We start from the raw sequence: 57,671 nt of genomic DNA on the forward strand, positions 1-57,671 counted from the left end.
TTGCTGCTTTTCCGCTAAGGTCAAAAAGTTTGATTCCAGGTAATTTACTAGACATTATTAATGGGTTATAAGTTTACAATTGTTTACAAATCTTCGCACTTCTAAAAAATACTATCACAATCCTAGAGAACTTCTACTGTATTTAAGACAAGACACCACGTTCTCTTCCTCATAAGCAAGTTTCTCTTCTGGACTGAGGCCTGTGGTATGTGGAAGCTCTCCAGAATAAGGATTCTCTTTGATTTTTCGTAGTACTTTGGCTGTGGACTGAGCTGAGGTATCACTGAAAGTAGCCCAATAGCTATCCGTCAAATAAGGAATCTCCAAAGGATCTCGCGTAATCATCTCAAGACTAAATGTAATTTCCGGATTGAATTTTTTACACCATTCCACTCCAGTTTTCAAATCAATAATTCCTTCGCCAAGGGGTACTTCAGAAAGCAAAAATCCTTCTTCGTAATCTTTAACTCCCATATCTTTCACATGCGTAGAAAAAGCATAAGGAGCCAAGGTCTTGATGACTTCCATCGGATCTTCCAGAAATGACACATTATTTCCAAAGTCCAAGGTCACTCCTACCCATTCGCTTCCTAGACCAATAATTATTTCTTCCAATTCTTTTGCATGCCAGTCCTTGTGGTTTTCTATAGCCAGCTTCATTTTATGCTTTCGCACGATGGGTTCAGCCAATTCAATGCACCTCAATGCATTTTCTTTGAAGGTTTTAAACTCCTCTTCCGTTTTAAAATTCACATACCTCCTGCCGCTCAGACATGCCGTACGCAGAACATTTGCTCCTGCTTCCTTGGCAGCTAAAACCTCCGCTTCAAACTTCGACACTTCATCTCCAGACTTGGGTAGACCAATACTTCCTTCAATATATAAGTCTAGATTCTCTCTTCGATCCCTTACTTGTTTAGCAAAATCCTCTGCCCAGCCATTCACTAACACTTGTACTCCTCCTGCTCCGATCTGCTTACAGTGTTCCATCATATCTATCGCATTGGCAAACCCCGGATATTTTTGACTATTCACCTGAGATTGCCATCTAGCGCCGTAAGAATGAACAACCACTCCCATTGGAATGCTTTTTAGATTTTCTGGTATAGATGGAAAAGGAAAGGTCATTGCAAAAGCGCCAAGACTTGCCGTTTTAATGAATTTTCTCCTTTCGGCATCAAAGTCAGGGACATTATGATGTGAGCGTACCATGGGTTAGGGGGTTTGGGTTTCTTTGGGTAAAGTAGCAATGTGTTCATTCAGCTCCTCAGGACTCCAAGGATACACTCTTCCCTGCGATGTCATCCGAGTAATCGCCACAGTGCGACCGGTTATTGGTGTGGCTTGGTTGCCCCATTCATTTCGGACATAAGTCAAAATCGCTGCAATACTTGCATCATCCATGGTGGAATGCGCAGGCATCACAGGCAAAATGTCCGGCGCATCATAGGTCTTTCCGGCAACTTCAATCGCGCCTTCTATGCCATGAAGTAAGATCATGGAAAGTCTTCTCTCATCTCCTAGCACCCACTCTGAGCCTGCCAATGGAGGACCCATTCTTGTGGCACCGGCACCATCTGAACCATGACAACCGGCACAGGTCACCATGAATTTCTGTCTTCCTTCGGCAAATTGGATCATGGCTTTCTCATCGAGCTGGTTTTCCGAAGCCATTAGAGCACTAGGTATATATCCCGGCCAGGAAAAAATGCGCTTGAGCATTCCCAGTCTATTTTCAGGAATTGGAAGGTCTGTTCTTTTAAAAATTGATGGCTCCGATTTCAATCCAATCGGTTCAGCATTCTGCATAATTCCTGCCTGAATAGACATGCCTGATATCAATACGTTTTCTTTCCACCCGAACTCCCGACCATTTACATCTGCCATAGTCAAAAGCCCATTCACTTCTGAGCCATTTCCATTTTTCAAAATAGCGGCGGAAAGTGTCTCTATAAAAATTTCCTTGGTCTGACTTTGACTTTCCCATTCAGGAGAACCCCATAGATTTTGTAAGAATGCATACTCTTTCCCTCCCAAACTACTCATCATCGCATCCCGCATCAAAGGATTGTCTCCATAATTTTTAAAAAGTGATGAAAATACTTTTTGTTCTTCATCCAAAGCAAGCACATAACTGCTTAAAGCGAGTTGTAAAGCCTCCTGCTCAGTGGCAGAAACAGCAGCTTCTTCCATTAATTGGGCTAGCTTGGCATGGGTAACCGGTGAGTCCTGCGCAAAAGGTTCGAGTAGCCTAAGTGCTGTATTTTGAATCAAGCCTGAAGATTGCTCAAAGACGGTAAACAGAAAATTCTCCGACAACAATCCTAGTCCTTCCAAAGTCCACAAAGCGTGAAATTTCCCCAATTCACCAACCTCTCTGTTCGAAATAAGTTTTTTCAAAGCTTCCCCAACAGTTGGATCATTTCGCTCGACCAAAAGTCTTTGTGCCATATCTCTATACCAGCCATCTTCATCTGATAAAAACTGAACCAACTCATCATTACTGGCTTCAGAAAGCTTAATAACCGGACGAGTTTGCTCTCCTTTTGGCACTATCCTCCAAATTCTACCCAAATGAATCGGCATCAAAAGCCCACGACCAACAGTTTGTTCGCTTAAATACGGAGTCAGATATTCTCCATGCTGTATCAAGCCTCTGTACATATCAGCTATATACAGCGCTCCATCTGGTCCAGTGGTGAAGTCAGAAGGCCTAAATCTCTCATCGGTGGATGCCAAAAATTCCTTTCCGGGGTGCGGGTCTTTACCGGTGATAATCGCACCTGTTTGAGATAGCACATTCCTTTTTACTAAATTTCCAGCTGGTTCTGCTACAAAGGCATTTCCGTAATAGTCCTCCGGAAAAAGAGTACTTCTATAAATAAATGGTGAACAAGCCGCTGTGAATTCTACTAAGCTTTGGTTTTCATCCAAAACACCTGGGATATACCCTCTATTCACTGCAGGAGTTGGGCGAATAGGATAAACTCTCCTTTCAGCTGCCACACCATAATCAATTCCCGTGGAAGGTTCATGATTTGGGTTCCGGGAAAGATAATTTGGAGGAACAAGATCTGCGTGAAGCTGCGACCAGTTGTAATTATAGAATAGTCTGCCCTGATCGTCCTGACTTATTCCCCATTGTCCCCTAAACTCTGTTGAATCTCTGATCCATTCGCCATCCTCATATTTGTATCTCAAACTGGACTTTGCATTGTAATACCAATTGTCCACATTTCTAAGCAAGCCATTATCCGAGTGCTCGGGATTACCGGAAGCTGCATAGGTAGAATCCATTAAAACTTTTGTATCCGCCTTTAGGTCGCCATCAAGATCTTTAGTGATATAAAGCGCGGTATTTTCGGATACAAGCACTCCATCAGCATAGAATCCGAGAGCACGTGGCATAATCAAACTATCCAGGTAAATAGTACTTTTATCCATCATGCCATCACCATCTTCGTCTTCCAGCACTGATATTCTGCCTATAGGCTTATCTTCCTCCGAACCCAATGTGTCAGTCATAAAACCACGCATCTCTATCACCCAAAGTCGTGAATCTTCATCGAAGGTGATAAAAACCGGCTCCTCCACCATGGGCTCCGAAGCTACTAACTGGATTTCAAAACCTTCCTCCAATTGAAAAGTCTCCAGTTCTTCAGATGCTGATCGTGCAGGAGATGGATTGGACGGATCATCATTTACTGTTTTGGCACAAGATGCCAGAATCGTTGTAATAAAAAAGTAAGAAACAATACGGGTAATCAACATACTACAACTAGTGATTTTGGGTTTGTTAGAAATTCCAAATCGAAGGAAATCAAAGTGAATCAGATGAGATTCGAAATGGATCTGTACAATTTGAGATATATTCAGTTGATACACAAGCTAGATTTGATCAAAAGAAGGATTAGGATTCTATTTTGCCCAATTAAGAGTATTCATTTTTCTTATTTGAATAGATAACATACAACTGCCAATCATGTTAAAAAATTGTTTGTTTTTAGCTCTTGTAACCCTGTCTTGAATTTATGTTTTAAAAAAGAGGTGTTGGAATTCTTGGATCCATGTTCAGTCACTCTACTGAAATCTAAGTTTGTTGGAATGGAGAAGCCTTAATAAAATATTCTAAATCAAAAAACGGGAATCTCTAGCGACCTTTTAAAAAGTTAACTTTTAATAATTCACGAAGTCAAAAAGGAACTCAGTATGAAGACTTATAATCTTATTATAGAAATGAATTACAATAAGCATTTAGGGAAAATCCAGCCGATCAAGATGCAGAATTTTAGTCTTTTACGCTAGATCTTCAGATAGGAAGATTAACGAAGAAGTACAATAGTTAATTCCAAGCCTTAACTTTGCTCAAAATATAAGCAGATGAACTTTTCAGATTTAGGACTCTCCAAGCAAATACTGGATGCTATCAAAAAAGCGAATTACGATAGTCCCTATCCCATACAGATAGAAGCCATACCAGCTATTTTGCAAAAGAAAGATGTGCTGGGAATAGCTCCCACAGGTTCTGGAAAGACTGCTTCTTATATTCTTCCTATACTTCAAAGGCTGCAGGAAAAAGCTGAGAATAAAGGTAGAATGATACCAGTTCTGGTATTGGTTCCAACTAGGGAGTTAGCTAGCCAAGTAGCGGAAGTAACAGAGAATTTTGCACGGTTCCTTAATAGACCTGTGAAGGCCTTGGCAGTTTTTGGTGGAGTTTCCATCAATCCTCAGATGATGAAAATCTACGGAACGGATATTTTGATAGCAACTCCGGGAAGGTTGTTGGATTTGCTATCGAAAAACTCCCTGAATTTAAACCAAGTGGAAATTCTGGTTTTGGATGAAGCGGATAAAGTTTTGAACATGGGATTTAAAGAGGAAGTCGATCAAATCCTCGAAAAACTTCCAAAGAAACGACAGAACATACTTTTCTCTGCCACAAGTGAGGAATCCGTAGAAGGTTTGATCAATGAGATGCTCCATGAGCCAGTTCGGATTACTGCGGAACCGGATACCGTTTCGCCTGACCTTATCGAGCAATATGCATATCGTGTTCCTATGGAAAGAAAGGGACCCTTCCTTCGCTATTTAATTAATTCAGGAGATTGGTCACAGATTTTGGTATTCGCTTCTTCTATCCGGGCAGCAAACAATATAGTGACCAAACTTAATAAAAATGGTGTGGATGCGCTGGCCTTTCACGGAGACAAAAGCCAAGGAGCTAGAACTGAAGCTTTGCATCGATTCAAATCCGGTAAAACAAGAATTCTGGTGGCGACAGATTTGGCGGCACGAGGGATTGACATCAAGTTTCTGCCGTTGGTGATCAATTATGAATTACCCAGATCTCCAAAAGACTATGTACATAGAATTGGTAGGACCGGTCGTGCAGGAGCAATTGGAGAAGCAATATCTCTTATCGCAGAGGAGGATTTGCATCACTTTAAAATTATCCAGAAGAAGATGAAGAAGCATGTGCAGCTAAGAAGCATCGATGATATTGAGTTTTAATCAAAAATTTCCCGAAGACTTTCTCTGAAAGATAAATAGCTCATGAACAAAAACAGGTTGGAAGCATTTAGTGATGGCGTGTTGGCAATTGTCATCACCATCATGGTTCTTTAAATCAAGGTGCCTCATGGAGATCAATTGGGAGATTTAAGGCCGCTTATTCCAGTATTTTTAAGCTATGTTTTGAGTTTTATATACATAGGGATTTACTGGAATAACCATCACCACATGCTTCATACCGTTACCAAAGTAAATGGTAAATTGCTGTGGGCAAACCTTCACTTACTTTTTTGGCTTTCCCTGATCCCCTTTTCTACGGGTTGGATGGGAGAAAATCACTTTGCAGCTCTTCCAACGGCAGTATATGGATTTGTATTATTGATGTCTGCAGCCGCGTATTTCATCTTAGAAAGAATTATACTCAATAGTCAAGGAAGAAACTCCATTCTTGCCCAGGCTGTTGGCAAGGATGTTAAAGGAAAACTATCTCCAATTCTTTATCTCTTGGCGATTGGCGCTACATGGATAAATCCGGCCATTTCAGAAGCAATTTATGCATTTGTTGCTTTGATGTGGCTTATTCCAGATCTGAGAATTGAAAAGATTATTGATGTTGAAAAAGAATAATTTTAACAAAATCTATTATTCTGCAATCCTATTGTGAGACAAAATCTTCAGATTCGCTTTCTGCACTTTTTAAATTAAACAAATTCAGATCAAAGATTCTTCAACATATTCTAATTCAGGCTAATCATTTCATAAAAAAATAACAAGATATTTACGAACTCATTAACATTCACCCCTGTTAGCCTCAGATAGTCAAAATTTATAGATCAAAATATTTTTAGGGTGGAAAAGAAATACAGCAAAACGGAATACTTTAAAATTGTCCTGGTACTAGGTGCCTTGTGTACAATTAGCCCCTTTTCTATAGACATGTACCTCCCAGGTTTTCCAGAGATGGCAGAAACCTTAAATACTCCTATATCTAACATTCAGCTTTCACTTACTGCATATCTAGTCGGGATTGCAATTGGCCAGCTATTTTATGGACCTCTTTTGGATAAATACGGACGCAAAAAACCGTTGTATGCAGGATTAGCAATATATATACTTGCATCCATTGGATGTGCTTTATCCCAATCTGTAGAAAATCTGATTTTCATGCGATTTCTTCAGGCTATCGGAGGATGTGCAGGTATGGTATCTGCTCAAGCTATAGTAAGGGATATTTTCCCTGTAGAGAAAACTGCCCAGGCGATGTCTCTTCTCGTATTAGTGATCGCTGTTTCTCCCATGATTGCTCCAACTTTGGGTGGATTTGTGACTGCTGCTTACGATTGGCATTGGGTATTCATCATCCTTGCTGCACTGACAGCTTTGATATGGTTAGCTACCGTAGTAGTTCTTCCAGCCGGAGCTCTTCCAGACAGGGAGGTTTCTTTGAAACCGAAAAAGGTTTGGGATAGCTATATCAAGGTTCTCAGCAATCGCCAATTTCTGGTTTATATGCTGGCAGGAGGTATTGCCGGTGCAGCGCCGTTTGCTTACATCGCAAGTTCAGCAGATGTATTTATGAACGTGTATGGTTTAAGTGAGCATCAGTTTGGTTGGCTATTCGCTCTTCTGGCATTTGCTATGATCGGTTCCACTCAGCTGAACCACATCCTTTTGAAGAAATTTTCATCTCAACAAATCATCAACTTCTCCCTGCACTATCAAAGTTTCACAGGCTTATTGCTGGTCACTGGGGTGTTTTTCAATTTGTTAAATGTATACAGTTTGATTACGCTGATGTTTGTATTTCTCACAGCCCATGGCCTCAATGGTCCAAATACTACTGCACTTGCGATGGCTCCATTTTCCAAAAATGCCGGATCAGCATCTGCCATGCTGGGAAGTATGCGCATGGCCATAGGAGGAATAGTAACAGCGATTGTCAGTTTGTTCCATGCTACTTCAGCATTCCCTATGGTGGTTGGAATGGCAATATGTGCCTTTGGAGGATTTATCGTTCTGAAAATGGATCAGCGACTTCCGGGGACAATAAGTAGACAGAGGCGCAACGAAGCATTTGCATCATAAAAATATGACCTATTAGACTTGATCAGGAACCATTAATGAGTTCCTGATTTTTTTTTTCAAATCCAAAATCATCTATTCATCTCCTTTCATAAGGAGGGTAACTGTTAGGCAAAAGGCACTCATTTGATATCTAATCTATTCCAATCCTAAAAAAGATAATCCCTACTTTTGCCATTCCCAGTCCTTTTTCCTCCATGAGTAACTCAAATCTTGCAGTAAGAACAGTCATTTTCAGCATGCTCGGCAATGTCGCACTCGCAACGATAAAATTTATTAGCGGGATACTGGGCAATTCTTACGCGCTAATAGCAGATGGTATCGAATCAGTAGTAGATATATTCGCATCTGTGCTCGTACTTTTTGGATTGAAATATTCGGCCCGACCAGCAGATGAAAACCATCCCTATGGGCATGGAAAGGCTGAGCCTTTGATTACGTTTCTGGTAGTAGTTTTTCTGGTCATCTCAGCAGTAACCATCGCTTGGCAAGCTTACCAGCATATAATTACTCCACATGAAATCCCAAAACCATTTACTCTGATCGTCCTCGCTGGTATTATTATCTGGAAGGAAATCTCTTTTCAAGTGGTCATGTCACGGAGTAAAAAGCTAAAAAGTAGTTCGCTCAAAGCAGAGGCTTGGCATCATAGAAGCGATGCCATCACCTCTGTCGCTGCATTTATCGGAATCACTATAGCGATTTTTGGTGGTGAAGGATTTGAAGAAGCGGATGATTATGCAGCTCTTCTTGCGGTTGTTTTCATTCTTTATAACTGCTATAAAATCTTCCGCCCGGCGCTCAGCGAAGTGATGGATGAAAACAATTACGATGAATTAACTGAGCAAATACGACAGATTTCGCTCACTGTTCCGGGAGTCAAAGGCACTGAAAAGTGCTTTATCCGAAAAGCCGGTATGGAATATCATGTTGATTTACATGCTTTGGTGGAGGGTGAGTTAACCGTTACTCAGGGACATGATATTTCACATGAGCTGAAAGACAAACTTTGCAAAGTGATCCCCGAACTTGGAAATGTCTTGATCCATATCGAACCTTACTAGCATGTTATTGCAATGCAACTTTGCCTATAACTACATTTAATAGGTCAACTTCAATGAAATGTGATTTTTGAAATAAAGAGAAACGGTAGAAATGCATTTCAGAGTCTCTAAAAAATTGGTTTTTTTTTAAATGGTAGAAAATTCTGTGAGGTCACTCCCAACTCGTTTTTGTCTCATTATCAAATTCGAAAATAAGGCTGAACATGAGAAATATCTTAGCACTGGATATTGAAGCGATATCCGCCCATTCACTCCTCATCTATTCATCAATTTTAGTATCTTGATAGTCAGTATCACATCGATACAGGAAGTACATAAATTCTTTAAATTTTAATATCAACAAACCCATGAAAACCATTTTCAGTATTGCCCTTTTTCTATATACCACTCTTGCTTTTGCGCAAACAGATAAGGAAGTGGCTTCCCAAGTAGAAAAACTCCGTCTGGCATTAATAGACCCCACTGTTGACAATTTGAGTGAAATCAGCTCAATTAACCTAAGCTATGGACATTCCAGTGGAAAGCTTGAAAACCAAGCGCAATTTATAGAAGCTCTAATCAGCGGTGCATCGGATTTTGCAAAAGTTGAATTCGAAGATCAAAAAATACAAGTTGAAAAAGATGTGGCCATCGTGCGGCATAATTTGGTCGCAGATGTTTTGGATGGAGGTACTACGAATTCTATAAAAATTGGGGTAATACTGGTTTGGAAAAAAGAAAAGAGCCAGTGGAAATTACTGGCTCGACAGGCTTACAAGCTGCCATAAATCATTTAGAGATTTCTTCCTCTTCTATCGGTTTCTTATGCCAATAGGAAGCTAGTATGGAACCACTTACGTTCATAAATGGACCAAACACGGCAGGTGCTAAACCAACTGTCGCAATCTTTCCCATCTCCTTTGCAATTCCGGAGGCTAGTCCTCCATTTTGCATTCCCACCTCAATAGCGATGGTTCGGCAATCTTTTTCGTTTAGTTTAAATAATTTGCTCGCCCAATAACCAAGCACATATCCCAAGAGATTATGGGCAACTACCAGTACGATCAAAAGTGGACCAATATCCAGAAGACTATCTCTACCCGCAGCGACTATCACTACCAGAATCAATGCAATGGCTGCCATGGAAATTATAGGCATAAGATCATCCAGCCATTTAGCTTTTCCACGAAGGAAGTAATTAAACAGCAATCCTGCACCGATCGGTATGATCACCATTTTCACAATACTAAACATCATCTCTACTACGTCGATGGCTACAAACTCACCAGCTAGCCAACCCATCAAAAATGGAGTAACAAAAGGTGCCAATAACGTGGTGACTGAAGTGACGGTAATAGAGAGCGCTAAGTTTGCTCTAGCCAGAAATGCCATTACGTTGGATGCCATTCCACTTGGGGAACAACCGATCAAAATCATCCCAGCAGCTATCTCAGGAGGAAATCCGCTCATTTTTGCAAGTGTATATCCTATGAAGGGCATAATAGTAAATTGGCAAAGAACGCCTATGATGACTCCTTTTGGCATTTTGACCACACCCAAAAAATCCCTTACGCTCATCGAAGTCCCCATTCCAAACATGATTATTTGAATGAGGGGAACGATCAAAGCGCTGAATTTAAATCCATCATATTCAATAAAATATCCAGGGAAATATAGTGCCAATGCCACTGACCCGAAAATCATCATGGAATAGGCATATCCTTTTAGTTTAGGGCTGCCTAGGAATGCAATCGCGCAGATAAAGAAAAAACTAATCCAGAGAATACCTGCATCTGAGATATCAGAGAAGATACTCATCCCGAGGGCAGCTAGGAATATTATCCCTGTGACAATAGATAGTATTTTGGTGATTTTAGGATTCAAAACGGCGGTATTTTGGGTAACAATAATTTGAAAACAACCCGAAAACCAGCACGGCACTAGCTTCCGGGTCTATCAATAGGTAAAATAGGTATTATTAACTATAGGTCCTGTCATGAGAGCGCTTTTCGTTCCACATATCCGTAGGAGCAAAATATGAGTTATCCGATGGATGTAAGTGCGCTTTGACTACCTCTTCATTCAGTTCAATTCCCAATCCTGGAGAGTCCAAGGGAACTGGCGCATAGCCCTTATCAATCATTTTCCCCCCGCCCGTCATGGTGACCATATCTTCCCACCAAGGCACATCCACTGAGTGATGCTCCAGTGCAAGAAAATTTTGAGTTGCTGCGGCACAATGCACATTTGCCATAAAAGACACAGGGGTTCCAGCTTGGTGCATTGCCATTGAGATTCCTTTTTCTTCAGCGTAATCCGCGATTCGTTTAGTTTCCAAAAGTCCTCCTGAAGAAGCCAAATCAGGATGTATAATATCCACTGCGTGGTTATCGATCAGATCTTTAAAGTACTGAAGAAGATAAATATCCTCACCCGTTGTAGTTGGTGTATTCAGTGTATCCGTAATGGTCTTATGTTGTTGCCACATTTGCCAAGGAACCATATCCTCCAACCACGCCAAGCGATATTTATCTAGTGCTTGTCCAAGTCGGATACAGTTATTTAAGTCAAAATGTCCGTAGTGATCTGTTGAAAGTGGAATTTCATATCCGACCATTCCACGTACATGATCCACAATTTTGGCAAGTTCATCCAGGCCTTTTTCAGTAATCTGAACTCCGGTAAATGGGTGAGCCGTATTTCCATAAGACATATATCCCCCAGACCATTGGCTTCTTCCATTTTTAAAAATCTCTGGATTCACGAGGCACCCAGGAATATCCATAATCTCTCCTATAGAAACGTCCATCTTTAACCAAGTGTATCCTTGCTCTTCGGTTCTATATTTGATTAGCTTCATCTGCTCTTCTGGTGAGCTTGATTCCGGGGTGTCAGCATAAAGCCTAATCGAATCCCTGTACCTTCCTCCAAGTAATTGCCAAGCTGGAACATTGTAAGCTTTTCCACAAAGATCCCAAAGCGCCATTTCCACACCGCAGACACCTCCTGCTTGACGGGATTGACCCCCGAACTGTTTAATGATTTTGAATATTTTCTCTACGTTACATGGATTCTCACCTAAAATCCGGCTTTTTAGCATCAATGCATATTTGGGATCTGCTCCATCCCGTACTTCACCCAATCCATAAATTCCTTGATTTGTATCGATTCGGAGAATAGCCGTTCCTCCCATCACCGCAGTATGCGCATAGCGAAGATCAGTGATTTTAAGATCCGAAGGTGCGGAGGCACGTCGTACATTCTTAGTCGTTTCTGCCATGGTATCTTCGATACTAAGTCCCATCAGTGCAGTTAGACTCAGCCCGCCAAGTGCTGTTTTCTTTAAAAAGTCTCTCCTATTGTCTTTTGTAAATGGGTTATCGATTTCTGATTGCCGTTGGGCAGCATAGGTTCGCTCCTGCTCCTTGTTCTTCTGAATGAGGTTTTGTAATGTATTCTTCATAATCAAATGGGTTATTGGGTTATTGAGTATTTTAATCCTATCGAAAAATGGTATTAGTAATTCCGCTCTTTGAGGTAATTATCTAACTCAGCTTTTGTCATAGGCAGTTTTCCGGGATAATTGTTCAGCCAATCCAAAAAGTCTTTCTTGATCTCTTCAGTCCATTGGCTATCAATCTGACCTGCGAGATATTTACCTTCCCGAAGTCTTTGATGTCCAAATTCATCCCGAAGGCCTGTCACTTCAGAAGTCAAAACAAGATCCTCCACCAAATAGGCAGGTATGAAAATCACCCCGTATTTTTTTGCCAAAACCACATCTCCGGGAAGAACTGTGGCACGACCAACTCTAATCGGAGCATTGATGGATGTGAGCATCATTTGCTGAATGTAGGATGGGTCTTGTCCTTTCATCCAAGCATTAAATCCTTCTATCTCGGAAAGTCCCTCCTGATCTCTAACAGATCCGTTAAAAATCACTCCTCGCTGAGATTTAGCATAGATTGCATTTCCAAGATTATCTCCGATGAGCGTACCATCAACAATTTTACCATAGCCGTCCGCCACGTATACATCACCATTTGTCAAGATATCGATAGGCCACGAGTTTGTTCCACCTTTAGGAGATCTACCTTCCTTTTCCACTCCCTGGTCTTTGACTTGCTTTTCCATATCCGGTCTTAGCGGCATGTATTGAGCGGTAACTACTCTCCCAGTCATAGCTTCATCCGGTAGCATAATTTGCCATTCGCCTTCGTATTGATTTTGATATCCTTTGTTACGCAGCACTCCCCACGCTTCTTCGATGGAGATATTTTTTAGTCTTTCCAAAATAGAATCGGAGACCTTTGGTCTTCCATCCGGAAATCTCTCCCCAGTCCATTCCGCTGTTAGTGCTTTGATATATTCAGGAGAAGACCCTACATTTTGAGCAGTTGCTTCTTTGTTTGATAGGAGGAGTGAACATGAAAAAGCAAGTACACACAGCGACGTTTTTATAGTCTTAGGTGATAAAATTGAATTCATTAGTATTAAGGGTTTAAGGTTTTTCAATCAAATATCTTAACTCTGATCACTCAAAGAATGGGATTCCTGGAACTGCATATTTTTTCATTCCTTCTTCATTGATTTCCACTCCTATTCCAGGCTTTTCAGAAATTGTAATGAAACTGTTTTCCGTTCTTGGTCCATCGTAGGTCACGATGTCTTTCCAGAGATCATCTTTGTCCATATAGATCTGCCATTCCATTATCTGGAAATTCGGTACGGAAGCACATACATGACAACTGGCCATAGCTCCGAGAAAAGAAGCTACCATGTGTGGTGAAAAAGGCACATAATATAAATTTGCCAAATTAGCTATGCGCTGCGCTTCACCTAGCCCACCTGCTTTTTGCAAATCAGGCATGATGATATTCAGGGCTCCATCAGACAATAGTTTCGTAAATCCATATGCGAGGTAGATATTTTCCCCTGCACAGATCGGTGTACTAGTCTCTTGGGTAATATGCTTATACACTTCAGGATTATCTGCTGGTATGGGTTCTTCAAGAAACATCAAGTCCAACGGCTCATACATTTTTGCCATTTTCATCCCAGTGACTGCATCATACCTTCCATGCATGTCTACACATATATCTATATTAGGGCCCACTGCTTCTCTCACCGCAGCGATAGCATTGTACATTCTATCTATTTCTGCAGGACTCGCTGTCCAGTTAAAACGGTCGTATTTATTAGGATCCCTTCCGTCGTCCACATCAAATTTTACCGCATTATATCCGCGGGAAACAGCATCCTTTGCAGCTGTAGCATAATCTTCCGGACTAGGATTAGTAGAAGTGTAAAGCGCAGTATCGCAATAAACACGGATTTTATCCCGGAACTTACCCCCCAAAAGCTGATAAACAGGTATGCCAAATACTTTACCTGTAATATCCCAAAGTGCTGTTTCTATTGCGGTAAGCACAGCTACGAAGACACCTGACTGGGCTCCACCAAAAAACGCTCCCTTACGGACTTGCTCAGCTAGACGATTTGGATTGAGTGGATTTTGTCCTCTAAGCTGCTCTCCTAATCGCTTTACTAAATAATATGATCCATGAATTGCATCCACGGCCTCTCCACATCCCCACACGTCTTGATTTGTATAGACTTTCACGTAAACTGCTCCTCTTACAAAACCACATTTTACATCAGTAATTTTGAGGTCAGCAGGATTTGAATATGGATTTTGCTTCGTTACTGCTGCACTTAGCCCTTGCCCAAAAGTGGATAACATTCCGGCTCCGGTCAATCCCACTGCCGCTCCTTTTTGAAGAAAGGACCTTCTTGAATTTTTGTTTTTCATCTGATTATTTTGAGTTGTAAGAGTTTACCAAGTTCTGTTTTTCAATATTTCCTGAATCTGTTCTCTGGCTATGGGAAGTTCATCGATATGATCATTGAGCCATTGGGAGAAATCCTTTTCGATCTCATCTGACCACCGGGTATCAATTTGTCCTGCGGTGTAAATACCCTCTCTTAGTCGCTCGTGACCAAACATATCCCTCAAGCGGACAACCTCGGAAGTCACCACTACCTTCTCAGCCAAATGTGCCGGAATGAAAGACACTCCTCCGTCTCTGCCTAGCACTACATCTCCGGCCATTACCGTTACTTGGTGAATTCGGGTTGGCTTATTGATTCCTATTAACATTGTGTTTAGATCCCCGGGTTGATTGTGATGTGAGGGATGGTAGCTAGAAACATAAGAAGTAAATCCGCCTATTTCATTAAGGCCAACTACGTCTCTAATAGCACCTTCATACACTATCCCGTTTCCGGATTTGGCATAAATTGCATTGCCTACATTGTCGCCGATGGTCGGCCCACCATTATGAATTGCAAACTGATCTACTACATAGACATCACCTTGCTGCAACAAGTCTACAGGCCAGGAGTTTTGGCCTCGTTTTCCTTCTTTTTTACCACGCTCGTCGATGGCATCGTGGATATCTGGTCTACCGGGCATGAACGTCGCCGTCAGAGCCCTGCCAATTAGTATACTGTCCGGATTGATCTGCAATCCCCAACCATCTGCGTATTGATATTTGTAACCGGCATTTTTCATAACAGCCCAAGCTTCGTCGTGGGTGACAAGCTTCATCCGTCTTAGAATATCGTCAGAGACCTTTGGTCGGCCGTCTTCGAAACGTTCTCCTTCCCACTGCTGGGTGAGAAATAGCATTTCCTCTTTTGATATCTGCTGCGCGAAAAGACCCGCAATCCCAAACAGCAAAAGAGTAAGAGTAATTGTAATTCTTTTGATCATAGTTTTATTTATTGACAAAAAATGGGGCCTGAATTTATCCAAGCCCCGTTTTAAATTATTTATCCCACCAAACTTTGGTTGCAAGATTGTCAGGCCCCTGAGCTGAAATAGCCGCCTGTACATTTTCAGAATTTACTGAAATTTCAGAATTCGGATAAGTCAATCTATTGATGAAATCCACTTCCTTACCAGGATATGGGTTCGGAGTCAAATCTGGATAGCCTGATCTTCTGAAATTGGCAAAAGCTTCCGGCCCATTCAGAAAACTAGACACCCAATATTGGGTATTGATTTGCTCCAATGCCATGGCTGGATTGAAAGGATTTTCTTGGAGATAATCATTGATTTCAGAAATAGAAATGGCAGATGCCTCATCCACTGTCCCAAGTTGATTCATGTGAGCTCGGACTCCGGAATTATAATATTCTTCCACCGTGCCAGTGCTGATCCAACCTCTTTCTCTTGCCTCTGCCATGAGCAAATAATTTTGCGAAGCAGTAACAAGAAAATTAGGTGCGGTATTTTTGGTAATTCTTCTTCTGTCAGCTTGCGCGAATTCATAAAAACTAGCAAGTCCTAATGCGGATGCAGCACTTACAGCACCTGCATTATCATTACCCATAGGCAATCCTTCATGGACACTCGCCTCATAGGTTGCATTGGCAGGCGTTTGCTCAGGACCTGATTTGGCACCAACATAGGTAACTGCAATTGCAGAAAGACGAGGATCATTCCTGCTCTTCAAATAATCTACGAATGGTTTTGTAAGGTAGAAATTGGAAGCTTCAGTGGCATTTAGAAAATTACCGATTGGGTTGGTGTAGTTCGGGTCATGGTTGATTCTTGCATTATCAGCATTTGTCAAAATAACTCCTCCCTGCACGGCTGACTGCACTACTTGAGCAGCAGTGGTAGGATCCACTTCACTCAGTCGCATCCCAGCTCTCAGTAGCAATGAGTATCCAAAATTCTTCCATTTATCCAGATCACCACTGTATAGAATGTCAGCAGACTCTAAAGGCCCAGAAGGATCCAAAGCTGCAGTAGCTTCAGTCAATTCTTTTATTAAATCCGCATAAATAGCTTCCTGAGAATCATAGACAGGAAGGTAAATCTGTTCTGCGTAGCCTTTGCCTCCTTGGAAATAAGGGATATTTCCATAATCATCCGTAAGCACCATAAAAGCAAACGCCTGGATAATCCTGGTCATATTCTTGAGATTGGCACGTGCTGGATCATCCTCCACTTGGCTGATTACGTCCCGGGTATTTTTAATCACATTTCTATAATATCCCTGCCAAAGTTCCTGAGTTAAGGTTCTATTGTCTTGGTTATAATTTGCTCCTGAGACTAATCCCGAATTTGGAGTAACTATCTGCTGAACTACTCCCATGTCATAAACCAAACTTCCGTTCGGATATGCACATCCCACAATCGCAGCATTTAGCTGGAATGCCGGATTAATAGCCGTAGCACTTACTTTATTGGTATTAAGTTCGTCGAAGTTGCTATCGCAAGCCGAGGAATATAGTACCACGAGTATGATTAGTAGGTATTTAGATATCTTTTTCATGGCTAGTTGGGTTAAAATTTGACATTAAGGTTAAAACCTAAACCTCGCGTAGAGGGAAGCCCAGTTGACTCCATGCCGACCAAGTTATCAGATGAATATCCGAAAGATTCCGGGTCGATATTATCCACCCATTTCTTGATCATAAATACATTGTTTGCTACGAAATTCAGCTTAACCGACTTGAAAGGCTGCTTTTCAGGCAGATGCTTGGTAAAATCATAGCCCAATGTGATTTGTCGTAGTTTCCAATATCCTCCATCATAAACTACTGGCTCAACTAATGCCTGTGATCTCACTACTTCCCAATACGATTGTACTGGAGCCACTACGGTGTTTATTTCACCGGCTTCATTAACACCATCTCCTACCACACCACCTTCTCTACCTTCCAGAGTCATTTTGTGAAGGCCATGTCTTGTAGCATTGAAATTAGTGCCCGATAGCATGATATTTCCCAGTTTGAAATCTATAAGGAAGGAAAGCATGACACCTTTGTAGTTGAAGGAGTTATTAATTCCTCCCACCCAATTTGGCAGAGCGCTACCGAAATTGACTAGATCAGTTGTTCGAAGAGGAAGTCCATTTGCACCGAATATCTTTCTACCCTGCTCATCTCTTCTATATCCGAATCCGGCAACCTGCCCCATTTCCATTCCTACAATCTGCCGCAATTCACCGTTGAATACGTGCGTACCCACTGTAATTCGCTCTCCAGGAGTATCGGTCAGAAGACTAAGGACTTTAGTCTTATTGTAAGCTGCATTGGTGCTAATCTCCCAAGTGAACTTGTCGTTCTCGACAGGTACTACAGTGAGGAGCATCTCGATACCCTTGTTTTCACTTTGACCACTGTTTATTGAGGTATTCACAAATCCTGATGCATCAGAAATCTGAGCACTTACAATCTGATCCGTGGTCAACTTTCTGTAAGCTGCCATATCAAGGCTTACTCTTCCCTGAAACATACTCAATTCAAATCCTGCTTCTACTTCACCTATTCTCATAGGACGAAGGTTAGGATTGGGAAGATTGGTTCCAATAGGCCCTCCTATAGGTTGCCCACCAAAAAGGTTATTATTGATACCGTAGAATAGCACATTGGAATAGGCTCCTACGTCAGCATCAGATCCCACTTCAGCATATGCCGCCCTGATTTTCCCAAAATTTAACCAGCCGGATGGCTTAAAATTCTCTGTGAAGACCCAGCTTGCAGAAACGGATGGATATATAATACTTCTGTTAGCTTCTGACAAGGTCGAGAACCAATCATTTCTGACCGTACCTGTAAGAAACAACCTGTCTTTATATGAGAATTCGGCGGAACCATACAATGAATTTACGGCACGCTCATTCAGGTCATAAAGAGGATCTTTTGCTCTACCATTTTGCACAGTATAAAGACCTCTAACCACAAAATCCGTCACCTGTACACTATTCAGATCTGATCTACGCTGCATGTGGTTTCCACCAAAATTGGCATTGATGTTTACATCACCAAACTGCTTGTTTGCGTTGATGAGAAAATCTGTATTGATCTCTCTGAATCTCCTCTGCTCCTGGGTGTACATACCATTCACAAATCCAGCAGGGGCAGCCGCCCTTGAGGCTTGGCCCGTTGGGAAGTTATTGTAATCCTGATCTCTTGACCAGAAATCTTCTCCTACTCTTCCTTGTACAAATAACCAGTCGTTGATTTCATATTTCAATGCTATATTTCCGAAAATCCTATCCCTTTTGATATTCTGAAATTGATCAGAAAGGGTGAAATAGGGATTTGTCCGGTTTCTGAACCTGGAGTAAACCGCTTCGTTACCGTTGGCATCGTAGCGATTATCCCGCAATACGTCCAGCGGCATTGAATTAGCCATATTGTACAAAGCAACGGGAATGGTGTTATCCTGCTCACCGATATTTGGAGGATTTTTATTCTCTTCAAAGGAATAATTAAAATTACCTCTAAAGCTCAACTTAGATGTGAGGTCATACCCGAATCCTAAGTTGATTGTTTTCCTATTATAAGAATTGTTTGGTACAATACCCTTGCTATTTAGATCTGAGAATGATAAGCTTAGACCTCCCTTTTCTGTAGAAGTAGCCAATGTGATGGAATTGGTCACGTTCTGTCCGTTGCGAAAGAAATCGTTTATTATTCCTTTAACTGGTTCATAGGGCACAGTCACTCCATCAAAAAGCATTTGGGTCATTCCTGGTTGGAATTTCTCACCAAATGACCATTGTCCTGAAGTAGGGTTTGGAGTAGTAGGTCTTACGCCTTGTTCACCCTGTCCATATTCATATTGGTAATCTGTAAAATCGAGTGGTGCTTCATTAGTATAGTTGAGATTATAGGTAACTCCTATTCCTCTTGTATCATTCTTACTTTTTGTAGTGATCATGATTACTCCATCCTTAGCCCGGGAGCCATAGAGTGCGGCAGCAGCAGCACCTTTTAGGATAGTCATGGACTCTACATCATCAGGATTAATACTTGATAAACCATCACCCCCATCAGAAGTATTTCCTCCTCCTCCACGAACTCCAATACCACTATCAGAAGCACTGCTACCTGGTTTAGAACCAAAGTTTGTGTTATCGATCGGGACACCATTAACTACAATCAATGGATTATTTTGTCCGGAAATGGAAGACTGACCACGAATCCTGATTTTCGATGTACCTCCAGGTCCTGATCCTAGAGCTGAAATGCTAACTCCTGCAACTTTACCTTGGAGCGCGTTCATTACATTAGGTGTTCTGTTGATAGTGAGTTCATCTGATTTAACTATGGACGTGGCATAACCAAGACTTTTAGCAGATTTCTCAATTCCCAAGGCAGTTACAACTACTTCTTCAAGGTTACTTTCATCTACTTGCATGGTAAGGTCAATTTCAGACCTGTTACCCACTGTAATCTCCTGATTAAGATATCCTACAAATGAGAAAACTAATACAGATGACTCACCATCTACATTGATAGAATAATTTCCGTTACTGTCGGATACTGTACCTACTGAGCTTCCTTTCAAAAGTATGTTCACTCCAGGAAAACCCACTCCGTTTTCATCTGTGACTTTACCGGTTATTTCTACTCTTCGGCGATCGATATTGGATTTAACACCACTAATACCTCCCGCAGCTGCAAAAGAATTAGATCCATCAGTTGATGATGCTAAAGATGAAGTTTGGAGATAATTTAAATCAGAGGCCTTTTTAGACTGACTGGATCTGTTTTGAAATATCACATAAAAATTCTCACCAGCTTTTTCATAGCCGAGTCCTGTTTGCTTAAGGACTGTTTTCAAGCCTTCTTCCACAGAAGTATAGGATGATTTTGGTGATCTGATCTTTTTTGATTGAACCAAATCATCCTTGTATGCTATCGAGACATTGAACTTATGCTCGAATTGAGTCAGAACCTCTTTTAGGTATCTGCTTTCATCACTGGACGAATACGTATCCAGGTGTTTTTCTGAAGCTATCAAACCCTCGACTTGCGCAAAGGCAAACCAAGAAATCGAATAGCTCATACATAATAATAGTACAAACTTTCTCATTGTAAACAGGGATTAGGTTATTTGGGGAATACTTCATTTCGGGTTATTTAATCAGGTATTTATTTTGCTCGTTTACTATTTCTACATTAAATATTTTGGAAATCTGGTCCATAAAATTCTCAGAATCACCAAGAGGCATAGACCCTGAAGCTGTTTGCAGCAGCAGCTCTTCATCCTGAACTTCAATCTCAATTCCATAATTGTCTCTGGCCATCTTCAGAATTTCGCCAAGACTGGTTTCATCCAAGTGGATCACTTTGTCTTTCCATGAGGTGTAGAGAGAGGGGTTCACTTTCTTACGTTGGAATTTACTTTCTTTAAATTCTACCAGATCACCTGGATTCATGAGAATTTTCCCTTCCTTATCTTTTACCGGAAAGCTTAGCGTCACCATTCCTGAAGTAAGGACTACTTCAGTTTCCTGTGATCTATTAAAAACGTTGAACTCTGTCCCTAGCACTTCTATTGCTACATTTTGAGAACTCATCACTTTGAAAGGCTGATGATCTGATTTGTGCACTACACTAAAAAAGGCTTCACCTTCTATCCAGATTTCACGTGCCATTTGACCTTCCCAATTATCTACAAAAGTCAGCTTGGAGTTGGAATTCAGGTTTACTGTAGAGCTGTCCGGCAGGATTATTTCCATTGTCTCTCCATATCCGGTTTTGTATTCGATTGTAGATGGCAATTCATACCAGTACCAAAAAAACATACCCAGTATCAAGCTGGCGGCTACAGACCCAAAGAGGAAGAAAGATCTCTTGCTGGAAGAAGATTTAATTTCCTTAGATGGATTGATATCTCTTTGAATTGCGCTCCATACAGAAAGTAATTCAGCCTGTTTCATTTCAAATTTTGACTTCTCAAGATTCAAAATCAAAGCCCTGGCTTCTTCTAACGTTTGGATTTTGGTAGGATTTGCATTTTTCCAATGCCTCCAAAACTCCTCGTGAGCAGGATCAGGATACAGTACCCATTCCTTAAAAAATGGATCTACGACAAAGTCGTGTGAAGAAAAACGGTCGTAATCAGTAGGTTGATGATTCACTGTGTTGCTTGTGCTTATACCTATAAGAGTATAAAGTCAGCAAGACCTCATCATTTTTTTTAATTTATTTTTAAAAAATTCTAATTATTAGCAACACAGGTGGTCATACACCTGATTTACAGATTATTAAAAAACTAACCTATAAATAAAAATGATGCTAGCAGGGAGGAATTCATAACAACTTTAAGACATTGAAGAGCTTTTGAAAGTAGATTATAGGCAGAAGCAGGAGTGATTGACATTACACTTGCTATTTCAGAATAGTCCATATCATTAAAATACTTAAGCACTAAAATTTCCCGCTGTCTTTTTGAGATTTTCGTCAGACCATTTGTGATTTTTCTTTCATTTTCTTCAATGTAGTCCCTGGCTATCAACTCATCTTCAATAGAAATTTCAAATAAATAAGGCTGTTGATCCTCATTTACCTCTATTGATAATTTACGCTCTTTATTGATATGGTGAATTAGCAGATTGCGGAATGACTTGAAAAGATAATGCTTAACAGAGTCAATATCTGAAAGCGTTTCCCTTCTATTCCAAATGGTTGAAAATAATTCCTGAATACAGTCTTTGACCATCTCGCGGTTGTAACAAAAGTGCATGCCGTAGTTGTAAAGCAAATTTGAAAAGCGCTGATATAAATTGGAAAACGCAAGATCATTGCCCTTTCTCATACTCTGCCATAAAGTTTTATCGTCAGATTGAGCGCTAAAGCTGGTTATCGGGCTTCTTGAAATAAATTGATTAACGGAGCTACCCATATACAAAATTTTATTACGTTAAATTTCGATTTTAAGGTAGTAAATTTTCATTCACTTATCAAAGCTTATTTAAAAAGAACAATTTGTTTAAAGAGCAAACTATTATTTAATCGAAATTTTAACATAGCAAACCAACTACAAAAAAACCAGCATATGTTCCTAAGGCATTACCTAAACTTCCCACCAATACACCTGGAATAAGCAGGTCGGGACGATTCAAACTTTCAGCCGATGCTAGTGCAGTAGTATTCCCACCCACATTCGCCTGAGAAGCTACGGCTATGACGTCCCAATCAATTTTGAACAGTGCTCCCACTCCAAATATTATAATGCCGTGAATAAGCACAAGTATGGAAACAAAAAGAATCAGTGTAGCTGCAAGTTCTCCAAGTCCAGCCAATGTGCTCAAATCACATAGAGTCCCAATCGTTGCTAAAAAAAGTAGAATCAGAAAAAACCCGATCGTATGACTACCTGATAATTTTTTAATGAAGGAAAATTGAGCCAGGAGCAATGCAATGGTTGTGAGGGAAATTATTTCAGGAATCTGTGGAAAGGAATTGGCGATGAACTTTGAAGCAGCCATTGCTAAAAAAGCTAAACCCAGAATACTTGCCAGACCAGAAATGCTAATTGATTCTTAAGTTTTTATTTTTTGAACTTCACTAGCCACCGGAAGTAGCTTTTTCCTAGGGAAGAGTTTTTGTAAATACTTTGGCAAAATCAAGGTTGCAATAATCCAAGGAGTGCCAATCAAATTATCTACAACAGTGGTTGCAGCAAATAGATCTGCCTGTTCGTTGACATGATAACTCAGGGCAACTGCATTGAAATTGATACTTCCGCCAATATATGTCCCTGTATACATTCCGGCGATCACATTTGCTAAAGGACCAATTGTAATGACAGGTCGGACTATAAACCACGCGATTAACACTCCGACTATTGTTCCTAAAGCGCCAATCCCGAACATAAGTAAAATAGGACCTCCAGCTTTTTTTAGGCTTTTAAGGTCTACTTCGAGTAATGCAATAAATATTCCCATGGGAGCCAGATATACAAATACCCCTGTATATATTGGATGGCCGCTAGTTGCTGTAGGAATCAGACCAATATTGGCTGCAATGGCAGTAGCCAAGATTACTAGAATAGGCGTTCCTACAGTCCGGAATCCTTTAAACTTTGCCAGCCAAACGCATAATAAGACAAACATACACAGCATTCCACTGACGTAAATCGGGTCTTGAGTCCAAGTCATGGCGGAAATTAGTTAAAAAAGCTTTCTAAGAGCGTAGACCATATTGTCTTATGTAAAATCAGTAACTTTTTTATTCTCATTCAATTTTGAGCTAACTTATGTTCTCCCACCTTTTTTAAATTAGACAATGAAGAAAATCTTTATAATAATTGCTTTAGCCTGCATGGGATATTCCTGTACTCCCGGAGCTACTCCACCTATTGCTTCGCAAATCGGAGAAAGCACGTACACACCTGGAAAAGTAGTGTGGCATGACTTAGCTTCTCCAAACCCTGAAGCTTCAGCAGCATTTTATGAATCTGTTTTTGGATGGACTACCGTTCCTTATGGAGACGGGGAAAAAAGGGTTTGGGTCTTTAAGCAAGGTGATTTACCTGTTGCCCTAATGGCATATTACCAAACTGAGAATGGATCGGGGGAATGGATTGGTGCTATTTCTGTTCCTGACGTTACGGAAGCCACAGATAAAGCAAAATCCCAAGGTGCAAAAGTCATCAGGAAGGCAATGAATGTTGATGAAAGAGGTTCGATATCTTTTATACAAGATCCTCAAGGAGCAAGTATTTCTCTGATAAAACTCGCCAACGGAGATCCCAAACCAGGTTTGTCCGAAATGAATACTTTTCTCGGGCAGGAGCTTTGGTCAAATGACCCCACTCAATCAGCTTCTTTTTACTCAAGCGTAGTTGGCTACACAGCTGAGGAAACTGACGATCAAAAGGTTCCATATACTATTTTCAAAATGGGTGATATGAATTGTGCCGGCATGCTGAAAAACCCAGCTCCCTCTGTCCGATCTCATTGGGTTCCTTACATTAGAGTATCCAACTTGACCGAAACTTTGGAAAAGGCAACAAGGGCTGGAGCTAAAGTTTTGGTAGAACCAAGTCCAGAAATCAGGAATGGCAATGTCGCATTGCTAATGGACCCTACAGGAGCTCCGATTGCTGTTCAAGTTTATAACCGCTAATGCATACAAGATGAAAAAGAAATTATTAGTATTCGGTTTAGTTATTTTTACTTCCATGCTAGTTACAGCTTGTGCTAACATGTATGTATCAGGCGGTGTAGGAATGAGCTACTACGGTGGACCCTATGGTGGGGTGCGAATGTCGCCTTCCATCAATGTAGGAATGTACGGCGGAGGAATGCGCTGGTGAATTGGATTTCAATCTCCTGTAATATAGGTTTCAGATTGGTTGGGATTAACCTGAAGGCTATTGTGAAACCTATGATTTTTTAAAAAACTCTTGAATCTTTTCAATCACAAAATCAATTTCTTCTGCCTGCATCCATGGATTTAGCGGCAAAGAAAGTCCTCGCTGACTCAGGTTATTGGCGTTTATAAAATTTCCATCACTACGGAAAGGCTTCATCTCAGGCAGTATTTTCGGGTAATGTATGGCAGTGCCTATACCTTGGCTTTGTAGGTAATTTCTCAACTCGTCTCTAGAGGAAGTCTGAATAACAAAAAAATGGGCATTGTGATCTTCTTCTAAAATACCTTTTGGAAGTTTCAGACCTTCAATTCCCGACAACCCTAGCAAGTACCTTTTGGAATACTCCTTTCTAATTGCTTGAAATGAGCCAAATTTCTCCAATATAACATTCAAAAAACCAGCTTGAATTGTATCTATACGACTGTTTCTACCTACAATTTCATGCTTGTCACGAACTTCCTGTCCGTGATTGAGAAGCAATTTTATCCGTTCGCTTAATTCTTGATTATTTGTTAAGCACATTCCTGCTTCACCTAATGCGCCAAAGTTTTTGGTGGGATAAAAACTCAAGCATCCTACATCACCGAATGTTCCCGCTGCTTTTCCCCCTTGAAATGAACCAAAGGACTGAGCTCCATCTTCAATGACGTGAAGGTTATATTGCTTTGCTATAGTCATCAACTTTCCCATATCCACCATCTTTCCATAGAGATGGACAGGAATAATAGCTTTAGTCTTGGCTGTAATCGCTTTTTCCCAATCAGCAGCCAGAAGTCCATCTTCATCTGTATCCCAAAAAACCGGCTTTGCCCGTGCCAGTATCACAACTTCCGCTGTAGAGACCCATGTCATGGCTGGAACAATCACCTCATCACCGTATCCAATTCCTATAGCCCGCAAAGCAAGTTCGAGCGCATCTGTTCCATTGGCGCAGGCAATCGAATAGGTTGATTTGAGATAGCTTGATATCTGAGATTCCAAAAATGTCACTTCCTCCCCACCAGAAAAAATGCCTTCTTCAAGCATGTCTGCAAACCTTAATTTTAAAGCATTTTTCAGCTCCTCATCTATTCTTTTGAGATCAAGAAACGGAACCCTCATCCAATAATTTGGCTAGTTGTAAACTCAAGTTTCTACGGGAATATTGATCAATCCCGGTGGCTGGATCTGCTTCGCCACTTCGCTCAAACAATTTCCTTAAACTGACTTGAATAGCAACATGATCCGAATGATTGAAAACCTCCCCTGCTTCAGATTTTTCCAGAATCTTTGCAGAATCACCTTCAGGATCACCTAAAGCCAAAATAGGCAAAGTAGTCGCTATATATTCAAAAAGCTTTCCTGGAATATTTCCCTTTGCATTTTTGGTATTTGTAAGGATCAAAGCCAAGGCATCGGCCTTCTCATAGAAACCAAAAACCTCCTGATGGGAAACATATCCTGCAAAAACCACATGAGCAGAAAGCCAGGAATCTGCACCTATTTCTTCCCGAACCTGATCACTTACCCTTCCAACAAAAGTGAATATGACTTCTCCTAGTTCTTTAGAAAACTCCTCCTTCATTGCTTTTAGCAAAGGCATAGGATTCCTGATTGAATCTATTATTCCCGTGTAGACTAGGTGTAAACTACCGGCTTTTTTTTCTCCAATAGAGAAATTTTGGGGAATATCACTATCATCAAAACCATTAGTGAGCAGATTGATTTTTCGATTTGCGAGTTTTTCCAAATCATGTTGGAAAGTGGGGGAAATCGTAGTCACTACATTAGCCTCACTCAGGACCTCTTGCTCTAGTTTCTTGTGTTTATTTCGAATTTGGTTTTGCATAGGAAGCTTATCTAAAAACTCCCATTGAGACCAAGGATCACGAAAATCAGCGAGCCAAAAAATTCCAGTTTTTCTTTTCAAATCCCTACCGATCAAATGCATGGAATGAGGTGGCCCAGTCGTGATGATCGCTTGGAATTGACCTTTCTGTATTAATTCTGTCAGAAATTTTACAGAAGGTTTTACCCAGAAAACCCGAGGATCGGGAACCATTAGGTTTGATCTTAGCCAGATGGCAGCTTTCTCCATAAAACTATGCTCTTTTTGCTCAAGCACTCTTCCTGGATGCGATTCCTTTTTCCCCCGAATTCTATCTAAAAGCTGATACGGTTCCCAAATCGGGAATTTGATTACCTCTAATTCTTTTGAAATTTCCTTTTCGAGCGTTTCATCTTTTAAATCAAAATCAGGGTTTTCAGGTGTAAAAATTACTGGCTCCCATCCTGCTTCTGGTAGATATTTTGCAAATTTCAGCCAGCGCTGTACGCCAGAACCTCCGCTTGGAGGCCAATAATAGGTGATGATTAGAACTCGTTTTTCCATAATTGTACCTTGTACTAAGTCTAAAGTACCAAGTAGCTGGCCATAAAATCAACTAAGATGAAAAGATTATGTTGAAGTATTCAGTCCCAGTCGCAGTGTTCAGTAAATCCTTGGTGAAAGTCTCCCGACTTGTGTCTAGTTAATCGTTTTCTTTAGAATGCCTCGGACTAAACCCATTATAGAAGAGTGAAGACTTCATTTTTTGAGTCCAGGTTTTAAGACTTGAACAAAACTCAGTCTTAATAGGCTTCGTCCCCTGTGTTACTCTCTGCAACCTCGGCGGTAAAAAAAGGGAGCAGGTCACCCCACTCCCTTCAAATTTCAAATATGAGATTTCAGATTTCCAATTCTCTTACTCTCCCTGAGCAAGAGAATATCCTCTTACCCCGTCAAAAGAATATAAATTCTCAGTTTTGATAAAGTCAAATCCAAGTTCTTCAACTTGCTTCAACAATTCACGAACTTGAGCATGTGTAATTGTTCCTTGCTCAGCATTCTGAAATCTACATCTCCAATGATCGGTGCAGAATGACTCACGCATTCCGTCAGGGAATACTTTGATGCCTCTATTCGTAATTAATGTCAATTGAAGGCCATCAGCATTTGCCTTGCGAAGTTTCTCTCCTAAAACCTGAGGATCTCTACCTGGCTCATCCCAATCCACAAACACATCCACACCAATCAGTTCTTTCTTGGCTTTTACCACCGGAGAAACAAATACATTCATCGGAGTAGTATCCTTATCAAATTCAGCTGGTACCATGGAAGATGGAAGCTGTCCTAATCTCTCGATCACTGCATTTGCAAACTCATCGGTACCTACTTTCTTGGAAGAAAGACCTTCCTGATAAATATCTCCAGTATGAATTCCATCTTCCAAAGTTTTCATCCAGGCATTGGATATTTTCTCTGCGATCTCTGGCTGACCGATGTGAACCAACATCATAATTGCTCCATTCAGCAAACCTGACGGATTTGCGATGCCCATTCCAGTGATGTCAGGCGCAGAACCATGAATAGCTTCAAACATGGCAACTTCTTCACCGACATTTGCAGAGCCACCAAGTCCTACAGAACCTGTCACCTGTGCAGCCACGTCAGAAATAATATCTCCATAAAGATTTAGCGTCACAATCACATCGAAAGTCTCTGGTCTATCAGCGATCAAAGCTGTTCCGATGTCGATGATTTTATGATCATTTTTTATATCAGGATATTCCTTGGCGATCTCATCAAAAGTTTTGTGGAAAAGACCATCAGCCAACTTCATGATATTATCCTTCGTCATACAAGTCACTTTCTTGCGACCGTACTTCTTCGCATACTCAAATGCATATCGGATTATTTTCTCAGAACCTGGCTTGGAAATCAACTTCAAAGACTGGAAAACCTCCTGAGTCTGTCTGTGCTCTATTCCTGCATACAAATCCTCTTCATTCTCACGAATGATTACCAAATCTGTCTTAGGAAAATGAGTCTTGATAAATGGTGAAAAAGCCTTACATGGTCTCACATTAGCATACAAGCCAAACGAAGTTCGTGTGGTCACATTCAATGACTTAAAACCACCTCCTTGAGGAGTGGTGATTGGTGCCTTCAAGAAAATTTTTGTTTCTCTTAGCGATTCGAAAGCATTCGGTTCCATCCCGGAACTGATTCCTTTAAGGTAAACCTGCTCTCCGATTTCGATGACATCGTATTCGAGTTGAGCACCTGCTGCTTCGAGTATCGCCAACGTAGCCTTCATGATTTCGGGACCGATCCCGTCACCATAGGCAACCGTAATTTTTCTTTTGGAAGACATATTATTATAGTGGATTTAGTTAAAATTTGATTTTGAACAAAAGTAAATAAAAATGTGGAAGCAGTTTTTTGACCTAGGACAAAATCCACATTATCTGCCATTATATTACAAAAGGGGCAATTATCATTTACCTTAGGCTAATCATTTTCTAAGTATGGGGTTTGGGTTTGAATACCCTGCTTGTATATTTGTTTTATACTCAACGATGAACTATGGCTGATTTCAAAAATATCCTCACAGTTGTAAAGAATGGCGTGCTCTATCTTACCATCAACCGAGAAGACAAAATGAACGCGCTGAATTTTGAAACTTTGGAGGAATTGAAGGCAATTTTTGATGAGGTGGCGGACACTAAAGAAATCAAAGCTGTGATTATCACGGGTTCTGGTGAAAAGTCTTTTATAGCTGGCGCCGATATCAGTGAAATTGCTACTCTTAATGAAGTAAACGCAAGGAAGTTTGCTGAGAATGGCCAGGAGATTTTTAGCATGATTGAAAATTGTCACAAACCAGTCATTGCAGTTACTAATGGCTATACGCTTGGAGGAGGATGCGAGCTGGCAATGGCTTGCCATCTTAGAGTGGCTACAGCAAATGCGAAATTTGGACAGCCTGAAGTTAATCTTGGAATTATCCCAGGATATGGAGGCACTCAGCGTCTGACAATTTTGATTGGAAGAGGCAAAGCAAACGAACTCATGATGACCGGTGATATGATCGGTGCCGAAGAGGCTAAGAGTTTAGGATTAGTTAATCATATCCTTCCTACCAAGGAGGAAGCTATGGCAAAAGCTGAAGAAATCATTACAAAAATACTCAGTAAAGCGCCGCTGGCTATTGGAATGATCATAGACTGCGTGAATTCTGCATTCGTGCCAGATGAAAATGGCTTCCAGACAGAAGCTAACAGCTTTGCCAGATGTGTGAAATCAGGCGATTACAAAGAAGGAACTTCTGCCTTTCTGGAAAAGAGACAGCCGCGCTTCAGAGGAGAATAAGCTCCTTTATAATTAATGAGTAATTTCAAAAAGCTAGCCGGACAAACCGCTGTTTACGGACTGAGTAGCATTCTCGGTCGATCCATTAATTTTTTAATGATTATCGTGTACACCGAATACCTCAGCAAAGAGGCAATGGGGTCGTTCACGAGTATTTATGCACTGATAGGCTTTATGAATATCGTCTTCACCTATGGGATGGAGACTACTTTTTTCAGATTCGCAACTGGTAAAAATCTCGACACCAAGAAAGTTTACAATTCTACTCAGTCATTACTGATTATCAGTACTTTGATATTAGGATCAGGATTATTTCTTCTTGCTCCTCAGCTTGCTGATTGGCTGGAATACCCAGGTCAAGCCTACTTATTCCGGTGGACCGCACTAATCCTTTCCTGTGATGCGATCTTAGCGATTCCCTTTGCAAAGCTGAGACTGGAAAACAAAGCGCTGATTTTTGCTGGAACGAAAATATTCAACATCCTACTTAACATATTCTTCAACCTTCTTCTGATCGTTGGATTTCCGTATTTGATTGCAGATGGAATCATTCCGGAAGGTTTTCTAGGTTACCGATCAGATTGGGGAGTGGAGTATATTTTACTTTCGAATTTGCTAGCCAATGGCTTGATTATACCTTTTGTTTGGTGGAAAGCAGGCTTTTTCCAATTCAAATTGGAAGGGTCTATTATCAAACCTATGTGGGGTTATTCCATCCCGCTCCTTTTTATGGGGTTAGCTGGAGTTACGAATGAGTTGTTTTCCAGATTCCTTTTTGAATATGTTCTCCCTCCAAATTTCTATGCGGGGCTGTCAGCTAGGGAAGCTGGTGGAGTTTTCGGAGCCAATTTCAAGCTTGCGATCCTGATGAACTTGGTGATTCAGGCTTTTAAATATGCTGCAGAACCATTTTTCTTTAAGCAATCACAGGACAAAGATTCTCCGTTGCTTTATGCGAAGGTCATGCATGCATTTATATTGTTCTGCACTGTTTTAATGATCACGATTTCAGTAAATCTCGACTGGATGGGACCTATGTTCTTGAGACAACCAGGTTATGAAGAAGGGCTCTTTATCGTACCTACACTTTTAATGGGCTATTTGCTTCTTGGAATTTACTTCAACCTTTCCATTTGGTTTAAGATTACTGATCAGACCAAATACAGTTTTTGGATTACTTTAGTAGGAGCAATTATTACTATAGCCGTCATTCTGATATTTGTGCCAATTTGGGGCTATATGGGTGGAGCACTTAGTACAATTTCATGCTATTTTGTGATGTGTCTGATATGTTTTCTTTATGGTCAGCGATACTATCGCATTCCTTATCAAACATCAAAAGGCATATTTTATCTAATCATCTCATTTGCTCTGAGCTACTTAGGGTTCTATCTGGATTTCGGGAATTCGGTAATTAATTTCTTTCTAAAGAACAGTCTTATAGTTCTATATTCTGGACTAATTATCCTTTTAGAAAAAGATCAGATAAAGGCATATCTACCAAAAAGCAATTAGTCGTATTCATAATTTTTACAAAAATGGGATCATTTTAAACCGACATGGCGTTATTCAGCAATACCACACTAAAAACCCTTTAAGTATTTCATTCCTAACAGCAAACAAAGTCTAATTACATAAAAGGCATTATGTTTGTGAATTCAAGCTGCAGTCCCGATTTCTCGTGAATTTCAAAAGAACACTACTTATATTATTTATTGTCGCTTTAGGCTCTACTGCTGGTATTGCCCAAGATAGACTTTCCAAAAAAGAGCGAAAAGCTCAGGTAAATGAATCCCAAAGCACCCGTTATTTCATCGAAGGAGAAAAGAATCTTGTACTTGAGGATTTTGAAAAAGCATTTTTCTATTTTCAAAAAGCCCTAGAATTTACTCCTGAAGAACCTGCTATTCACTATAAGCTTGCAGAAATTTTAGTTAAAGCAAATCAGGCGGAAAAAGCAATGCCCTACGCGACTAAAGCGGCGGAATTGGATGGGGACAACAAGTATTATTCTTTGATGCTAGCTGAGATATATACCAATCTCAAGCAACCGCTAAAAGCTGCTGAAATTTTGGAAAAACTTACTGCAGACGGAGAAAACAATCAACAATACAATCTGGATCTTGCCTCAATTTATTTGAATGCAAACGAACTTGACAAGGCCCTCGTAGCATTGGATCGTGCAGAGGAATATTACGGTGTCATGGAGCCTATCACCATCCAAAAGCAACGCATTTACTTAAACAATAATAACCTAAGCCAAGCTATAGAAGAGGGTGAGAAACTGGTAAAATCTCGACCTGGAAACCCTACCTATGTAATGAATGTGGTGGAGATTCTGTACAATAATAATCGTATAGATCAGGCCTTGGAGCTGGTTTTTGATGAAATCAGCAAATACCCTAGCCAACCTGAACTTCAGATGGCAGCCCATACATTATTGAAAGATAAAGGAGAAATAGAAGTTTCAAATCAGCACCTCTATGCTGCCTTTGCCAGCCCGGATCTAGATCCTGAAGTGAAATCCAAAGCTTTCTTAAGTCAATTAACAGAGATTAAAACTCAGGAACGCGAGCTTCTTCTTGATAGTCTGGAAACTTTAATGATCAAATTCAGTCCTGAAAATGCAGACATTTACGCTGCACTTGGCGAGCGGAGAATGCAGGAGAAAAAGCAGAATGAGGCAATTGATTACTATAAAAAATCACTTTTGATCCAGCCGAAGAATGCCAAATTGCTGGAGCAGGTTATTTTAGGATCATTTGGCGAAAATGCAGATTTCACTGAACTGGAGAAATTCACAATTCTTGGGGTGGATGAGTTTCCACAAAATCCTGAATTCTGGTTTTATGACGGCGTGGTAAAGTCAGCACAAAAGAAGGATGAAGAAGCCGTTACTTCTCTCAACAAAGCCATAGAACTAAACTCCAACAAAAATCCTCAACTTGACCAAGTTGCTTTCGGGTCACTCGGAAATTCTCTATATAATTTGGGAGAAAAAGAAGAAGCTTTCCGCAATTTTGATAAAGCGCTGGAGCTCAATCCAAATGATGAGCAAGTTTTAAATAACTATTCCTACTTCCTCTCACTTGAAAAGAAGAATTTGGATAAGGCAAAAACAATGTCTGACAAAGTTGTTAAGCGTTTTCCCGACAATGGCACTTTCCTTGATACACACGCTTGGGTTCTTTTTCAGCTGAAAGATTACGAAGGCGCCAAAAAATATATGGATTTAGCAATGAAGCACGAATCAGAGCCAAGCGGTGTGATGCTAGAGCATTATGGTGACATTTTGTTTCACCTGGGTCAAAAGAACGAAGCGCTAAGTTATTGGAAAAAAGCAGAGGGAAGTCCTGAGGCTTCAGATAAACTTTCACAGAAAATAAAAGAGGGAAAATACCATGAATAAATTTTTTGGAGGAATTGTGCTCATCATTGGTCTAGGCTTACTTTTCTCCTGCTCCAAAAAGACGATGGTCTATCAAGCAGATGGGAAAATGGACGACTTCGCTCCGGTTTATACAGATTACGAATACATGAGTGCCAAGGCGAAGGTGGTAATCGAAGAAGAGTCCGGAAAAATCACTCGCGGAAGTATGAACCTTCGCTCAAAAAAGGATTCAGTTCTGTGGTTCATGATCTCTCCAGGTATGGGAATGGAGGCAGTAAGAGGACTCATCACGGTAGATAAAATTCAAATTAAAGATAGAATTGGCAAGGAAAACATAAATCTTACTTTTAAGGAATTTGAGTCCATCTACGGTCTTAAATTATCCTTGGATATTTTTCAAAATATTCTCTTCGCAAATCCACCACATGAAGTAGACTATAAAGATAGACTGGTCCGTGTAGGTAAATCATTTGAATTGACTCAGGTACGTGACAAAGTCCGCTACTTCTCAAAGGTGGACGTGAACTACCGAAAAGTCTCTGAACTGGTGAGTAATTCACTTGACGACCGAGGATCTTTACTTGCCAGTTACGCTACGTTTCAGGAAGTCGACTCCAAGCCGTTTCCGTTTGAAGTTCTCTACAAACTCGCCTATCAGCTTCCTGAAGGTGGGCAAAACACCATCATCAATGTTGAGTGGACGTCTGTTGACCCACACTCTGAACCACTAAGCTTCCCTTTCAAATTTTGAATTGCATGCTCCGCAAATACCTTATTCCTTTTAGTCTTCTGATTGGATTCATATTTTTTTCTGCAGGAAATCTTACTGCACAAACAAAAAAAACACGAGAGCAACTTGAAAAAGAGAAAGCTGATGTACAAGCAAGATTGTTGGAATTTGACAAAATTCTAAAGCAGACTACAGCTACCAAGAAAAATACAATAGGTGAATTAAACGCAGTAACCAGACAATATCAAGCTCAAAACAGATTAGTTAATACCCTTGATAGAGAAGTAAAACTTATCAATCAGGAAATCAAAGAAACTGAGGATAAAATTGTGAGTCTGGAAAGTCAGCTCAAAGACCTGAAAGCTGAGTATGGACGAATGATCTACAACGCATCCAAACTCAATCGAGGTCTATCCATTGTTTCCTTTGTCTTCAGTTCCGCTAACTTTAACCAACTGTATGCTCGACTGATGTATCTGAAACAATATACTGACAGTCGCAAACAGCAGGCCGCACAAATAGAAAAACTAAGTTCGGAATTGGCTGATGAGAGGATATTGCTAGATCAGAAAAAAGCTGAAAAAGAAAAAGTATTAGTCGAAGAGCAACAGGAACGCGCCGAACTAGATAAAATGAAGCGGGAGCAACAGGGAATTGTTAACACGCTGACGAGTAAGGAACGAGACATTCAAAAGCAAATAACGGCTACGAAAAAACAGCAAGATCAGCTCAATAAAATGATCAAGCAGGTAATCGAAGACGAGATAAGAAGAGCTGAAGCTGCTGCGAAAAAGGAAAATAGCACCGCCACTAAATCTTCTGGAAGTAGTATGCCTATGACACCAGAGGTGGCCGCCCTATCAAATTCATTTGCCGGAAATAAAGGCCGGTTACCATGGCCTGTAGAAACAGGTTTTATTTCGCAAGGCTATGGTACATATCCGCATCCTACTCTAAAAGGTATAACCATGGAAAGCGATGGTTTGGATATCCGTACCCAGCCCAATTCGAATGTACGGGCAGTATTTGATGGCACTGTCACAAAAATCACTACCATGCCAGGCTTTGGAGGAACAGTAATCATCAAACACGGAGAGTATTATACCATGTATAGCAAGTTGAAAACCATTACTGTAAAATCGGGTCAAACTGTAAGTGCAAAAGACGTAATTGGCCAGGTCGCTACAGGTGCTGATGGACAGGCAGAGGTGCACTTTCAGACTTGGAAAGGTCTGACTGTAATGAATCCTTCTGCATGGCTAACATCCAAGTAGCACAGAATTGCGTATATTCATAAAAAAGATAGACTGCTTTCCCTTTGAACTTTGTGTAAGCGGATCACAGTTATATCTTTGTATCCACATTTACCCTTAAACAAACACCATCATGACAACATTAGGATTCATTCAAAACATGGGCGGTGGCTCGATCGTATTGATCGTATTAGTCGTCCTTCTATTGTTTGGTGCTAAAAGAATACCTGAATTGGCTCGTGGCCTTGGACGTGGTATCAGAGAATTCAAAGATGCTACCAAGGATATTCAGAACGATCTTGAAGAGGGTCTGAAAGACGACAAGAAAAAGTAATCTCTTAAGCCAAGAAAATTGGGAAAATTCATTTCATTCGACGACATTAAAAAATCGCTCGAAAAGAAGGAAACTGACTGTCGCGCGATAGTCCAATATTACTTAACAAACATTCAGACGAAGGCGCATCTCAACGCCTTCGTCGAAGTTTATGAGCAATCCGCTTTAGCACAGGCTGATCTAGTTGATCAAAAGCTAGCGGATGGTAAAGCTGGTAAACTTGCCGGAATGGTCATTGGTATCAAAGATGTTCTTTGTTATTCCGGCCATGAGGCAAATGCTTCCTCTAAAATACTTCAAGGTTTCGAATCCCAATTCACTACTACAGCTATCCAACGCATGCTGGACGAGGATGCTATTATTATAGGCAGGCTTAACTGTGATGAATTCGGAATGGGAAGCTCGAATGAAAATTCAGTTCATGGAAATGTTTTAAATGCCTCAGATGAAACGCGGGTTCCTGGAGGATCATCCGGCGGATCAGCAGTTGCTGTGCAAGCAAATTTGTGCACCGCTTCCCTAGGAACTGATACAGGAGGATCTGTGAGACAGCCTGCCGCATTCACCGGCGTAATAGGAATGAAACCCACTTATTCACGTGTATCAAGATGGGGACTGATTGCATATGCATCTTCATTTGATTGTATTGGGATATTCTCCCATACTGTAAAGGACAATGCCTTAGTAATGGAAATAATGGCTGGACATGATGAGTACGATAGTACATCGTCGAGAAAACCAGTTATGCCATACAGTCAATTGTTACATTTTGAAAAAAAGGCAAAAATAGCTTATCTTAAAGAGACTATAGAATCTCCTGCTCTACAGCCGGAAATAAAAGCCAATACCTTAGCTGTATTGGATAAACTAAAATCCGAAGGACATACTGTTGAGGAAGTTGATTTCCCACTGCTTGATTATATTCTTCCTACGTATTATATTCTCACTACTGCAGAGGCAAGCTCAAATTTGTCCAGATTTGATGGAGTGAAATATGGCTACAGAACTCCGAATGCACATAATTTAGAAAGCATGTATAAGCTGACTAGAAGCGAAGGATTTGGAGATGAGGTTAAGCGAAGAATTATGTTAGGCACATTTGTGCTTAGCGCTAGTTACTATGACGCTTATTTTACCAAGGCACAAAAAATCAGAAGGTTGATAAAAGATTCTACTGAGAAACTTTTGAATGATTTTGACTATATTATTATGCCAACAACGCCATCTACGGCATTCAAATTTGGCGAGCATAGTGGTGATCCGGTAGCAATGTATCTGGAAGATTTATTCACCGTACAGGCATCGGTATCTGGAGTTCCTTCCATTTCTTTACCCAATGGAAAAGATGAGCAAGGAATGCCTATTGGATTGCAAGTAATTTGCAACTCATTTAAAGAAGCAGAACTCTATGCTTTTAGTAATTATTTAACAGAATTGACAGCGTAAAACCCAAAACCAATGAAAAGAACTTTGAGCAGAATCATCACACTTGCGATTATCACATGTTTGATCCCACTGTCCAAAGCCTTCTCACAGGACGATGAGTTGGTAGCTGCTGCACCACTTCTCGATGAGGAAGTTTTGCCTAATTATCACTACGAATATATTCCGGATTTCACCTACGACGAAATTGATCGGCGCATAAAAGCGATGGATCATGAGATGGCGTTCGATTTGAACGATAAAGTTTTTTCATTTATCCAATACTTTACAGTTAGAAATAGAGACTATACAAAAATGGTCTTGGCTAGAAAAGAGTTGTTTTTTCCAATGTTTGATCAATTGATGACCAAACATGACATGCCTCTTGAAATAAAATATTTATCCATAATAGAATCAGGACTTGATCCTCAGATACGTTCCCGCGTGGGTGCAATGGGCCTTTGGCAATTTATGCCTGCTACTGGGAGAATGTACGGAATGAATACCAACAATGAAGTGGATGATAGGATGGATCCGGAGCTTTCTACAGAAGCTGCTGCAAAATACTTGAAATCACTTCATAGAATGTTTGGTGATTGGGAAGTCGCTATGGCGGCCTACAATTGTGGTCCAGGAAATGTCCGAAAAGCAATTAGAAGATCTGGAGGAAAGAAGACTTTCTGGGGAATATATAATTATTTACCACGCGAAACCAGAAGCTATGTACCTCAGGTACAAGCCATGCTATATATTCTGAATCATCTGGAAGAACACAACTTCCATCCTGAAGATCCTACTTATGTGGTGGAGTATGAAAAAATCAGATTTGATAGGGCTTTAAGTTTAGACAAACTTGCGGAGCTCACTAACCTTTGTGTAACGGATTTAAGTAATTTAAATCCAGCAGTTAAAAACAGAACAGTACCTGAAAGCAATCAAAATATGGCCCTTCGGATTCCAAAATCAAAAGTGCCCTACATCAAAGAAAACCTTGCATGGCTTACTGATTCTTTAAATAATGCTCCTACGACATTGCTGGCATCCGAAGTGAAAGTTCAATCTGTAGAAGCCCTAGCTCAGGAAATCAAACAAAATAGCACAATCTATAAAGTTAGATCTGGTGATGTGTTAGGCACTATAGCCAGCCGTCATGGTGTGACTGTCTCCCAGCTCAAGTCTTGGAACAACCTTTCCTCAAATCTTATTCGTGTAGGCCAAACACTTCGCATCAATCCAGGGATATCCAATAATATCGCATCTACACAAACAAATCCAGCTGGCCAAACTACCTACACTGTACAACAAGGTGATTCCTTATGGATTATATCCCGTAAGCATGAAGGGCTGACAGTGGAGCAGATTAAGCGATTAAACAATCTCAATTCAAACAATATTAAGCCTGGGCAAAAACTGATAATCGGTTAATTTAAGCCAATTCCCTCTTCATATTGTTAATTTTTTTTAACTAATGGCAATATTCAATCCTAAATAAGGATAAGTGTTTATATGTCATTAATTTGACCTAATACAAGAAACAAACAACCAAAAATGAAGACCTTCTCATCAATTCTCGTAGCCCTAACCATGGGTATCATACTTTCTTCCTGCGAGTCCGATGGCACAACTGCGGATAGTTCCAAACCAAAAGCAAGAGGATCAATTGGGGAAATAATATTAGTCATAGACTCAGTCAAATGGGCTGGTCCAGTGGGCGAGGAATTAAAAGAAATTTTCGAATCTGACATTCCTGGAATGATACGTTCTGAGGCTAAATTCAAAGTAAACACGGTGGATCCCAGAGCTATGACACGCATGCTCAAAATGTCTACAAACCTAATATATGTCACAACCTTCGATGATAAAGGGTCTGCTAGCCAAGCAATAAACGCTCAGTTCTCTAAAGAATCCAAAGAGAAAGCTATGAACGACACCAACATCTATTCGTTGAGAATGGAAGATGAATATGCTATCGGACAAGAAGTTTTATATCTCTTTGGCAATACAGAAGATCAACTTATTGCTAACCTGAAGAAAAACGGCGATCGATTACAAAACCTATTTGAAGTAAGGGAAAGAGGAAGACTTGAAAAAATCCTTCTTGCCCGTAAAAATTCAGCGGCAGCCTCTGAAGCGAAAAAGAATCTTGGAATAGAAATAAACGTACCTGCCTCCTATCAAGTAGCAAAGTCTGAAGATGATTTTCTTTGGGTTAGACAAATCACACCATCAGGCAATCGTGCAGACATCAGTTTATTTTTCTATGAAACTGATTACAAATCCGAGGAGCAAACATTCCCAGCTAACATACTCAATCTGAGAGACTCCATTACAAAACAACATATTTTTGGTGATCCGGAAGATCCTACTTCTTATGTGGTGACCGAAAAACAAATCCCTCCAGCTTTCCGAAACATGGTGATTAATGATAATTTTACCACCGAAATAAGAGGCTCCTGGAAAACTAACAACGTAAGCATGGGCGGATCCTATTTAGGTTACATCATGGTTGACCAGAAAAAAGGAAAACTTTATTACATTGAAGGGTTCGTATTCTATCCGAATGAAATACACAGAGACGCCCTCCGTGAAATAGAGACCATTCTTCTCAATACCAATGTAAGTTGGAATGAAGACCAGGGGGCTTAAAACCCAAATTATACTAGCTTTTTATGGCAATCAAAATCCGCAAGGAAGACGCACTTAATTATCATACGCAAGGTTCTCCAGGCAAAATTGAAGTAAATCCAACCAAACCTCTTTCCAGTCAGATGGACCTAGCGCTTGCCTACTCTCCCGGGGTAGCAGAGCCATGTAAGGAAATTGCTTTAGACGTAGAAAACATTTATAAATACACTGCAAAAGGTAACCTAATAGGCGTCATATCAAATGGAACAGCTGTTTTGGGACTTGGGGATATAGGCCCTGAAGCTTCCAAACCAGTAATGGAAGGGAAAGGAGTGCTTTTTAAGAAATTTGCAGGAATTGATGTATTCGATATTGAGATTAATGAAAAGGATCCCAAGAAGTTAATCCAGATTATAAAATCTCTTGAGCCGACCTTTGGAGGTATAAATCTTGAGGATATCAAAGCACCAGAATGTTTTGAAATAGAAACCGAACTCAAGAAGGAAATGAATATTCCTGTCATGCATGATGATCAGCATGGCACTGCAATTATTTCCGGGGCAGCATTATTAAATGCGCTAGAAATTGTAGAGAAGGATATTTCTCAAATCAAATTAGTAGTGAATGGTGCTGGAGCCGCCGCGATTTCCTGTACCAGATTTTATATTTCTCTGGGTATCAAAAAAGAGAATATCGTCCTATGTGACATTATCGGTATTTTACGTTCGGACAGGATTGACCTGGATGATATTCGAAGAGAATTTGCAACCGACAGAGATTTGCATACACTTTCGGATGCCCTACTTGGAGCAGATGTATTTCTAGGACTTTCTGCAGGAAATATAGTAACGCAGGCCCAACTCATGCTGATGGCTCCAAACCCGATCGTTTTTGCTTTGGCAAATCCAGATCCTGAGATTTCTTATGATCTTGCCGTTGCAGCACGCGAGGACCTGATCATGGCCACAGGTAGATCAGATCATCCTAACCAAGTGAATAACGTACTTGGATTTCCCTATATTTTCAGAGGAGCATTAGATGTGAGAGCTACTGCCATCAACGAAGCAATGAAACTTGCCGCAGCTCATGCCATAGCAAAACTAGCTAAAGAACCTGTTCCGGATATTGTAAATAAGGCATACGGAGAAGATAAACTTGGCTTTGGAAGATTGTATTTAATTCCAAAACCCCTTGATCCCCGCCTGATAACAACCATCGCTCCTGCTGTGGCAAAGGCTGCCATGGAAACTGGTGTGGCAAAGTATCCTATAAATGACTGGGATGCGTATGAGCTGGAGCTTCAGGAGCGAATTGGAATCGACCAGAGATTGATGTCTGTAGTGATTGCCAGAGCTAAAAAGAATCCAAAGCGTGTAGTATTTGCAGAAGCAGATAATAGAAAAATCCTTAAAGCAGCTCAGATCATCCGTGATGAAAAAATAGGTGAGCCAATCCTTCTAGGTAAGCGTGATAAAATCCTCTCTCTCATTGAAGACAATTCTTTAGACCTGACTAACGTCACCATTATTGATCCTTTAGAAGAAAAAGAAATGCTGAAGAAATTCGCAGATCTACTCTTCCAAAAACGTCAAAGAAAAGGAATGACTGCGGGTGATGCTGCAAGACTAGTCACTCAGAGAAATTACTTTGGTGCGTTAATGGTAGAGTCAGGAGCTGCGGATGCTTTTATTTCCGGTCTTACGCGTGATTACCCTAAAACTATTCTGCCTTCCTTGCAGACAATTGGTGTGAAACCTGGCGTCAACCGTGTAGCTGGTATGTATATCATGAATACACCGAAAGGCCCATATTTCTTTGCTGATGCTACGGTAAATCTTAATCCTACTGCGGATGAATTGGTTGAAATAATTGGTTTGACGGCAGATGCAGTGAGATTCTTTAACATGGAACCTCGGATCGCAGTACTTTCCTATTCCAACTTCGGCTCAGCCAAAGGTGATATTCCGGATAAAATGGCAAAAGCAACTGCCATCGCTCAGAAGAAATACCCGGATTTGGTAATCGAGGGAGAAATGCAAGCTAACGTAGCGATCAATGAAGATATTCAACGGGAAATGTATCCTTTCTCCAAACTGATAAACAAAAGAGCTAATACGTTAATTTTCCCAGATTTAAGTTCTGGCAATATTGCTTATAAGCTTCTTGCTGAGCTTGGAAATTCTGAAGCAATTGGTCCTATCTTACTTGGGATGAATAAACCTGTCCATATTTTACAATTAGGAAGTTCAATACGGGAGATCGTAAACATGGTAGCCGTAGCCGTAGTAGATGCTCAATCAACAAACAATTTATGATCGACTATCTAAGAGGTAAATTAGTATTCAAAGATCCTACTTACGTCATTATAGATGTAAATGGAATTGGGTATCACGTGAAAATCTCGCTACAAACTTATACTGAAATCAAGGATGAGGAGCAGATCAAGCTCCTTACTTTTTTACACATCAAAGAAGATGCACATACGCTTTTTGGATTTAAACAAGAAGATGAAAAGCGACTATTTTTATTATTGTTATCTATCAATGGAGTCGGGCCTAGTACTGGCCTGATGATTCTTTCCTCCCTAAGCTCAAACGAAATTGAGCAGGCTATTCTATCTGGCGATGTAGCTACTATCCAACATGTCAAAGGGATAGGTGCAAAAACTGCCCAAAGAATAATTTTGGAGTTAAAGGATAAGGTCGGTAAAGGTGGATCAGATACGATGACAGCTCCACTTGGATTTTTGAAATCAAGCAATAAGATCCGTGAAGAAGCGTTACAAGCTCTAATTACCCTTGGTTTTCCAAAACCTGCCGCAGAGAAGAATATCGCGTCAGTCCTCAAAAAAACCACAGGAGAAATTTCATTAGAAGATTTAATTAAAGCATCTTTAAAGACATCATAATTCTAAGTTGTATTGAACTTTTGGAGTGTACTAACTTTTTTCGGGAGGAGGTTTCTCGGTAGTTGGCCTGAATTATTCATCCTATTTGGTCTACTACTTGCCTATTCCACTTCTAAGGCTCAACAGATTAATCCCGACAGTATTCAGTCCCGGATTGATTCATTGAATCTAAGGAGACTAACCCCCTCATATTTGCTATGGCAAAATCTGAGGACGAATCCCCTATTCCCTTCTCGAAACCCTTTCTTACAGTCGCAGATCCCCTTTTACAAGTCAAGTCCGATTACTCAGAACGTTGAAGTAAAAGTCGATTCCACGCTTCGATATAATGTGATGGATCAGATTGACACCGTTCGGGTGGGTAATGAGCAGGAGTATGACTTCGAACAGTTTTCAAAAATACAGGAATATAAAGTCAGGCAGGACTATTGGCGGAGTAGAGCACGTGGCGGAGATGGGGAAAGTGCCGTAGAAGGAAGAGGCCTGATCCCTCCACTAACTATCAGTCCTACATTTGATAGGCTTTTTGGGGGAAGTGAAATTAATATTGTTCCTTCAGGATATGTCAATCTCGACTTTGGGGCAATTTTCCGAAGGATAGATAACCCTACCTTGCCAATTAGGCAGCAGCGAAACGGAGGTTTTAATTTTGACCAACAAATTCAAATGGCAGTAAATGGGTCATTGGGAGAAAAGCTGAAAATCGGGGCAAACTTTGACTCAAACAATTCATTTGATTTCCAAAATCAAATGAAGCTTGAGTTTAAAGGATTTGAAGAAGATATTATTAAGTCCATTGAAATTGGGAATGTGAGCCTGCCCGTGCAGAACCAGTTGATCCAGGGAGCACAGAATTTGTTTGGGGTAAAAACACAACTACAATTCGGCAAGCTGACGGCCACGGCTGTAGCCTCAACTCAAAGAGGACGTCGGGATAATCTGACAATCGATGCAAATGGCCAAGGCAGATCATTTGATATACAGGCGTCCAAGTACGACGACAACAGACATTTCTTTATCGGCCATTTCTTCCGCGATAATTACGAGCGATGGCTACGAGGTCTTCCACAAGTTCTTTCCGGTGTAAATGTTACCAGAATCGAGGTATACATTATGAACCGTGCCGCAAACACAGAAACGCTAAGGAACTTTACGGCCTTCATGGATTTGGGGGAAGGAAGAGTGATTAATAATCCTACAAACCCAAATATAGGCCCCGGCAATCCTTCAGCGCCGGCGGGAAATTCTTCAAATCAGCTCTATTCCAACATTTCCAGTAACCCTGCTTTCAGGCCATTTGATACTGGTTCCAGAGCAATTGAATCAGCATTAGGCATCCAAAAAGGCGTTGACTTTGAACAAATTAATGGAGCCCGGAAATTGGATGAAACAGAATATTTTTTCAATCCTCAACTTGGCTACCTATCGCTTTTCAGAAGACTTCAAAATGATGAAGTTTTGGCAGTATCCTATGAATACACTTTTAATGGCCAAGTTTACAAAGTCGGAGAACTAACTGAAGACTACCAAAGCAGACAAGAAGATGAATTGATATTTTTGAAGCTCCTTCGTCCCGCCCGTATCAATACGCGTGTCCCTACCTGGGATTTAATGATGAAGAATGTTTATAGTCTAAATGCAAATCAGATCACTAGAGATGGATTTCAACTACAGGTAATCTATAGAGATGACAGGACTGGCTTAGATAATCCTTCACTTTTGGAAGGCGCAATTGCCAAGGATAAACCTTTAATTAGGCTTACCGGTTTGGACAATCTTAATCCTCAAAACGATCCTGCGCCTGACGGTAACTTTGATTTCGTGGAGGGATTGACCATACTAACTGATCGCGGACTGTTGGTATTTCCAGTTTTGGAGCCTTTTGGGTCAAATCTTGAGCAATATTTCCAACCCGGAGAAGTTGTGCTGAAGGACAAATACATATATGATACACTATATCGAACCACTCAAGCAGATGCGGAACTGGTCACTAAGCTTAATAAATATTTTATAAAGGGAAGATTGACTGCTGGTTCAGCCAGCGAAATCCAATTGCCAGGCTTAAATATTTCACCTGGATCTGTGATAGTGCAGGCCGGAAACATCCCTTTGACTGAGGGGGTTGATTTCACCATCGATTACAATGTAGGTAGATTGGTAATAATCAATGATGCGATTCTTCAGTCTGGTAAGCAGATCAATGTAAGTTTTGAAAAAGCTGATTTGGTATCCTTCCAAACAAGAAGTTTACTTGGGACTCGATTGGATTATCTGGTCAGTGATAAATTAAATGTTGGGGGTACATTTCTCTATTTAAATGAGCGTCCGAATGTCACTAGAATAGCTACAGGAAGTGAGACGCTGAGAAACAGTATTTGGGGATTGGATGGAAATTTCAGTGATGAATCACGCTGGCTTACAAAAATGGCAGATGCCCTTCCATTTACAAGTACGAAAGAAACTTCCCTTGTTCAGATTAATGGGGAATTCGCTCATTTCATTCCCGGGACTTCCAATAAAGTAAATGGCGATCCAGCATCATATATTGATGATTTTGAAGCGGCTATTACTCCATATAATTTAGGGGCAGCAGCAAACCAAAACTGGAAATTATCTTCTACTCCGCAGACATTTGACGATAGATTTGATTTAAGCAATCAAACCGAAGACAATCTTGGGGCGTCCTATCGAAGAGCCAGAGTGGCTTGGTACAATATTGATAATATTTTTTATCGGGAAAGTGGCCCAGGTGTCCCATCCAATATTACCAGAGAAGACCGTCAGAATCACTACGTGAGAAGAGTTCTGCCACAGGAAATTTTCCCACAGCAGGACAGAGAAGTCATCGTCACCCCAGAGCCGCTTTTTGAGTTGGCCTACTTTCCGAGCGAGCGGGGCATGTATAATTATAACACCAACCTCACCACAGATGGATTTCTTCCAAATCCCAAACTGAATTATGGAGGGGTGACAAGAGCGATTACTACTGAGGTTGATTTTGACCGGACAAATATAGAATACATAGAATTTTGGTTGATGGATCCTTTTATCGAAGGAGAAAATGGTAAGGTACTCGATGGTATTTTCAATCAGAACAATACAACTGGGGGTAAACTTTTCATCAATCTTGGTGATATCTCTGAAGACGTAATGAAAGATGGTAGACACTCCTTCGAAAATGGTCTTCCCGCAGATGGGGATCCTTCAGAAACCAGCCAGAATGAATGGGGAAGAATCACCCGTGAGCAATATTTATTACCAGCTTTCGATAACTCCGAGACCTCACGGGAAAACCAGGATGTAGGCCTTGATGGATTGAAAAATGAAGATGAAATAGCTTATTTCGGCAGCCGCTTTTTAAATAGAATCAATGTAAGTACTACCGCTAGAAATCAAATCCTTGAGGATGTTTCCGGAGATCTGTTTAACTATTACCTAGATGAAAGATTCGATCAGAATGATGCGAAGATTCTTGAGCGTTATAAAAAGTTTAACGGCATGGAAGGCAATACGCCTGTCACAGCCAATGAAAATCTTCCCTACACACCTTCTGGCTCCAATACTCCAGACAATGAAGATTTGAATACTGACAATACCATCAATGAATTAGAAAACTACTACTCCTACGAGATGGATCTGAAGCCAGGTAGTTTAGTGGTTGGGCAAAATAATATCGTGGATAAGACTACTGCCAACGTAAATGGAGAAAGCGTCGACTGGTTTTTGTTCCGTATTCCAGTTCGCCAGCCTGACCGGGTAGAAGGTGACATAACCGGCTTCAAATCGATCAGATGGATCAGAACCTACTTGACGGATTTCGAGCAGCCAGTAGTGCTTAGAATGGCAAACTTCCGCATGGTCGGCAGTCAATGGAGGGTTTTCCAAGAATCTTTGTTCGAAAGAGGACTTTTCGAAATTCCTGAGCCGGACAATTCAAATGTGACCGTCGATGTAGTGAGTATAGAGGAAAATAGTCAAGGTAGTGCGACAGAAAGCCCCTATGTTCTTCCTCCTGGGATCAATAGAGATAGAGACAATACGTCCACTGTAGAAAGGAGATTAAATGAGCAATCACTACGCGTGTGTGTGGAAGATCTCGGGGCAAAAGATGCAAGAGCCGTTTTCAAAAATGTCACGTTAGATTTAGTACAGTTTGAGCGAATCAAAATGTTCCTTCATGCAGACAGTGAAGATGCATTAGACGGAGAAATTACAGCGTTCCTAAGGTTAGGTACGGATAACTCAAATAACTACTATGAAATAGAAGTTCCTCTTATTATCACACCAAAAGGCACACGGGATCCTGATCAAATCTGGCCTGCTGAGAATGAAATTGATATAGCTATACAGGATGTAGTCGGTGTAAAAGTGGAACGGGACAGCCAACCTGTACCACTAAACATCCCATTTTCCCAACAAATTGGCCGATACAAAGTGACTGTAGTAGGTCGACCTGAATTGAATCAATCACAAACTTCCATGATCGGTGTAAGAAATCCTGGAACAAACGGTGGTGGAAGTAGAAGCATTTGCATTTGGGCTGATGAGCTGCGCGTAACTGGATTCACAAAATCCAATGGTTGGGCAGCAAATGCACTAATGAATGTAAAAATTGCTGATGTAGCAATGGTATCAGGGTCAATCAGACATAACTCAATTGGCTTTGGTGGTTTGGAGACTAGACTTTCAGAACGTGAGAGACAAGCCACAACCCAATACGATATATCCACCAACGTGGATATTCACAAGCTTTTACCAGAGGCACTAGGAGTAAGTATACCGATGTATTTCTCTATGGAGAATAGCACGATTAAGCCGGAATATGACCCGTTGAATCCAGATGTACCTTTTGAAGTAGCACTCCAAAAATTTGATACCCAAGATGAAAAAGATGCCTATCGAAAAATTGCGCTTGATCAAGTAAATCGCAAAAATATAAGCTTCAATAACGTTCGTAAAATAAAAGCTAATCCAGACGCAAAAGGCCATTTCTACGACATCAGCAACTTGTCTTTTTCTTATGCTTTTGGAATAATGAACCAGACAAATGCACAAATAGAAGACTACAGCTACAAAACCTACCGTGGAAATGTAACTTATAATTTTCAGCCCAAAGCACTCGTAGTAGAACCGTTTAAAAACGTTGGATTCTTAAATTCCCGGCATTTGCAGTTAATCAAAGATTTCAACTTTAACCTATCTCCTACCCAAATATTAGCAAGATTAGATGTGGATAGAAAGCATTTGCGCTCGCAGTATAGAAATGACCAGCTGGGTACTGACGGCGTTGATCCTCTATTTCAGAAGAGCTTCTTTTTGAACCGGTTTTATTCTTTGAACTGGGATCTAACGAAAAGTCTAAGGGTGGATTACAGTGGAAGTGTGATGGCTGTAGTAGATGAGCCGGAGGGCGACCTTGACACAGAACAAAAGTCTGATTCTGTCCGATATAACGCTTGGAGATTTGGTAGACGTACTAATTATAACCACAGTGTAAACATCAACTATACCTTACCTTTAGATAAATCTCCTCTCACGGATTGGATCAAAGCTGATTACAAATACATCACTACCTACACTTGGTTGACTGGTGCTATAGGCCAAAAAGATACGCTTGGTAATTCTATTCAAAACACACGGGACCAATCTTTGGTCGGTAAGTTTGATCTGATAAAACTCTATAATAAGAGTAAAAGACTTGCTGCATTGAATGCCCCGAAACGTCCAAGTATTCCCGGCAGGACAAGCATTGAAGCAAAAGACACCATTGGAACACCTTTTACTAACAAGTTGCTGGAATCGCTGATGATGGTAAAAGAAGTGACATTCAATTATGGTAAAATTGAAGGAACATTTTTGCCTGGATATATGCCAAATACAGGACTTTTAGGAATGGATAGAGCTTTTGACAATCCAGGCTTAGCATTCCTCTTTGGTAGTCAGGACGCCGGAATTAGAAATCAATTTGCTGAAGCTGGAATTATGGCTCCGAGTAGCCAGCTTACTCAGACTTTTAAGCAAAGTAGTGTAGTCAATATGCGGTTTGGAAGTTTGATCGAACCTTTTCAAGACTTTAAAATAACCTTAAGTGCATCAAAGCGAGAAGTAGGCGATTATCAGGAGATTTTCAGAAATTCTGAAGATAATCCGGGCGTTTACGAATCATTAAGCCCTAGTAGACTTAGTGCCTACAGTATCACTACAATTATGATTGGCACAAGCTTCAAAAAAGATGGATTTGATAATTTCTCTCCTCTTTTTGCAGATTTCGAAAACAACAGAGCTATTATCAAAAGCAGGTTAGATGCTATGAACACTGGTGGTGAATATTCCCTTAATGGACAAGATGTTTTGATCCCGGCATTTTTAGCAGCTTACCGAGGAAAAGATGCAGCCTCGTTTAATATAAATGCTTTCCCAAAAACACCACTTCCAAACTGGAGATTGGATTATCGGGGGCTTTCCAGGATCAAAGGATTGAGTGAAATATTCAGTAGCATCAACATTTCCCATATGTATACCTCCACATATGATGCAAGTAACTTCTCCAACTCTCTGCAGTATCAGGAAGGTTTGGAACTATATAATACACTTCAAAATATTCCAAGACCATCTCAAGTCAATGAGGAAGGGCAATATATTCCAATCTATGTATTAAATCAGGTGGTGTTGACAGAGAGATTCGGTCCATTCATAGGCATTGACATGCTTACAAAGGACAGGCTGAATATTGGTTTGATCTATAACAAAGAGCGAAACCTCGGTCTGAACTTCTCTAATTCGCAGGTAACTGAGCAAAAAAGCCACGATTTTGGACTTAAGTTGGGCTACACAAAAGCAGGAGTGAAAATTCCTTTTAAATTCCAGGGAAAACAATCCGTACTGAAAAATGACCTTCAATTTAATCTGGATACTAAAGTGGTCAGCACAAAGCAAATTCAACGGAAAATAGAAGAAGGAAGTACTGTCACGAGCGGAAATCTAAACATTTCGATCAGACCAACAATCTCCTATCTAATCAATCAAAACCTGAATCTGACTTTATATTTTGACAGAACAATCAATGATCCAAGAGTAACTACTGCATACAAGAGAACTTCCACTGCATTTGGTGGACAACTTAGATTTAATTTAGGGCAATAGATTTTATACTTGCTCGATTCCTATTAATTTTGACTCCCGTATTAACTATTTAGAAAATGGATTTTCCTCAAGAATTAAAGTACACCAAAGACCACGAATGGGTTAAAATTGATGGTGATATTGCCACTATTGGAATCACAGAATTTGCCGCAGGTGAATTAGGAGATATTGTATATGTGGAAGTTGAAACTACTGGTGAAACATTGGACACCAATGAAGTTTTTGGCTCAGTAGAAGCAGTTAAGACCGTTTCTGATTTATTTATGCCTGTCTCAGGTGAGATTTTGGAAGTTAATCCTGATTTGGAAGATTCTCCGGAATTAGTCAATGAATCGCCTTATGAAAAAGGCTGGATGATCAAAGTGAAAATCACTGGTGATCTACCTTCAGAATTACTTTCTGCAGCAGAATATGCTGAGTTGGTTGGAAAATAAAGGAAATACTTTGAGACTTGGAATTGCCATAGCATGTCTAATCGTCATCTTATTTGCCATGCTGACTCCAGGAAATAATTTTCCAGATCCCTCTTTTAAATTTGAGGACAAATTAATCCACGTAATATGTTTTGGAACTCTAAGTTTCTTTTGGTGTGGAGTAGGCGTTAAAAGAGAATCTGTTAAAGGATTGGAAGGAAGAGTTCTTACCAATTTTCTGATTTTCGGAATAGCCGTAGGCATAGTTTTAGAATGTGCACAACTATATATTCCATTCAGAAGTTTCGATTATATGGACATGATAGTCAATGTAATAGGTGGATTTACAGGCTTATTAGCATATTTTAAGATTCCAACAGCAAAGATTGGCTTGGATTAATGCCCATTAATTATTACAATTGTTAGTCTGAAGTAGAAGAAAATTTAACCTTAATAAACCAAACGTATCATGGAAGCAAAAAAAACTCCCAGTGCTGATCTAACCAAAAAGTCAGGAATGTTCCTGAACTTGGGTTTGGCAGTTGCTGTTGGTGCTACCCTTGCTGCCTTCGAATGGAAGTCATTTGACGACGGTTCATTGAAAGACTTAGGTCAAGTAACTGACAATTTCGAAGAATTGCTAGATATTCCAATCACAGAGCAGCCACCACCACCACCGCCACCACCAGTGGAGCAGCCGATCATTCAGGAGATTCCTGATGAAGTAGAAATTGAAGAGAAGATCGAAGTTAACTTCGATGTCGATGTAAAAGAAACTACTGTAATCAAAGAAGTAGTTATCGCTGAAGCTCCTGTAGAGGAAAAAGTAGATCAAATCTTTGATGTGGTGGAAACTCAGCCAGAGCCCCCAGGGGGAATGTCAGGTTGGAATCAATACCTTTCCAAGAACCTTAAATACCCAACTCAAGCAAGAAGAATGGGTACTGAAGGTACTGTAATCGTAGTATTCGTAGTAAATACGGATGGTTCTATTCAAGACGTTGAAGTATTAAGAGGAATCGGAGGAGGATGTGATGAAGAAGCAGTAAAAGTAGTAAGTGCTGCTCCTAAGTGGACTCCAGGTAAACAACGAGGCCGTCCAGTACGTACTCGTATGAGACTTCCTATCAGATTCAAATTGAGCTAATCGATACGATTCAAAAATAATAAAGACCCGATTATCGGGTCTTTTTTTATGCCTAATTTTTAACAACTTTTTAATTAGTTAAATAGTGTTAGCATATTACTATCAATGAGTTAGAGTATGTAATTTATTTGATAAGTTTTTTTCTAACCTCTAATATATTACACTCATGGAACACAAAAAGAATCCGAAGTCAGACCTGAAAAAGTGGTCTGGCACATTGTTTAACCTGGGACTTGCAATAAGTCTCGGAGCAGTATTGGTGGCTTTCGAATGGAAAGCAAAAGATAAGAGTATCATAAAAGACCTGGGTAGCATTCAAGATGACTGGATTGATCTGGAAATTCCAATTACAATTCATACTCCTCCTCCCCCGCCTCCAATTCCTATTGAAATAGTAATAAAACCTGATGAAATTGTTATTGACAAAATCGAAGATCTTAACATTGACCTTAATACAACAGAAAACATAGAAATCCCCCAGGTAGAGATAAGCTCTGCTCCGATTGTAGAAAGTATAGATAAAATAGAAGACTTTGTCGATGTCCAGGCAACTTTTAAAGGGGGAATGGAAGCATGGTATACATATCTTAATAAAAATCTCAAGTACCCTTCACAGGCTAAAAGAATTGGCATTGAAGGAATGGTTATCGTTCGGTTTGTAGTCAATACAGACGGCTCCATACAAGACATAGAATTAGTAAGATCAATAGGTGGAGGATGCGATGAGATGGCCAAACAGGTGATCGAAAATTCTCCTAATTGGGTACCTGGTAAAATGTCGGGAGGGGCAGTTAGGTCCAGAATGACCATGCCTATACGCTTTCGATTAAATTAGTCCGAAAAGATAAATCAAAAAATAAGGGGCTGTGAAAGCCCCTTTATTAAAGTACGTTTAGTGATTGCTCCTTCACCTTTTCCAGCTCGTCCTTCATCAGAATTACATGCTTTTGCATTTCCGCATCATTTGCTTTGGATCCAATAGTATTGATTTCCCTACCTATTTCCTGTGATATAAAACCCAGCTTTTTCCCTTGACTCGTTTCTTCATTTAGACATTTAGAGAAATACTTAAGATGCGTGTCAAGCCTCACGATCTCCTCTGTAATATCAAGCTTTTCGAAATAATAAATCAATTCCTGCTCAAAGCGGTTAGCATCAAAGGAATTTTCATCTAACCATTCGTTAAAATGGTTTCTTATTTTTTGCTTGATTCTATCTTTTCGATTCCCCTCCTCTTGTTGGATTTTTTTCAATCCATTCCCAATTGCGTTGATATTTCCCTGGAGTTTATCTTCAAGAGAATTGCCTTCGTCTTGTCTAAAAGAATCACACTTATTGAGTGCTGTAGTGAGGACTTTTTTGATTTCTTCCCAATCCGCCTGATCATCCCGCTGCTCTCCTGTGACTTGTGTGATTACACTTGGCGATTGAAGAGCAAGTTTGAATAAATCCCCAGAGTCATCCTTCACACTATCTGCTAAGCCTTTATATTTCTGGTAAAACAAATTAAAGAGGTCTTCATTGATACTGACAGGCATTTCCGCAGAACCTTTTGACTGGAAATCTATCGAAATGCTCACCTTACCACGATCTAAAATGGATTGAACCAAGTTTCTTATTTCAAGTTCTTTATCATTAAACTGTCTGGGACTTCGGATAGAAAGATCCAAAAATTTTGAATTAAGCGTACGGACTTCCACTTGGATCACCATCCGCTCATCCTCAAATCCGGCATTTCCGAAACCGGTCATTGATTTGATCATAATAAAATTTGTCTTTTAGAAATTGAAGCCTAAAGTTACATAGAACTTTAAGTCTTCTGCCTCATAATTTCGAATTGGCCGTGCTACGTCAAACTTCACATAATAGTTAAGCAGGACGGTTCTCAATCCAGCGCCGTAACTTTGAAGCCAAGGATTATTGAAATTATTAAGAGTAATCGTAAACGGCGATCCCTCAGTATTGATCACTTCTGTATTTTGGTCATTTACGCGCTCCCATGGAGCCGAATCATTCCATGCCGATCCTACATCATAAAACCCAATAAGCTGGAAATTCCGAATGAAATTTGATGTGATATTACCTCTGGTCAAATAGGAGAAAACAGGTATTCTCAACTCAGCGGTAAAAGTCACCATATTTCTACCACGTATCTCATCGTAATTATACCCTCTTAAATCCACAAAGTCTGCAAAAAGAATATTCGAATTCTCTACTCCGTTAGGATTTCTTATTGGGGAAGATTCCGGTCTATTTAATGGAGGTCTATAAAACTCGTTAAAGAGCCAGTTGTCCATACCACCAAGCATATAGGTCTGCGGATTATTTCCCATAAATGATCCTGCATACAATCTACCTGCTAGCACAATGTTTTTATGAATTGTGTAATACTCCCTCAGATCAACATAGAAATTTCCAAATGACCGTTCTTTGTTTCCAAAGGACTGATATTGGGTATACCCAATTTTTCCTTTGAATCCTGCCTGTGAATATAATCCCAGCGGCTGCGTTCTATCATAAACAAATTCTGCCTTTCCTCCCAAATAATTTACATCAACCCTATTTTGATCACGATCCTGTCCCATTATCAGAGAATCTGGGTTAAGGTTGAAATACTGCGTTTTAGCCACAAATGGAGCTAAAGTAAGTCTAGCATTTGCATTCAAAGGATAAGAGAATCCTGCTTCTACTTTTGTCAAAACATATTTCTGGAAAGTGACATCTCCTTCGGAAATGCGAATAGTTTTCCGGTCAAATCTTCCTTTGAAATCTACTCTACTTTTCAAATATTCATATTCAAAAAAGATGTCTCCACCAGATCTGAAATCCAGTGTGGTCATGACTCCTCCTTGAAAGGAATGATTATCCAGTAAGTCGGTCATCTTGCCCGTTAGTCCAATCCCAAAACCTCTGAGTGGATCTACAACAAATCTGGTATTGATGTTATTGATAAAAAACTGAGGCTCCATTTCTCGAGGTCCAGTCACTCTCTTCTTCAAACTCTCTTTTCTAAAACTCTCTAGCAGGTTTGTTTTGGAATCAGATCCTTCTGCTACCTGAGTATTAAGATTTGCAGGTAAAGTATCAAATTTATAATTGTCTGTATTGATGCCGTTTTTTGATTCAAAACTCAATCGCTTGAGATCAATTGAAGAAGTAGAATTCCTTGCAGTGGTATCAATTTTAATTGATGGTTGGCTAGGCGGAATGACATTCGTCTCCACTCTAGGAGGATTCTCCCGAGCCTGCTTTTCTTCTAAAAGCCTCCTAGCAGCAAGTCTTTCATTTAGACTTTTCGCTTGCTCAAGTTGCACTCTGGGAGTACTTGGTGTAAACTGATCTGAATTGGAAAAACTCTCAACCACCAAATAACTCTCCCTCCCATCACGAATTGAATAAGCCATTCTATTCATTCGCGAATTGATATCAAATGCTTCAATACTTTTATTATAAGCAGAAATCTGGTTCGACACCTGATTTCCTATACTCATTCGCATTAGGTTATTAATGCCGCTTAGATCACTGAGATAAGCTATGGAGTTACTATTTATCTTTCGAGGTCTTATATTTTTACTATTTGAATTAGTCAGCTGTTTCGTGACAATAGTATCTGTCACCTGCACCATAAAAAGATTATAATGATCAGGTAAAGATTTCATCTCGAGATTTTTACCCATAAGGGAATCTGGCAGATTAGTCGTGTTGGACGAATAGATAATAGTAGAATCATTCAAAAATACCGGCGTCAATTCGTCAAATGAATCATTTGTCAACCTCTTTCCAGCCCCTCTTGCATTTAAAGTATATATATCAGATTTGCCATTAGATATAGCCGAAAGCACCATATTTTTACCTGTGCTGTTAAAATCGAGACTCAGAATTTGAGTGATGTTCCTAAGGAAAATTTTATCCTGGTTCGAACCATCCAAAGAACGTAATCTCAGAGTGGTAAATCCTCTTTTGAATGATGCGATAGCAATATTTGCAGAGTCCCGCCATGCGATTATAGGAGAGATGAAATTAGCCGGCTGATCTTGGAGCGAGGTGCCTCCAGCAAAAATTGTCTGTTCACGTCCGGAACTCAGTTCACGAACCTGAACTTTATACTTACCTCCATTATTAATTACATAGGCAAGATTTAATCCATCCGGACTGAACTTAATATCATTAATGGCTCCGATGAATCTTGGGGAAGTTTCTGCTACTGACGCTTCGATATTTGGATCTTTGAAGGTGGATGAAACTTGCTTATTAATATCCAAATAATACTTTTTCCAATCTTCTGTGAAGGTTTTATAATTTAAGCCTACCGTATTGGCAATACTATTTTCCTCATTTCTGTTTATTCTTGAGAGATTTAGTACGCTAGACACATACCTTCTCCCATACCTTTCGGCAATGTAATTCCAAACAGATTGGCCAACTAAGGCTGCTTCTTTTTCTTTTAATTTTAGGATTTTGGGAGTTTCCTCTTCCTCAAAGTAATGCCTCACAAAATCATCCATTTCCCTGCTCCAGCCCTTAGCTAGGTATAAAGCGATTCCATCTACATACCATTCAGGAAAACTATTGGTAAGGTTAGATTGAAAAGCATCTGAAACTGATGAACCGTATAGCATCTCTTCTATGATCACTTTTACGGTACCGTAAATCAAATCCTCTTTAAATAAATCAATCTCTCCTTTATATGCTACCTCTGCCAAGAGTCTATTAAAATTGGTTTGACCCTGTTCATTGTATTCCTCTTTGTTCAGATTTACATTACTCTGTAGAAGCTCTTCAGGAGAATTATAGATATAGATTTTGGGTTTGGTATAGGCAACATAACCAATCATCTGGGTAAGTCGGTTAAACTCGCTTTCCAAATAATCGATAGCCATTTTGGCATTTGCACCTCCACGATCATAGTAGTAAACCTCAAAATTATTTGAGGAATAAAAATACCATTCAAATTGCTGGTGCTGAATTCTGTTTTTGCCAAAGCGCTCTTGGTCGAACTGAGCAAGGGCAAAAAATGAATTCAACCATAACCCAGCAAAAACTAAAATTCGGAATAGGTGATATCGCATTCGATTTGCTGAAAGATGTTTTTAAATATAATTAAAATACCTAGCTATGTCCACTTCAAAGTCAATAGCCTTATTTTTTAATAAATGATCAACCATTTGCGCACTAAAATAAGGAATTAGTGACACACCTTTGGCTCCAAAACCATTGAATATGTAAACGCCGTCTTCGAAAGGATGTTTTCCCAAAAATGGCTTTCTGTCTCTGGTGGCAGGCCTGATTCCTGTTTTATGACTTATTATTTCACCTACTGGCAACCTAACCAAATCAATAAGCTTTTCCAAAAGCTCTGTTTTTGCCTCATTTGTAGGCCCTACTTCCAAGTCATGCTTGGTGTAAGTTGATCCCACCCGATGAATATTATCTTTTAAATGGACCCGGAAAACACCCCTATTTACTACATAATCTGGAGTGAATTCTTGCTTCACTTCCAAAATTTCGCCTTTGACAGGAGCAAATGGAAGATAATTAAAGAACTTGGATCTCATGGAGCCAAGTCCGTTACAATATATGATCGCCTTCGCCTCTATTCCCCCGTATTTCCAAAGTTCATCAGTTCTTGAAAGTAAATCTTCATCAAATTGCTCTAGAATCAATTCCTCTTTAAAGTACGCAGACATCGCATCTAGTAGATTGTTGATATTCAGCCAGCCCGAATTGCGAAGCATCACACCCCCGAAAGGGTCTTTAAGATGTTCAGACTGACTTTCTTGATGTATCTTTTCCAAGTATGTCTCAAATCCAGGATCAGCACTATGCCCCATCCATTCATTTTGTTCTTCTATCGTGAGAAAAGGCCTATAGATTGGTCTTTCAGTCAGAAATTTTCTTCCCGTAATCCTTTCTAATTCCTGATAAAATGGTATAATCATAGGAAATAGTAAATCAGCATTCCAGGTCTTAACCATCTTCCTGCCTGTCACAGGATTAAAAAGCCCCGCAGCAATTCTGCTTGAATTATTAGCTTTAGGATTGTCAATAATCTTAATTTTCTTACCAGCTTGCTTCAGTCTATAGGCCAATGCCGTACCAGCAAGTCCTTGTCCTATGAGCAAAAAATCAATTTCCATAACCCAAAATAAAGGTTTAATTCTTTATTTTGTTTCTTTACTCCTATACATTTCTCATGCTTCATATTAAGTCTTTTACATTCAACCCATTTCAGGAAAACACCTATTTATTGTACGATGAAAAAGGCACTGGACTATTGATTGATCCAGGTTGCTTTGAG

Annotated in this window: 41 protein-coding genes and 2 pseudogenes (2 of these 43 running past the window's edge); 24 read left to right on the forward strand and 19 right to left on the reverse strand. The window is 40.2% G+C overall.

The window, feature by feature from the left end; all coding sequences use genetic code 11:
• The 3 genes in view from AACZ73_RS10485 to AACZ73_RS10495 are tightly spaced (at most 59 nt apart) and all read right to left on the reverse strand, a layout consistent with a single transcriptional unit that may run on beyond the window.
• Positions 1-55, reverse strand: partial view of a 3-oxoacyl-ACP reductase family protein gene (locus AACZ73_RS10485; RefSeq protein WP_339877632.1) — the beginning only. The gene continues 728 nt to the left of window position 1, outside the view; 55 of the gene's 783 nt are visible here — the first part of the coding sequence; it begins with the start codon at positions 53-55; its stop codon lies off the left edge, out of view.
• 59 nt (positions 56-114) lie between these two features.
• Positions 115-1,212: a sugar phosphate isomerase/epimerase gene (locus tag AACZ73_RS10490; RefSeq protein ID WP_339877633.1), complete on the reverse strand. Its 1,098-nt coding sequence runs from the start codon at positions 1,210-1,212 to the stop codon at positions 115-117.
• A gap of 3 nt (positions 1,213-1,215) precedes the next feature.
• On the reverse strand, positions 1,216-3,885 hold the full coding sequence (locus tag AACZ73_RS10495) for a c-type cytochrome (RefSeq protein WP_339877635.1): 2,670 nt from the start codon (positions 3,883-3,885) through the stop codon (positions 1,216-1,218).
• A 495-nt stretch (positions 3,886-4,380) separates the two neighbouring features.
• On the opposite strand from AACZ73_RS10495, the gene AACZ73_RS10500 reads away from it, so the two are divergent.
• From AACZ73_RS10500 to AACZ73_RS10520, 5 genes and pseudogenes are all read left to right on the forward strand, one after another.
• Positions 4,381-5,514 carry a DEAD/DEAH box helicase gene (locus tag AACZ73_RS10500; protein WP_339877636.1) on the forward strand — a complete coding sequence of 378 codons (1,134 nt, stop codon included), beginning with the start codon at positions 4,381-4,383 and terminating at the stop codon, positions 5,512-5,514.
• Positions 5,515-5,556: 42 nt separating this feature from the next.
• Positions 5,557-6,141: pseudogene (locus AACZ73_RS10505) on the forward strand (TMEM175 family protein).
• Positions 6,142-6,354: 213 nt separating this feature from the next.
• Entirely contained in the window at positions 6,355-7,599 is a 1,245-nt protein-coding gene (locus AACZ73_RS10510; RefSeq protein WP_339877918.1) for a multidrug effflux MFS transporter, read from the forward strand.
• 194 nt (positions 7,600-7,793) lie between these two features.
• Entirely contained in the window at positions 7,794-8,660 is an 867-nt protein-coding gene (locus AACZ73_RS10515; RefSeq protein WP_339877637.1) for a cation diffusion facilitator family transporter, read from the forward strand.
• Positions 8,661-9,007: 347 nt separating this feature from the next.
• Positions 9,008-9,427 carry a nuclear transport factor 2 family protein gene (locus AACZ73_RS10520; protein WP_339877639.1) on the forward strand — a complete coding sequence of 140 codons (420 nt, stop codon included), beginning with the start codon at positions 9,008-9,010 and terminating at the stop codon, positions 9,425-9,427.
• Position 9,428: 1 nt separating this feature from the next.
• On the opposite strand, the gene AACZ73_RS10525 is transcribed toward AACZ73_RS10520, so the two are convergent.
• From AACZ73_RS10525 to AACZ73_RS10570, 10 genes and pseudogenes are all read right to left on the reverse strand, one after another.
• Entirely contained in the window at positions 9,429-10,457 is a 1,029-nt protein-coding gene (locus AACZ73_RS10525) for a bile acid:sodium symporter family protein (RefSeq protein ID WP_339877919.1), read from the reverse strand.
• Between the two features lie 160 nt (positions 10,458-10,617).
• On the reverse strand, positions 10,618-12,102 hold the full coding sequence (locus AACZ73_RS10530) for a mandelate racemase/muconate lactonizing enzyme family protein (protein WP_339877641.1): 1,485 nt from the start codon (positions 12,100-12,102) through the stop codon (positions 10,618-10,620).
• 53 nt (positions 12,103-12,155) lie between these two features.
• On the reverse strand, positions 12,156-13,127 hold the full coding sequence (locus AACZ73_RS10535) for an RraA family protein (RefSeq protein ID WP_339877643.1): 972 nt from the start codon (positions 13,125-13,127) through the stop codon (positions 12,156-12,158).
• A 46-nt stretch (positions 13,128-13,173) separates the two neighbouring features.
• Positions 13,174-14,451 (reverse strand): mandelate racemase/muconate lactonizing enzyme family protein, encoded by a 1,278-nt coding sequence (locus AACZ73_RS10540; RefSeq protein WP_339877645.1) that lies wholly within the window; start codon positions 14,449-14,451, stop codon positions 13,174-13,176.
• A 24-nt stretch (positions 14,452-14,475) separates the two neighbouring features.
• Complete coding sequence (locus AACZ73_RS10545) at positions 14,476-15,414, reverse strand: RraA family protein (RefSeq protein WP_339877647.1); 939 nt, start codon at positions 15,412-15,414, stop codon at positions 14,476-14,478.
• Positions 15,415-15,469: 55 nt separating this feature from the next.
• Positions 15,470-16,987 carry a SusD/RagB family nutrient-binding outer membrane lipoprotein gene (locus tag AACZ73_RS10550; RefSeq protein ID WP_339877649.1) on the reverse strand — a complete coding sequence of 506 codons (1,518 nt, stop codon included), beginning with the start codon at positions 16,985-16,987 and terminating at the stop codon, positions 15,470-15,472.
• A gap of 11 nt (positions 16,988-16,998) precedes the next feature.
• The gene (locus AACZ73_RS10555; RefSeq protein ID WP_339877651.1) at positions 16,999-20,541 is read right to left on the reverse strand and encodes a SusC/RagA family TonB-linked outer membrane protein; all 3,543 of its coding nucleotides are present in this window, start codon (positions 20,539-20,541) and stop codon (positions 16,999-17,001) included.
• 43 nt (positions 20,542-20,584) lie between these two features.
• Positions 20,585-21,592, reverse strand: coding sequence for a FecR domain-containing protein (locus AACZ73_RS10560; RefSeq protein ID WP_339877653.1), 1,008 nt, complete (start codon positions 21,590-21,592; stop codon positions 20,585-20,587).
• A gap of 134 nt (positions 21,593-21,726) precedes the next feature.
• The gene (locus AACZ73_RS10565; protein ID WP_339877655.1) at positions 21,727-22,269 is read right to left on the reverse strand and encodes a sigma-70 family RNA polymerase sigma factor; all 543 of its coding nucleotides are present in this window, start codon (positions 22,267-22,269) and stop codon (positions 21,727-21,729) included.
• Between the two features lie 205 nt (positions 22,270-22,474).
• Positions 22,475-23,614 (reverse strand): annotated as a pseudogene (locus AACZ73_RS10570) (DUF819 family protein).
• Positions 23,615-23,741: 127 nt separating this feature from the next.
• Here AACZ73_RS10570 and AACZ73_RS10575 point away from each other — a divergent pair.
• The gene (locus AACZ73_RS10575; RefSeq protein WP_339877657.1) at positions 23,742-24,584 is read left to right on the forward strand and encodes a VOC family protein; all 843 of its coding nucleotides are present in this window, start codon (positions 23,742-23,744) and stop codon (positions 24,582-24,584) included.
• Between the two features lie 10 nt (positions 24,585-24,594).
• Positions 24,595-24,774, forward strand: coding sequence for a hypothetical protein (locus AACZ73_RS10580; protein WP_339877659.1), 180 nt, complete (start codon positions 24,595-24,597; stop codon positions 24,772-24,774).
• A gap of 69 nt (positions 24,775-24,843) precedes the next feature.
• Here the strand turns inward: AACZ73_RS10580 and AACZ73_RS10585 are convergent, their stop codons facing one another.
• The 3 genes from AACZ73_RS10585 to AACZ73_RS10595 form a co-directional block, all read right to left on the reverse strand.
• Positions 24,844-25,935 (reverse strand): DegT/DnrJ/EryC1/StrS family aminotransferase, encoded by a 1,092-nt coding sequence (locus tag AACZ73_RS10585; RefSeq protein WP_339877661.1) that lies wholly within the window; start codon positions 25,933-25,935, stop codon positions 24,844-24,846.
• Positions 25,916-27,205, reverse strand: a complete 1,290-nt coding sequence (locus AACZ73_RS10590; RefSeq protein ID WP_339877662.1) for a glycosyltransferase family 4 protein — start codon at positions 27,203-27,205, stop codon at positions 25,916-25,918. Before AACZ73_RS10590 ends, AACZ73_RS10585 begins: the two co-directional genes overlap by 20 nt.
• 352 nt (positions 27,206-27,557) lie before the next feature.
• The gene (locus AACZ73_RS10595) at positions 27,558-29,009 is read right to left on the reverse strand and encodes an NADP-dependent isocitrate dehydrogenase (RefSeq protein ID WP_339877664.1); all 1,452 of its coding nucleotides are present in this window, start codon (positions 29,007-29,009) and stop codon (positions 27,558-27,560) included.
• Between the two features lie 212 nt (positions 29,010-29,221).
• On the opposite strand from AACZ73_RS10595, the gene AACZ73_RS10600 reads away from it, so the two are divergent.
• The 16 genes from AACZ73_RS10600 (at position 29,222) to AACZ73_RS10675 (ending at position 52,208) form a co-directional block, all read left to right on the forward strand.
• Positions 29,222-30,007, forward strand: a complete 786-nt coding sequence (locus tag AACZ73_RS10600) for an enoyl-CoA hydratase-related protein (protein WP_339877665.1) — start codon at positions 29,222-29,224, stop codon at positions 30,005-30,007.
• A 15-nt stretch (positions 30,008-30,022) separates the two neighbouring features.
• Entirely contained in the window at positions 30,023-31,522 is a 1,500-nt protein-coding gene (locus AACZ73_RS10605; protein WP_339877667.1) for a lipopolysaccharide biosynthesis protein, read from the forward strand.
• 166 nt (positions 31,523-31,688) lie between these two features.
• Complete coding sequence (locus AACZ73_RS10610) at positions 31,689-33,416, forward strand: tetratricopeptide repeat protein (RefSeq protein WP_339877669.1); 1,728 nt, start codon at positions 31,689-31,691, stop codon at positions 33,414-33,416.
• Positions 33,409-34,149: a DUF4292 domain-containing protein gene (locus AACZ73_RS10615; protein WP_339877671.1), complete on the forward strand. Its 741-nt coding sequence runs from the start codon at positions 33,409-33,411 to the stop codon at positions 34,147-34,149. The genes AACZ73_RS10610 and AACZ73_RS10615 overlap by 8 nt, the downstream gene beginning before the upstream one ends.
• A gap of 5 nt (positions 34,150-34,154) precedes the next feature.
• Entirely contained in the window at positions 34,155-35,402 is a 1,248-nt protein-coding gene (locus tag AACZ73_RS10620; protein ID WP_339877673.1) for a peptidoglycan DD-metalloendopeptidase family protein, read from the forward strand.
• A 112-nt stretch (positions 35,403-35,514) separates the two neighbouring features.
• Positions 35,515-35,715 carry a twin-arginine translocase TatA/TatE family subunit gene (locus tag AACZ73_RS10625; protein ID WP_111322719.1) on the forward strand — a complete coding sequence of 67 codons (201 nt, stop codon included), beginning with the start codon at positions 35,515-35,517 and terminating at the stop codon, positions 35,713-35,715.
• Between the two features lie 18 nt (positions 35,716-35,733).
• Positions 35,734-37,161, forward strand: a complete 1,428-nt coding sequence (gene gatA / locus AACZ73_RS10630; RefSeq protein WP_339877674.1) for an Asp-tRNA(Asn)/Glu-tRNA(Gln) amidotransferase subunit GatA — start codon at positions 35,734-35,736, stop codon at positions 37,159-37,161.
• A 12-nt stretch (positions 37,162-37,173) separates the two neighbouring features.
• Entirely contained in the window at positions 37,174-38,562 is a 1,389-nt protein-coding gene (locus AACZ73_RS10635) for a LysM peptidoglycan-binding domain-containing protein (RefSeq protein WP_339877676.1), read from the forward strand.
• A 123-nt stretch (positions 38,563-38,685) separates the two neighbouring features.
• A complete protein-coding gene (locus AACZ73_RS10640) occupies positions 38,686-39,783 on the forward strand; it encodes a DUF4837 family protein (RefSeq protein ID WP_339877678.1) in 1,098 nt (365 codons plus the stop codon).
• A 23-nt stretch (positions 39,784-39,806) separates the two neighbouring features.
• Positions 39,807-42,077 carry an NADP-dependent malic enzyme gene (locus AACZ73_RS10645; protein ID WP_339877680.1) on the forward strand — a complete coding sequence of 757 codons (2,271 nt, stop codon included), beginning with the start codon at positions 39,807-39,809 and terminating at the stop codon, positions 42,075-42,077.
• Positions 42,074-42,670, forward strand: coding sequence for a Holliday junction branch migration protein RuvA (ruvA, locus tag AACZ73_RS10650; protein ID WP_339877682.1), 597 nt, complete (start codon positions 42,074-42,076; stop codon positions 42,668-42,670). The genes AACZ73_RS10645 and ruvA overlap by 4 nt, the downstream gene beginning before the upstream one ends.
• Positions 42,671-42,796: 126 nt before the next feature.
• Complete coding sequence (gene sprA / locus AACZ73_RS10655) at positions 42,797-49,813, forward strand: cell surface protein SprA (protein ID WP_339877920.1); 7,017 nt, start codon at positions 42,797-42,799, stop codon at positions 49,811-49,813.
• Between the two features lie 56 nt (positions 49,814-49,869).
• A complete protein-coding gene (gene gcvH / locus AACZ73_RS10660; protein ID WP_339877684.1) occupies positions 49,870-50,247 on the forward strand; it encodes a glycine cleavage system protein GcvH in 378 nt (125 codons plus the stop codon).
• Complete coding sequence (locus AACZ73_RS10665; protein ID WP_339877685.1) at positions 50,225-50,626, forward strand: VanZ family protein; 402 nt, start codon at positions 50,225-50,227, stop codon at positions 50,624-50,626. The genes gcvH and AACZ73_RS10665 overlap by 23 nt, the downstream gene beginning before the upstream one ends.
• Positions 50,627-50,695: 69 nt before the next feature.
• Positions 50,696-51,373 (forward strand): energy transducer TonB, encoded by a 678-nt coding sequence (locus tag AACZ73_RS10670; RefSeq protein ID WP_339877687.1) that lies wholly within the window; start codon positions 50,696-50,698, stop codon positions 51,371-51,373.
• 166 nt (positions 51,374-51,539) lie between these two features.
• On the forward strand, positions 51,540-52,208 hold the full coding sequence (locus AACZ73_RS10675) for an energy transducer TonB (RefSeq protein WP_339877689.1): 669 nt from the start codon (positions 51,540-51,542) through the stop codon (positions 52,206-52,208).
• A 46-nt stretch (positions 52,209-52,254) separates the two neighbouring features.
• Here AACZ73_RS10675 and AACZ73_RS10680 read toward each other — a convergent pair whose 3' ends face one another.
• Genes AACZ73_RS10680 through AACZ73_RS10690 form a run of 3 tightly spaced genes read right to left on the reverse strand, consistent with a single transcriptional unit; the run spans position 52,255 to position 57,510 of the window.
• On the reverse strand, positions 52,255-53,136 hold the full coding sequence (locus tag AACZ73_RS10680; protein WP_339877692.1) for a YicC/YloC family endoribonuclease: 882 nt from the start codon (positions 53,134-53,136) through the stop codon (positions 52,255-52,257).
• A gap of 15 nt (positions 53,137-53,151) precedes the next feature.
• Positions 53,152-56,442 carry a biopolymer transporter Tol gene (locus tag AACZ73_RS10685; RefSeq protein WP_339877694.1) on the reverse strand — a complete coding sequence of 1,097 codons (3,291 nt, stop codon included), beginning with the start codon at positions 56,440-56,442 and terminating at the stop codon, positions 53,152-53,154.
• Positions 56,443-56,463: 21 nt separating this feature from the next.
• Entirely contained in the window at positions 56,464-57,510 is a 1,047-nt protein-coding gene (locus tag AACZ73_RS10690) for an FAD-binding oxidoreductase (RefSeq protein WP_339877695.1), read from the reverse strand.
• A gap of 56 nt (positions 57,511-57,566) precedes the next feature.
• Between AACZ73_RS10690 and AACZ73_RS10695 the strand changes: the two genes are divergently transcribed.
• Positions 57,567-57,671 carry the 5' portion of an MBL fold metallo-hydrolase gene (locus tag AACZ73_RS10695; protein ID WP_339877696.1) on the forward strand. The gene runs 549 nt beyond the window's last position, so the window shows 105 of its 654 coding nt (coding positions 1-105); the start codon lies at positions 57,567-57,569; its stop codon lies off the right edge, out of view.

It is taken from the genome of uncultured Algoriphagus sp. (assembly GCF_963974835.1).
Taxonomy (GTDB): Bacteria; Bacteroidota; Bacteroidia; order Cytophagales; family Cyclobacteriaceae; genus Algoriphagus.

Bases quoted from the DNA above. Each gene is read 5' to 3' on its own strand.
- AACZ73_RS10490 (WP_339877633.1), bottom strand. From the start codon at position 1,212: ATGGTACGCTCACATCATAATGTCCCTGACTTTGATGCCGAAAGGAGA.
- AACZ73_RS10500 (WP_339877636.1), top strand. From the start codon at position 4,381: ATGAACTTTTCAGATTTAGGACTCTCCAAGCAAATACTGGATGCTATC.
- AACZ73_RS10515 (WP_339877637.1), top strand. From the start codon at position 7,794: ATGAGTAACTCAAATCTTGCAGTAAGAACAGTCATTTTCAGCATGCTC.
- AACZ73_RS10520 (WP_339877639.1), top strand. From the start codon at position 9,008: ATGAAAACCATTTTCAGTATTGCCCTTTTTCTATATACCACTCTTGCT.
- AACZ73_RS10525 (WP_339877919.1), bottom strand. From the start codon at position 10,457: ATGAGTATCTTCTCTGATATCTCAGATGCAGGTATTCTCTGGATTAGT.
- AACZ73_RS10530 (WP_339877641.1), bottom strand. From the start codon at position 12,102: ATGAAGAATACATTACAAAACCTCATTCAGAAGAACAAGGAGCAGGAG.
- AACZ73_RS10535 (WP_339877643.1), bottom strand. From the start codon at position 13,127: ATGAATTCAATTTTATCACCTAAGACTATAAAAACGTCGCTGTGTGTA.
- AACZ73_RS10540 (WP_339877645.1), bottom strand. From the start codon at position 14,451: ATGAAAAACAAAAATTCAAGAAGGTCCTTTCTTCAAAAAGGAGCGGCA.
- AACZ73_RS10545 (WP_339877647.1), bottom strand. From the start codon at position 15,414: ATGATCAAAAGAATTACAATTACTCTTACTCTTTTGCTGTTTGGGATT.
- AACZ73_RS10550 (WP_339877649.1), bottom strand. From the start codon at position 16,987: ATGAAAAAGATATCTAAATACCTACTAATCATACTCGTGGTACTATAT.
- AACZ73_RS10555 (WP_339877651.1), bottom strand. From the start codon at position 20,541: ATGAGAAAGTTTGTACTATTATTATGTATGAGCTATTCGATTTCTTGG.
- AACZ73_RS10565 (WP_339877655.1), bottom strand. From the start codon at position 22,269: ATGAGAAAGGGCAATGATCTTGCGTTTTCCAATTTATATCAGCGCTTT.
- AACZ73_RS10575 (WP_339877657.1), top strand. From the start codon at position 23,742: ATGAAGAAAATCTTTATAATAATTGCTTTAGCCTGCATGGGATATTCC.
- AACZ73_RS10580 (WP_339877659.1), top strand. From the start codon at position 24,595: ATGAAAAAGAAATTATTAGTATTCGGTTTAGTTATTTTTACTTCCATG.
- AACZ73_RS10585 (WP_339877661.1), bottom strand. From the start codon at position 25,935: ATGAGGGTTCCGTTTCTTGATCTCAAAAGAATAGATGAGGAGCTGAAA.
- AACZ73_RS10590 (WP_339877662.1), bottom strand. From the start codon at position 27,205: ATGGAAAAACGAGTTCTAATCATCACCTATTATTGGCCTCCAAGCGGA.
- AACZ73_RS10595 (WP_339877664.1), bottom strand. From the start codon at position 29,009: ATGTCTTCCAAAAGAAAAATTACGGTTGCCTATGGTGACGGGATCGGT.
- AACZ73_RS10600 (WP_339877665.1), top strand. From the start codon at position 29,222: ATGGCTGATTTCAAAAATATCCTCACAGTTGTAAAGAATGGCGTGCTC.
- AACZ73_RS10605 (WP_339877667.1), top strand. From the start codon at position 30,023: ATGAGTAATTTCAAAAAGCTAGCCGGACAAACCGCTGTTTACGGACTG.
- AACZ73_RS10615 (WP_339877671.1), top strand. From the start codon at position 33,409: ATGAATAAATTTTTTGGAGGAATTGTGCTCATCATTGGTCTAGGCTTA.
- AACZ73_RS10620 (WP_339877673.1), top strand. From the start codon at position 34,155: ATGCTCCGCAAATACCTTATTCCTTTTAGTCTTCTGATTGGATTCATA.
- AACZ73_RS10625 (WP_111322719.1), top strand. From the start codon at position 35,515: ATGACAACATTAGGATTCATTCAAAACATGGGCGGTGGCTCGATCGTA.
- AACZ73_RS10635 (WP_339877676.1), top strand. From the start codon at position 37,174: ATGAAAAGAACTTTGAGCAGAATCATCACACTTGCGATTATCACATGT.
- AACZ73_RS10640 (WP_339877678.1), top strand. From the start codon at position 38,686: ATGAAGACCTTCTCATCAATTCTCGTAGCCCTAACCATGGGTATCATA.
- AACZ73_RS10645 (WP_339877680.1), top strand. From the start codon at position 39,807: ATGGCAATCAAAATCCGCAAGGAAGACGCACTTAATTATCATACGCAA.
- ruvA (WP_339877682.1), top strand. From the start codon at position 42,074: ATGATCGACTATCTAAGAGGTAAATTAGTATTCAAAGATCCTACTTAC.
- gcvH (WP_339877684.1), top strand. From the start codon at position 49,870: ATGGATTTTCCTCAAGAATTAAAGTACACCAAAGACCACGAATGGGTT.
- AACZ73_RS10665 (WP_339877685.1), top strand. From the start codon at position 50,225: ATGCTGAGTTGGTTGGAAAATAAAGGAAATACTTTGAGACTTGGAATT.
- AACZ73_RS10670 (WP_339877687.1), top strand. From the start codon at position 50,696: ATGGAAGCAAAAAAAACTCCCAGTGCTGATCTAACCAAAAAGTCAGGA.
- AACZ73_RS10675 (WP_339877689.1), top strand. From the start codon at position 51,540: ATGGAACACAAAAAGAATCCGAAGTCAGACCTGAAAAAGTGGTCTGGC.
- AACZ73_RS10680 (WP_339877692.1), bottom strand. From the start codon at position 53,136: ATGATCAAATCAATGACCGGTTTCGGAAATGCCGGATTTGAGGATGAG.
- AACZ73_RS10685 (WP_339877694.1), bottom strand. From the start codon at position 56,442: ATGCGATATCACCTATTCCGAATTTTAGTTTTTGCTGGGTTATGGTTG.
- AACZ73_RS10690 (WP_339877695.1), bottom strand. From the start codon at position 57,510: ATGGAAATTGATTTTTTGCTCATAGGACAAGGACTTGCTGGTACGGCA.